The sequence below is a fragment of the Pseudomonas sp. MWU12-2345 genome (assembly GCF_023242385.1).
Taxonomy (GTDB): domain Bacteria; phylum Pseudomonadota; class Gammaproteobacteria; order Pseudomonadales; family Pseudomonadaceae; genus Aquipseudomonas; species Aquipseudomonas gingeri_D.
In genome coordinates this window covers 1-55,213 of sequence record NZ_JALLJA010000025.1, presented here as the reverse complement: position 1 = coordinate 55,213, position 55,213 = coordinate 1, and the positions used below count along the sequence as shown (strand labels likewise).

Genomic DNA, 55,213 nt, shown 5'->3' with positions numbered 1-55,213 from the left:
TTGCCGATCTTCACCCCCAGGCTGTCGAATGCGGTCAGGATCGTGTCGACATCCTTGCCCTCCGACCCTTCGTTGAGCAGGCTCAGGGCCATGGCCGCCAGGCCGGGTTGCTCGCCGTCGTAACGGCTGCCCGCGGCAAAGCTCACGGCCACATCGAGCAACGGCAGGCCATGGGTTTCAACAAAGAGCACCTTGGTCCCGTTGAGCGTTTTCCAGCCGCGGACAACCCGGGTCGTGGGTGTGGGTGCCAGGTGCTGGACCTCGTTCAACGATTGCAGGGGATTGACGCTCGACAGGTCGCCGCCGGCAGCAGGAATGGCAAGGCTGGCGAGCAGTGCCGGCAGGAGGCTCGATAACACCGGGTTGGCCCTATTCATGGTGGGTTTGCCCGGGGCTGGCCAGGGCTACGCTGAGCCGCTCGCGGGTGAAGTAGGTTTGCGCGGCGTGTTGAATGTCCAGGGGCGTGACAGCCTTCAGATGTGCTTCTTCCTGTTCTTCCAGGGCCCACGACAGGCCGGCGCTTTCCAGGCCGCCGAGTGTCTGCGCCTGGTTTTCCAGGGAGTCGAGGGCAAAGACGCGTCGCGCCATCATCCGGGTGCGCGCGCGCTCAAGCTCCTGCGCGCTGACAGGCGACTGTTTGAGCTCGTCGAGCAGTTGCCACAGGCGTGCCTGAAGGTCGTCCAGGCTGGGATTTTTCTGGGTGTCCAGATCAACGACAATCTTCAACAAGGCGTCTCCCCGGTTGAATGCCTCATAGCGCGAGTGAGCCCGGGTGACCAACTCTTCATGGAACTTCAACTCCCTGAACATCCGCGAGCCGGAGCCGACGCCGAGCAGTTCGTTGAGCAGGTGCAAGGTGTGCGCGGTATGCGGATCGGCGGCGGTGACCAGGCTGGGCACGTTGAACGCCATGATCAGACTGGGAAACTCATTACGGGTCTGGACCATGATCCGTCGCTCGCCCGGCTCGTTCAGCTCCAGCGGGGGCTTGGTCTCTGGCAGCGTTCGGCCGGGCAGGTCGGCGAAGTAGCGCCGGGCCAGGGTTTCGACCTCCCCGGGGGTGATATCGCCGACCACCACCAGGGTGGCGTTGTTCGGCGCGTACCAGGTGGCGTACCAGCGTTGCAGTTGTTGGACGTTCATGCGTTGCAGGTCGTGTTGCCAGCCGATGGTCGAGGTGCGATAGCCGCTGGTGGTAAAGGCGATGCTGCGCATCTTCTCGTCGAGCAGTGTCCCTGGGGTGTCATCGACGTTCTGCAGCCGCTCGTTTTTGATCACCTCGATTTCACGCCGGAAGGCGGCTGGCGAAAGTCGGGCGGTGCTCATCTGGTCGGCCATGATTTCCAGTGCGACGCCCAGGGCATGGCGTGGCATCAGGTATTCGTAGGTGGTGCTGTCATGGTTGGTGAAGGCGTTGATCCGCGCGCCCAGGCGTTCCATGACCTCGAACGCCTGGCCGGGGCAGACTTTGCTGCTGCCCTGGAACAACAGGTGTTCCAGGGCATGGGAAAGCCCGGATTCGCCAGGCGGTTCGTGACTGGAGCCGACTTTGTACCAGAGCTGGGCCGCCACGACGGGGGCTCGATGATCTTCGCGCACGATGACTTTCAAACCGTTGTCGAGCATCAGCTCGTGGGTGCTGGGCAAGGGGGTGGCGAGGGCGATGACCGGCAGGAAAAGCAGGCCGAGTGCACATCGTGGGTAGGGGCATTTCATCCTTCAGGGGCCTTTTGAGTTGCAAAGGAACACCTTGATCCGGATGACGGAGGGGCTGGCGGTAGCGGGATAGTGACGGCGGCCCGAGGCTTGGCTCGAACCGCCGCTCAGGTTATTGGCTGGCTACGCTGCGGTGCCACAGCGCGTAGTGGACACGCCCGGACTTCTGCTCGCGGTGCAGGCGCCAGTTGCCCGGCAGGCCGAGGCCCGAGGGGGCGTTTTCGCTTTCGGTGTAGACCCACGCGTCGTCGGCCAGCCACTGGCGTTCTTCCAGGAGGGCGCAGATGCCGGGCAGCAGGTTCTGGTTGAACGGCGGGTCGAGGAACACCAGGTCGAACGGCGTGGCCGCCTGGGTTTCCAGGTAGCGCATGGCGTCGGCGGTCTGCACCTGGCCGACGCTGCAACGCAGGGTGCCCAGGTGTTCGCGCAGGTTGGCCACCGCCAGGTTGCTGGCGTCCAGTGCCTGGCCCATGGCCGCGCCACGGGACAGGGCCTCGAGGAACAGGGCGCCGCTACCGGCGAACGGGTCGAGCACCTTGGCCCCGGCGACATAGGGCGCCAGCCAGTTGAACAGGGTTTCGCGCACCCGGTCCGAGGTCGGCCGCAGTCCCGGGACATCCGGGAAGCTCAGGCGTCGGCTGCGCCATTCGCCACCGATGATACGCAGTTGATTCACACCGTTATGGGGGTGAGCGGGTTTCTTGCTGGGACGCGATGGGCTGGCCATTAATGCTCCGGAACCCCGAGCGGCTGCTCGGCGGGTTTGTCAGTCGGTGGCGGCAGGGGCTTTTGCGGCACCGTGGGCCCTGCGGTGACGACGATCATCTTGTCGACACTCAGGTGTTTGTTCATGGCGGACTTGATCTGCTCGACGGTCAGCGCCTGGGTCTGTTGCACGAAGTTTTCCAGGTAGTCGAGCGGCAGGTCATAGAAACCCATCAGGCCCAGTTGGCCGACGATGCTGCTGTTGCTCGCATTGGAAAGCGGGAAGCTGCCGGCCATTTCGCGCTTGGCGTCGTCGACTTCCTTCTGGGTCGGGCCGTTTTTCAGGTAGTCGGCGATCACGTCGTCCACCAGCTTGAGCGTGCCTTCGCTCATTTCGGCGCGGGTCTGCAGGTTGATCTGGAACGGGCCGCGGGCCTGCATCGGCGAGAAGCCCGAATAGACACCATAGGTCAGGCCGCGTTTTTCCCGCACTTCGCTCATCAGACGGGTGCCGAAACCGCCGCCGCCGAGGATCTGGTTGCCCAGGGACAGGGCCGCGTAGTCCGGGTCGGTGCGGTCGATGCCCTGTTGGGCCATCAGGATGGTGGTCTGCTTGGACGGGAACTCGATATGCCCGACGCCGGCTTTCGGTTCGGCCGGCTGGGCGATCTTCGGCAAGGCCGGGCCCTTGGGCAGGGCGGCGGAGACCTGGCTGGCGATGCGTTCGGCTTCGCTGCGAGACAGATCACCGACCAGCGCGATCACCACGTTGCCGGCCGCGTAGGCCTTGGCGTGGAAGGCGCGCAACTGTTCCAGGGTGATCGGCGGGATGCTCTGTGCCGTGCCTTCGCTGGGATGCGCGTAGGGATGATCGCCATACAGGCGCTTGGACAAGTCCAGGCTCGCCAGCTTGCCGGGATTCTGCTTCTGGTATTCGAAGCCGGCCAGCAGCTGGTTCTTGATCCGCGCCAGGGAGTCGGCGGGGAAGGTCGGCTTGCCCACCACCTCGGCGAACAGCTTCAGTGCCGGCTCGCGTTTGTCCGGGGCGCTGAGGCTGCGTAGCGAAGCAATCGCCATGTCCTTGTAGGAACCGTTGCCGAAGTCGGCCCCGAGGCCTTCGAAACCCTGGGCGATGGCACCGACGTTCTTGCCGGCCACGCCTTCGTTGAGCATGGCGTTGGTCAGCGCGGCGAGGCCCGAGGCGTTGCCGTCCTGGCTGCTGCCGGCGGCGAAGGTCAGGTTCAGGTTGAACATCGGCAGTTCATGGGCTTCGACGAACAGCACCTTGGCGCCTTCGGCGGTTTTCCAGGTCTGTACGTTCAGGCTGCGGTGCGCCGGCGCCTTGCCGTCCAGCTCCGCCAGCGATTGCAGCTTGTGGCCGGACTTGGCAGCGTCCAGGGCCTGGCTGGCCTGGGTATTACGCGCATCGAACAGATAAAAGCCGATACCGCCCGCCGCGACGGCGAGGGTCAGGGCGAGCAGGGCGAAACGTGGCCCCTTGGACTGACTCATTGGGCGCTCTCCTCGGGCAATACATGGGCGACGCTGAGGCGCTCGCGGGTGAAATAGGTACGGGCGGCTTTCTGCAGATCCTGCGGCGTGACGCTTTGCAGGTCGGCCAGTTCGGTGTCCATCATTTTCCAGGACAGGCCGACGGTTTCCAGGATGCCGATGGCGCTGGCCTGGCTGGTGATGGAGTCACGTTCGTAGACCAGGCCGGCGATCACCTGGGCACGTACGCGTTCCAGCTCTTCGGCGCTCGGTGCCTGGGTTTTCAGTTGGTCGAGCAGGCGCCAGAGGCCGGCCTCGGTGTCGGCCAGGGTTTTTTTCTTCTGGCTGTTGGGGGTGGCCGAAAGCAGGAACAGGGTGTCGCCACGGGTGTAGGCGTCGTAGCTCGACGAGCCGCCGGAGATCAGCTCTTCGCCACGCTCCAGTTGCGACGGCAGGCGCGCACTGTAGCCGCCGTCGAGCAGGGCGGCGATCAGGCGCAGGGCGGTGACCGAACGCTTGTCTTCGGCGGTGGCGAAGCTCGGCACGTTGAAGGCGAGCATCAGGCTCGGCAACTGGGTCTTCACATGCAGGGTGATCAGGCGTTCGCCGGGCTCGTCGAGTTCCCGCGGGATCTTCGCCGGCGGTGTGTCACGCCGAGGGATGGCGCCGAAATAGCGTTGGGCCAGGGTTTTGACTTCATCCGGGGTGACGTCGCCGACCACCACCAGGGTGGCGTTGTTCGGCACATACCAGGATTGGTACCAGTGGCGCAGCTCTTCTACCTTCATGCGGTCGAGGTCGGCCATCCAGCCGATGGTCGGCGTGTGGTAGCCGCTGGCCGGGTAGGCCATCGCCTTGAAGCGCTCGAAGGCCTTGCCCATGGGCTTGTCGTCGGTGCGCAGGCGGCGCTCTTCCTTGATGACTTCGATTTCCCGGCTGAACTCGTCGGCCGGCAGGCGCAGGCTGGCCATGCGGTCGGCTTCCAGCTCCAGGGCCACGCCCAGGCGGTCGCGGGCCAGGACCTGGTAATAGGCGGTGTAGTCGTCGCTGGTGAAAGCGTTTTCTTCGGCACCGAGGTCCCGCAGGATCAGCGAGGCTTCGCCCGGGCCGACCTTGGAGCTGCCCTTGAACATCATGTGTTCCAGGGCGTGGGACAGGCCGGTCTGGCCCGGGGTTTCGTAGCTCGAGCCGACCTTGTACCAGATCTGCGAGACCACCACGGGGGCGCGGTGATCCTCGCGCACGACGACCTTCAGACCGTTGTCGAGGGTGAATTCGTGGGTCGGTTGCGGGTCGGCGGCCAAGGCGGCCAGGGGTAGGCAAAGCGTGCTGAGCAACAGGCCAGCGGCACGGCGGGCTAGAGCATTCATTCGTTTTCAAACCTGTAGTACGGCCCGCGTGATCTTAGCGTCGGCGGGCGAGGAGGTGCTAGGATACTGCGTTGCGCGCGAACAATCTGGTCAAAAGGCAGTCTGTTGCGCATCAGAATATTATTTGCCGAAGCGCCACCTTGGCGCGTCGCTACCGTGAGATAGCCGTCCTCCATGTTTGGTTCCAACGACGACAAGAAGACCCCAGCCCCGGCTGGCGAGAAAAAAAGCCTGTTCGGCTGGCTGCGTAAAAAACCGCAGGAAGCCGTCGTCGAACAGCCACAACCGACTCCTGAGGCCACGCCCGCGCCAGTGAGCGAGGCGTTGCCGGTGGCCGCCGAGCCGTTGCCGATCAGCGTGCCGGTGGTTGAAGCGCCTGCCGCCGCACCGGCTGCCCCGGTGCATGAGCCCTGGCCGAGCCTGCCCGTGGCCGAGGAGCCGGTGGCCCTGGTCGAGGATGTTCAGGCGCCGCATATCACCCCGCCGATTCCGCTGACGGCTGTTGCGCCGGTCGCTGAAGTGGCCGCACCTGAACCGTTCATCGCCGAACCGGTGCCAGCGCCGGTCATTGCGCCGATTGTCGAGGCTCCAGCTCCAGCTCCAGCTCCAGCTCCAGCTCCAGCTCCAGCTCCAGTCTCTGCACCTGCACCTGCACCTGCACCAGTCCCGGCACCCGCGCCGGTCGTGACGCCTGTGGTTGCTCCGGCTCCGGTTGCGGTGGCTGAACCGGTGACTGCCGAACCGGCCAAGCCCGTTTCCGAAGAGACCAAGGTCGGCTTCTTTACCCGCCTCAAACAGGGCCTGTCCAAGACCAGCGCCAGTATTGGCGAAGGCATGGCCAGCCTGTTCCTGGGCAAGAAGGCCATTGACGACGACCTGCTCGAAGAGCTGGAAACCCGTCTGCTGACCGCCGACGTGGGTGTTGAAGCCACCTCGGTGATCATCCAGAGCCTGACCCAGAAAGTCGCCCGCAAGCAGTTGACCGACAGCGACGCGCTCTACGCCTCGTTGCAGGCCGAGCTGACCGCGATGCTCAAGCCGGTCGAACAGCCGCTGAAGATCGATTCGCAGCACAAACCCTTCGTGATCCTGGTAGTGGGCGTCAACGGCGCCGGCAAGACCACCACCATCGGCAAACTGGCGAAGAAGCTGCAGCTCGACGGCAAGAAAGTCATGCTGGCGGCGGGCGACACCTTCCGCGCGGCGGCGGTGGAGCAACTGCAGGTGTGGGGTGAGCGCAACCAGATCCCGGTCATCGCCCAGCACACCGGTGCCGACTCGGCTTCGGTAATCTTCGATGCGGTACAGGCGGCCAAGGCGCGCGGTATCGACGTGCTGATCGCCGACACCGCCGGTCGCCTGCACACCAAAGACAACCTGATGGAAGAACTGAAGAAGGTCCGTCGGGTGATTGCCAAGCTCGACGTAGACGCGCCCCACGAGGTGCTGCTGGTGCTCGACGCCGGGACTGGGCAGAACGCCATTAACCAGGCCAAGCAATTCAACCAGACGGTCCAACTGACCGGCCTGGCATTGACTAAGCTCGATGGGACCGCCAAGGGCGGGGTGATCTTTGCCCTGGCCAAGCAGTTTGGCCTGCCGATTCGTTACATCGGCGTCGGTGAAGGGATCGATGATCTGCGTACCTTCGAAGCCGAACCCTTTGTCCAGGCCCTTTTCGCGGAGCGGGAGCATTCATGATTCGTTTCGAACAGGTCGGTAAGCGCTATCCGAACGGTCATGTCGGCTTGCATGAACTGAGCTTTCGGGTGCGTCGTGGTGAATTCCTGTTCGTGACCGGGCATTCCGGCGCGGGCAAAAGTACCCTGTTGCGCCTGCTGCTGGCGATGGAACGTCCGACCACCGGCAAACTGCTGCTGGCCGGGCAGGATCTGGGCCAGATCAGCAACGCACAGATTCCGTTCCTGCGCCGGCAGATCGGCGTGGTGTTCCAGAACCACCAGTTGCTGTTCGATCGCACGGTGTTCAACAACGTCGCCTTGCCGTTGCAGATCCTCGGCCTGTCCAAGGCCGAGATCGTCAAACGCGTGGATTCGGCCCTGGAGCGCGTGGCCCTGTCGGACAAGACCGACCTCTACCCCGGCGATCTTTCCACCGGCCAGCAACAGCGTGTCGGTATTGCCCGTGCCATCGTCCATCGCCCGGCCTTGCTGCTGGCGGACGAACCCACCGGTAACCTCGACCCGCGCCTGGCGGCGGAAATCATGGGCGTGTTCGAAGACATCAACCGCCTGGGCACCAGCGTGCTGATCGCCAGCCACGACCTGGCCCTGATCGCCCGCATGCGCCACCGCATGCTGACCCTGCAACGCGGCCGATTGATCGGCGACGGGGAGGCAGGCGAATGAGTGCGACTCGCAGCCCCAAGGTAGCCGAACGCGTGGCCCCGAAAGCCAGCGACCCGCAGCCGCCGAAGAAAAAACGCAACGAAGACGACGGTCCGGACTTCGGCACCCTGCTCAGCGCCTGGATCGAAAGCCATCGCGCCAGCCTGGTGGACAGCCTGCGCCGCCTGGGCAAGCAGCCGATCGGCAGCTTCTTTACCTGCCTGGTGATGGCCGTGGCCCTGAGCCTGCCCATGGGCTTGTCGCTGCTGCTGAACAATGTCGAGCGCCTGGGTGGCTCCTGGCAGCGCGCGGCGCAGATCTCCCTGTACCTGCAACTGGATGCCAGCCCGACCGAAGGCGCGCACCTCAGCGAACAGATCAAGGCCATGCCCGGCGTCGCGGATGCCGAGTACATCAGCAAGGAAAAGGCCCTGGACGAGTTCCAGCAGCAGTCGGGCCTGGGCGAAGCCCTCAAGGAATTACCGCAGAACCCCCTGCCGGGGGTGGTGCTGGTGACGCCGAACGAAGTCGACAAGGCGACATTGGAAGCCCTGCGCCAGCGCCTGGCCGAGTTGCCCAAGGTGCAACAGGCGCAACTGGACCTGGTCTGGGTCGAGCGTCTGGCAGCTATTCTCAAGCTGGGCGACCGCTTTGTCTTCGGCCTGACGGTGCTGCTGGTGTCTGCATTACTTTTGGTGATAGGCAATACCATTCGTCTTCATATTGAAAACCGCCGCACCGAGATCGAAGTGATTAAACTGGTCGGCGGCACTGATAGCTATGTGCGTAGGCCTTTTCTCTATATGGGCGCGCTTTATGGCTTTGGTGCCGGGTTTTTGTCCTGGGGCGTGTTGGCTTATGGCCTGAACTGGCTGAATGACGCGGTGGTCGGGCTGGCCGGTCTCTACGGCAGCGACTTTTCCCTGGCCGGTGTGCCGGTGGCCGATGGTCTGTCATTGTTGCTTGGGGCGGTGCTCTTGGGGTATATCGGTGCTTGGATTGCGGTCGCACGGCATTTACGTGAGCTGGCACCGAAGTAGTTAATGTCAGATTAATGTGGTTTCGTTTGTATTGACCGTATTGGTGGTTTAGGGAACTTGTCCTACGGTTCCCGGTCAATTTTCGCAGTGCATCACTGCACGAGTTATGTGAGTCGGAGGTTTTTTCGTATGACCACTTCTTTGCAACCTGTCTACGCGTTGGTCCCGGGTGCGAACCTGGAAGCCTACGTGAACACGGTGAACAGCATTCCTTTGCTGACGCCGGAGCAGGAGCGTGAACTGGCCGAGAGTCTCTATTATGAGCAGGATCTTGGGGCGGCTCGGCAGATGGTGCTCGCCCACCTGCGTTTTGTCGTCCATATCGCCCGTAGCTATTCCGGCTACGGGCTGGCCCAGGCTGACCTGATCCAGGAAGGCAACGTCGGCCTGATGAAGGCCGTGAAGCGCTTCAACCCGGAAATGGGTGTGCGCCTGGTGTCGTTCGCCGTGCACTGGATCAAGGCGGAAATCCACGAGTTCATCCTGCGCAACTGGCGCATTGTGAAAGTGGCCACCACCAAGGCCCAGCGCAAGCTGTTCTTCAACCTGCGTAGCCAGAAAAAGCGTCTGGCCTGGCTGAACAACGAGGAAGTCCACCGCGTGGCCGAAAGCCTCGGCGTGGAACCCCGTGAAGTGCGCGAGATGGAAAGCCGCCTGACCGGCCAGGACATGGCCTTCGACCCGGCGGCGGAAGCCGACGACGACAGTGCTTTCCAGTCTCCGGCCAATTACCTGGAAGACCACCGGTATGACCCGGCGCGTCAGCTGGAGGATGCCGATTGGAGCGAAAACTCCAACAGCAACCTGCATGAAGCCCTGGAAGTGCTCGACGAGCGCAGCCGCGATATTCTCTACCAGCGCTGGTTGGCGGAAGAGAAAGCCACGCTGCACGACCTTGCGCAGAAGTACAACGTTTCGGCCGAGCGTATTCGCCAGCTGGAAAAGAGTGCGATGAACAAGCTGAAGTTGTCGATTGCCGCTTAAGTGCTGAAGCAATAAAAAACGCCCCGATCTGATCGGGGCGTTTTTGTTTCGACGTTCGAAATTTTCGGCGTCTGGACAGGCCTCACCGCGAGCAAGCTTGCTCCTACAGGGTCAGCGTCGTTCACAACATTGTGGCTCGCCGCCAACACTGTAGGAGCAAGCTTGCTCGCGATGAGGCCCTGGAGATCACAACGCCCAGGGCGCCTTGCGCGAGTTGTTCAGCCCGCTCAGGTACTCATCCCCACCCAACTGGCTCATCTGCTGGCGAATCCAGCCCGCCCGGCGTGCCACGTAGGTGCTCGGGTGACTGGCGCTCCATTCCCGCGGATTGGGCAGCACCGCCGCCAGCAAGCTGGCCTGCTGGCGCGACAAGCCCGCCGCGCTGACGCCGAAGTGATGCCGCGCCGCCGCTTCCGCGCCGAACACGCCGTCGTCCCACTCCACGCTGTTCAGGTACACCTCGAGAATCCGTTGCTTGGGCCAGGTCAGCTCGATCAGCGCGGTAAACCAGGCTTCTAGCCCTTTGCGCAAATAACTGCGACCGGACCACAGGAACAGGTTCTTCGACACCTGCTGGCTCAAGGTGCTGGCACCGCGAATCGAACCGCCGCGCTCGTTGTGTTCAAACGCGGCCTGGATCGCATCGAAGTCGAAACCCCAGTGCTCGGGGAATTTCTGGTCCTCGCCGGCCATTACCGCCACTTTCAGCTCGTCGGAGATCTGTTCCCACGGGCGCCAGCTGCGTTGCAGGTCAATGGGCTCGCCATCGGTCCAGGACTCGATCTTGCGTTCGACCATCAGCGCGGTCCCGGGCGGCGGCACCCAACGAAACAGCAGCACCAGCAACACACTGCCGATGGCGAACCATTTCAGGACGGTGACGAGGCGGCGGAAAAGGAATGACAACATAGAGATGGCTTGGCCGGGGCGTGGGAGCGGGCCATTATACAGACCCTGTGCCCCCTGAATGGAGTTCGTCATGTTGCGTGGTTTTTTGCTGCTGGCCGCCTTTTTCGGTTTTACCGGCGTCGCCCTCGGTGCCTTTGCCGCCCACGGCCTGAAAGACCGCCTGAGCTCGGAGTACCTGGCGATCTTCCACACCGGGGTGACCTATCAGCTGGTGCACGCCCTCGCGCTGTTCGGCGTGGCGCTGCTGGCGACCCATATTCCGGGGCGTCTGGTCACCTGGGCCGGCCTGTCGTTCGCCTTCGGGATTATCCTGTTCTCCGGCAGCCTGTATCTGTTGACCCTGACCGGTGTGAGCAAGCTGGGCATCATCACCCCGTTCGGCGGCCTGGGCTTCCTGATCGGCTGGTTCTGCCTCGGTCTGGCCGCCTGGCGCCTGCAGGCGGCTTGAGCTGACCGCCAGGTCGACGAATGGCTTGGGTCGCCCGGACTGATCGGGCTAGAATGCTGACCCCTAAAAATGATGGCAGCCCGGCGCATGCGCATTCAATTGAACGGTGAACCCTTTGAACTGCCCGATGGCGAGACCGTCGCGGCGTTGCTGGCCCGGCTCGACCTGGTCGGGCGGCGGGTGGCGGTGGAGCTGAACCTGGATATCGTCCCGCGCAGCCAGCATGCCGACACCGCCCTGCGTGAAGGCGATCAGGTCGAAGTGGTACACGCTATCGGTGGCGGTTAATCGCCCCTGCAGTCCCACGCCCTGATCCACCCTGCAAGCCCTCAACCTTTCAAGAGGATTTCCGAATGAGCACTGTTCGCAGCGACAAGCCCTTCGTGCTGGCCGGCCGTACCTATCAGTCCCGCCTGCTGGTGGGTACTGGCAAATACCGCGACATGGAAGAAACCCGCCTGGCCATCGAGGCCTCGGGGGCCGAGATCGTCACCGTGGCGGTGCGCCGGACCAATCTGGGGCAGAACCCGGGCGAGCCGAACCTGCTGGATATCCTGCCGCCGGATCGCTACACCATCCTGCCGAATACCGCCGGTTGCTACGACGCCATCGAAGCCGTGCGCACCTGCCGCCTGGCCCGTGAGCTGCTGGACGGCCACAACCTGGTGAAGCTGGAAGTCCTGGCCGACCAGAAAACCCTGTTCCCCAACGTGATCGAAACCCTCAAGGCCGCCGAAGTGCTGGTCAAGGAAGGTTTCGACGTGATGGTCTACACCAGCGATGACCCGATCATCGCCCGGCAACTGGCGGAAATCGGCTGCATCGCGGTCATGCCGCTGGCCGGCCTGATCGGCACGGGCCTGGGGATCTGCAACCCGTACAACCTGCAGATCATCCTCGAAGAAGCCAAGATCCCGGTGCTGGTGGATGCTGGTGTCGGTACCGCCTCCGACGCCACCATTGCCATGGAACTGGGTTGCGAGGCGGTGCTGATGAACTCGGCCATCGCCCACGCCCAGCAGCCGATCCTGATGGCCGAAGCCATGAAACACGCCATCGTTGCCGGTCGCCTGGCCTACCTCGCCGGTCGCATGCCGAAAAAACTCTATGCCAGCGCTTCCTCGCCGCTGGATGGTCTGATCAAGTAAGAGCCTTTGATGACTGAATCGAACGACACGCCAATCCAGCCGGAAGAAGGCGAAGAGCGCCAACACCGCCGTATCAAGAGTTTCGTGATGCGCGCCGGGCGCATGACCGAAGGCCAGCAGAAGGGCCTGGAACAGGGCACGCCGCTGTTCGTCCTGCCGCTGGCCGATGCGCCGGTGGATTTTGACCAGGTGTTCGGTCGCTCGGCGCCACGCTCGCTGGAAATCGGCTTCGGCATGGGGCATTCCCTGCTGGAAATGGCGGCGGCGGCACCCGAGCAGGATTTTATCGGTGTGGAAGTGCACCGTCCGGGTGTTGGGGCGCTGCTCAATGGCGTGCTGACCCAGGGGCTGAAGAACCTGCGGGTCTACGACTGCGATGCCATTGAAGTGCTCAACCGCTGCGTGGCGGACAACAGCCTGGATCGGCTGATGCTGTTTTTCCCGGATCCGTGGCACAAGAGCCGTCACCACAAGCGGCGTATCGTCCAGGCATCCTTTGCCGAACTGGTGCGCAGCAAGTTGAAGGTCGGTGGGATCTTGCATATGGCCACCGACTGGGAGCCGTATGCCGAATATATGCTGGAAGTGATGAACGTCGCCCCGGGTTATCGCAACCTGGCCGAAGACGGCAAATGCGTGCCGCGTCCGGCCGAACGCCCGATCACCAAGTTCGAACGCCGTGGCGAACGACTGGGACACGGGGTGTGGGACCTGAAGTTCGAGAAACTGGCCTGAGGCCGATGGCGGTGAAGCGCGTTCCAATCAGCGCCGATCCGCCACCACCCCGATCAACACCAGCACCACCAACAACACCGGCGCCAGGCTGTAGTTGTTGAACTGGCTCAAGCCGCGCACCACCCAGGGCGTGGCGTAGATCAAGGCCGCGCCGCTGCCGATCATGCACAGCAGGGCCAGCAGCGGTACGCGCAAGGCACCGGCAATGCTGCCCAGGCGTTGATCGATCCAACCCTTGATATCCGCGCCAAACAGCACCAGCAGGCAGCCCACCAGCGCCAGGGCGATTTCCGACAGGTTGCTGCGGCTCCAACGCGATACCGTGGCGAGCAGGTCGAGTACCAGGTCCATGGGGTTTCCTTAGGTCAAAAAGTATTGCAGCAGGTCGTTGAGAAACAGCTGCCCGCGGTCGGTGGCCGCCAGGCGTGACGGTTCGACCCGCAACAGGCCACTTTGTTCGGCCTCGGCGCGTGCTTCGTTCAAGCTGTCGAGACTAAGCCCGGTACGTTGCGCAAACAAGACGGCGTCAACGCCCTCGGTCAGGCGCAGGGCATTCATCAGGAACTCGAACGGCAGCTCTTCGTTGGCCAGGGCTTTCTCCCCGGCCTGGAAGGCCTTGGCCGGGTTCAGGTAGTCCTTCGGCAGGCGGGTTTTCCACGTCCGGACGATGCGCCCGTCCGGGTGGCTGAGCTTGCCATGGGCGCCGGCACCGATACCGATGAAATCGCCGAAGCTCCAGTAGTTGAGGTTATGTCGCGCCGCCCGCCCGGGCTGGGCATAGGCCGAGACTTCGTACTGGGCGTAACCGTGCTCGGCCAACAGCGCCTGGCCGGCTTCCTGGATATCCCACAGGGTGTCGTCTTCCGGCAGGGTCGGCGGCTGGTTCCAGAACACCGTGTTCGGCTCCAGGGTGAGCTGGTACCAGGACAGGTGCGTGGGCTTCAAGGCAATGGCCTGGCGCAGATCAGCCAGGGCATCGTCCAGGGACTGGTCCGGCAAACCGTGCATCAGGTCCAGGTTGAAGTTGTCGAACCCGGCCTGGCGCGCCATATCCGCCGCCCGCACGGCTTCGCCGCCGGTATGGATGCGGCCGAGGGCCTTGAGCTTGTCTTCCTGGAAACTCTGGATACCGATGGACAGCCGATTGATGCCCAACTGGCGATAGGCGATGAATTTTTCCTGCTCGAAGGTCCCGGGGTTGGCTTCCAGGGTGATTTCGATATCGCCGGCAAATGGAATACGCGCCTCGACGCCCTTGAGCAAACGCCCCAGCGCCGGGGCGCTGAACAGGCTGGGCGTGCCGCCACCGAAGAAGATCGAACTCAATTCACGGCCATACACCGCGTGCAGGTCCTGGTCGAGGTCGGCCAGCAGTGCGTCGACATACTCCTCTTCCGGCAGCACCGGGCTGGCGGCATGGGAGTTGAAGTCGCAATACGGGCATTTGCGCACGCACCAGGGGATATGGATATACAGCGCCAGGGGCGGCAACTGCGCCATGGCCGCCCGAGGGATTGGCGCGCTGCCGTGGATCAGCGGCGGCGCTACGTGGGGCTGGGTCATTGCAGGCCCAGGCGCTGGCGCAACAGGGCCATGGCGCGGGCGCGATGGCTGAGCTGGTTCTTTTCGACCGGACCCAGTTCGGCGCTCGAGCAGTCACGCTCCGGTACCCAGAACAACGGGTCGTAGCCAAAACCGTGCTCGCCGCTGGCGGCGGTGAGGATACGTCCGTGCCACAGGCCTTCGCAGAGAATCGGCAGCGGATCATCGGCATGCCGCACCAAGGCCAGCACGCAGACAAACTGCGCGCCTCGCTCGGCGGTGGGGACGTCCTTCAGGGCCTCGAGCAGCTTGGCGTTGTTCGCCGCATCGCCCTGGCCATCGGCATAGCGGGCCGAATAGATACCCGGCGCGCCACCGAGGAAGTCCACTGCCAGCCCGGAATCGTCGGCCAGCGCCGGCAGGCCGGAAATGCGTGACGCATTACGGGCTTTCAGGATGGCGTTTTCGACGAACGACAAGCCGGTTTCTTCCGGCTCGACGCTGCTGAACTCACCGATCGAGCGCAGTTGCACCGACCCACCGAGCATGGCCTGGAGTTCTTTGAGTTTGCCGGCGTTGTGGCTGGCCAGTACCAGTTGGCTGAAGTTCATCATTCGCCTGGGAAAAGTTCCTGATTGAAGCTGAAAGTGTGGGCATCACCGCCGGCGGTGACGGTGATTTCGAAGATGCGGTTTTCCTGCTGCGGTACCGGGTATTGCGCCAGGTAGTAGACGGCGCCCTGCTCGGTAATCTGCTTGAAGTTCAGTGTGACGCTCTTGCCGGTCAGGTCCTTCACATTGCCGCTGACCTGGGCGACCAGCGGTTTGCCGGCCTTGGCCACCGAGATGTTGATCACACCCTGATCCTTGCTGCGTACCAACTCCGCACGCTGGGCAGCGTCCGGTTGAATATAGGTAGAGTTGAAGGTGTTGTAGTGCACGGTGAGGTCACCGAAGACTTCCTGGCGCTCGCCCTTGATGGCATCGGCGGCCATGGCCGTGACGCCGAAGCAGGCCGCCACTAGAAACACAATTGAACGCAGCATGATCATTCTCCTCGAGGCAGTGCGGTTTATACCGCGATCTGGTGATCGCTGAGACCTGGGCTGCTGACGCGATAAATGCCGATCTCACCTAATAGATTAGGCCATAGCTTACTGGCCCACCCATGGCGGTGCTGTTGATCCACGGCAAGCCGGTTGATCACCTTGGCGGTCCGCTCGCGGCACAGTGCCTCGAAGTCCTCGAAGGTGCAGAAGTGGATGTTCGGCGTGTTGTACCAGGTGTACGGGAGGAATTCCGAAACCGGCATCCGACCCTTGCTCGCCAGGTACCAGCGGCAGCGCCAGTGACCGAAGTTGGGGAAGGTGATGATGCACTGGCGCCCGACCCGGAGCATTTCGTCGAGGATCTTGTCCGGGTAGTGCACGGCTTGCAGGGCCTGGGTCATGACCACGATATCGAAGCTGTTGCTGGCAAAGTTGCCGAGGCCCTTGTCCAGGTCCTGCTCGATGACGTTGATGCCCTTGGCCACGCAGGTGGCGATGTTCTCCGGGTCGTTTTCCAGGCCGTAGCCGGTGACCTGCTTGTTGTCCCGCAGCCAGGCCAGCAGTTCGCCGTCGCCGCAGCCGAGGTCGAGCACGCGGCTGCCGGCGGGGATCCAGTCTTGGATGATTTCCAGGTCGGCTCTCATGGCGTCCTCACAGCGTAATTCGGTTCATGTAGTTGCCGAACGCCTGCAGGTAACGCGGGATCGGGATCAGGAAGGCGTCATGGCCTTGTGGTGCGTCGATTTCCAGGTAGCAGACGTCCTTGCGCGCGGCCATCAACGCATCGACGATTTCCCGCGAGCGGGCCGGCGAGAAACGCCAGTCGGTGGTGAAGGACATCACGCAGAAGCGGGCCGTGGCACCGGCGAAGGTTCGCGCCAGGTCGTCGTTGAAGTTGGCCGCCGGGTCGAAGTAGTCCAGGGCCTTGGTCATCAACAGGTAGGTGTTGGCGTCAAAACGCCCGGAAAACTCCTCGCCCTGGTAACGCAGGTAGCTCTCGACCTGGAACTCCACGCTGTGGAAGTCGTAGTTGAGCTTTTCGCTCTTGAGGCCACGGCCGAATTTCTCGCCCATGGAGTCATCGGACAGGTAGGTGATGTGCCCGACCATGCGCGCCAGCATCAGGCCGCGCTTGGGGATCACGCCTTTTTCCTGGAACGAGCCGCCGTGGAATTCCGGATCGGTGAGGATCGCCTGGCGCGCCACTTCGTTGAAGGCGATGTTCTGCGCCGACAATTTGGGGGCCGAGGCGATGGCGACGCAATGGCGTACGCGATCGGGGAAGGTGATGCTCCATTGCATGGCCTGCATGCCGCCCAGGCTGCCGCCGATCACCGCGGCCCACTGGCCGATGCCCAGGCGGTCGGCGAGGTGGGCCTGGCTGTGGACCCAGTCTTCCACGGTCAACACCGGGAAATCGGCGCCGAAGGGACGGCCGGTCTCGGGGTTGATGCTGCTCGGGCCGGTGGAGCCGTTGCAGCCGCCAAGGTTGTTCAGGCTGACGACAAAGAACTTGTTGGTGTCGATGGGCTTGCCGGGGCCGATGCAGCTGTCCCACCAGCCGGGCTTGCGCTCGTCGGGGCTGTGGAAACCGGCGGCGTGGTGATGGCCGGAAAGGGCATGGCAGATCAGCACGGCGTTGCTCGCCGCGGGATTGAGGGTGCCGTAGGTTTCGTAGATCAGGTCGTAGGCCGGCAGGGAACGGCCGCAGGCCAGGGCCAGGGGCTCGCTGAAATGTGCTGTTTGCGGCACGACCAGCCCGACGGAATCGTGGGGAAAGACAGTGGACATCGACCCTGCTCACGCTTGAATGAGGCGTAAGTCTAATGAGCGGGGGGAGCAGCGGCAAGCGAAGGCCGGACTGGAATCTATTTGATGAAGCACAGGGTCTTGTGGCGAGCAGCGCTTGTGTGGGAGCGGAGCTTGCCCGCGAAGGGGCCCTTGAGACCGCTAAAAGCTTCGCGGGCAAGCTCCGCTCCCACAATAAACACCGCTCCCACGCGGCTGTTCAGATCAACCGGAACAGCACTTCCGGCATGCCGCTCATGACCGCCAGCGGCGGAATCACATAGCTCTGGATCAACTGGATCACCAGGAACGCCAGGATCGGCGAGATATCCAGGCCACCCAGGTTCGGCACGATCTTGCGGAATGGCGCCAGGGCCGGTTCGCTGATCTGAAATACCAGCTCGGCCGCCGGGCTATGGCTGCCGGGCGCGACCCAGGAAAGGATCACGCTGATGATCATGGCGAAGAAGAACACCTTGAGGAACAGCGAGGTGATGCCGATGACCGCCCAGATCAGCAGGTAGGCGATATTGCCGGTGACGCCGTAGCTGAGCAGCAGGATCACCGCCATCAGCAGCATCTGCACGGCAATCGCCAGCACCAGCGAGGACATGTCCAGGCCGAACATGCTTGGAATGATCCGGCGCAGGGGCTTGAGCAGGGGTTGCGTGGCTTTCACGGTGAACTGGCAGAGCGGGTTGTAGAAGTTGGCCCGGACCAGTTGCAGGATGAAACGCAGCAGAATCACCAACAGATACAGGCTGCCCAGGGTTTGAATGACAAAAATGGCAGCGCTATTGAATGCAAACATTAAGGGTTCCCTCGAGGATTACTGACCGAGTTGCTCGGCCATTTCGGCCGAACGGTGGGCGGCGGCGCCAAGCGCCTTTTCTACCAGGGCTTCGAAGCCGCCGGCCTGGAACGTCTTGATCGCGGCTTCCGTGGTGCCGGCCGGCGAGGTCACGCGACGGCGCAGCTCGGCGGCCTCAACATCGCTGGAGACGGCCATATGGGCGGCGCCCAGGGCGGTCTTCAGGGTCAGTTGGCTGGCGATGTCACGGGGCAGGCCGAGTTTCTCGCCGGCGGCGGTCATGGCTTCGATCAGCAGGAAGAAGTACGCCGGGCCGCTGCCGGACACTGCGGTCACCGCGTCCAGTTGCTGTTCTTCATCCAGCCAGAAGGCGCTGCCGACGGCCGACAGCAGGGTTTGCGCCTGTTGGCGCTGTTCGGCGGACACCTGTGCAGTGGCGAACAGGCCGCTGACGCCCTGGCGCAGCAGCGCCGGGGTGTTCGGCATGCAGCGCACGATCGGTTGCTCACCCAGCCAGTTGTTCATGCTCGCGCAGGTGATACCGGCGGCAATCGACACCACCAGTTGATGGGGCTTCAGGCTGGGACGCAAGGCTTCGCACACGGCCTTCATGGCTTGCGGCTTGACCGCCAGCACCACCACATCCGCACCGAGGATGGCCTCGGCGTTGTCGGCGAACACTTCAATACCGTGTTCGGCCTGGACCCGGGCGCGGGTCTCGGCGCCGGGATCGCTGGCGCGAATCAGCGCGGCGTCCAGGCCCTCGGCACGCAGGCCGCCGATCAGGCTGGCCGCCATGTTGCCGGCGCCGATGAAAGTGATTCGATTCTTGCTCATGACGGATCCTTAAGACGAGTGTGTGAGGCCATGTCAGGCCTGGCCATAATCGCGGGCGCCAAACAGCGCGGTACCGATCCGCACCCAGGTGGCGCCTTGGGCAATGGCCGACTCGAGATCGTGGCTCATGCCCATGGAAAGTGTGTCGAGCGGCAGGTTGAGGCTGTCTTGCAAAGTCCGCACGGTGGCGAACGCGGCGTCTTGTTCGGCACGCTCTTCGGTCGGTTCGGGGATCGCCATCAGCCCGCGCAGCTTCAGGTTCGGCAAGGCGCTGATGGCTGCGGCCAGGGCCGGCAGGTCGGCCGGGGTGCAGCCGGACTTGCTGGCCTCGCCGCTGACATTGACCTGGATGCAGATATTCAACGGCGCCAGGTCAGCCGGGCGCTGTTCGGACAGGCGTTGTGCGATTTTCAGGCGATCCACGGAGTGCACCCAATCGAAATGCTCGGCGATGGCGCGAGTCTTGTTCGATTGAATGGGGCCGATGAAGTGCCAGCACAAGGGCAGGTCGGTCAATTCGGCCTGTTTGCCCAGGGCTTCCTGCAGGTAATTCTCGCCGAAGTCCCGCAGGCCCGCGGCATGGGCTTCGCGCACGGCGGCGGCGGGCTTGGTCTTGCTCACGGCGAGCAGGCCGATGCTGGCGCTGTCGCGGCCGGCGGCCTGTGCAGCGGCAGCGATGCGGGCTGCAACGGTGGTGATGTTGTCTGCTATCGTGGTCATTCAAATTCGCCAGCAGGTCAAAAGTCTGCGGCATTCTACCTGTATTGGGGAGCCTCATGGATATCACCGAGCTGCTGGCCTTTAGCGCCAAACAGGGCGCGTCGGACTTGCACCTCTCGGCGGGCCTGCCGCCGATGATCCGGGTCGACGGCGATGTACGGCGGATCAACCTGCCGGCGCTGGACCACAAGCAGGTCCACGACCTGATCTACGACATCATGAACGACCGCCAGCGCAAGGACTACGAGGAGTTCCTGGAGACCGACTTCTCCTTCGAGGTGCCGGGCGTGGCGCGATTCCGGGTCAACGCCTTCAACCACAACCGCGGGTCGGGCGCGGTGTTCCGGACCATTCCCTCGAAAGTCCTGAGCATGAGCGACCTGGGCATGGGCGAGGTGTTCCGCAAGATCACCGAGGTGCCGCGCGGGCTGGTGCTGGTGACCGGGCCGACCGGTTCGGGCAAGTCGACCACCCTGGCGGCGATGATCGACCACCTGAACAACAACAAGCATCACCATATCCTGACCATCGAGGACCCGATCGAATTCGTCCACGAGTCGAAGAAATGCCTGGTCAACCAGCGTGAAGTGCACCGCGACACCCAGAGTTTCTCCGCGGCCTTGCGTTCGGCCCTGCGGGAGGACCCGGACGTGATCCTGGTGGGCGAGATGCGTGACCTGGAAACCATCCGCCTGGCGCTGACTGCCGCGGAAACCGGTCATCTGGTGTTTGGCACCCTGCACACCACCTCGGCGGCCAAGACCATCGACCGGGTGGTCGACGTGTTTCCGGCGCAGGAGAAGTCGATGGTTCGCTCGATGCTCTCCGAATCCCTGCAGGCGGTGATTTCCCAGAGCCTGCTGAAGAAGGTCGGCGGCGGGCGTATCGCCGCCCACGAGATCATGCTCGGCACCCCGGCGATCCGGAACCTGATCCGCGAGGACAAGGTGGCGCAGATGTACTCCTCGATCCAGACCGGCGGCTCGCTGGGCATGCAGACCCTGGACATGTGCCTCAAGGAACTGCTGACCAAGGGCCTGATCACCCGCGACAATGCCCGGGAGAAGGCGAAGATCCCGGACAACTTCTGACGCGACCCCCCGTGAGCTTCTACGCTGTCACACAGGTGTGTGCCTGATTCGACGCGGAGAAGCTCATGGAGTTCGAGAAACTGCTGCGCCTGATGGTCGAGAAGGGCGCTTCCGACCTGTTTATTACCCCGGGCCTGCCGCCGTCGCTCAAGGTCAACGGCCAGATCCTGCCGGTGACCCGCGTCCCGCTGACCCAGGAACAGGCCCAGGACGCGGTGTTCGGCCTGATGAGCGAACGTCAGAAGCTCGACTTTACCCACCTGCACGAATGCAATTTCGCCATCCATCCCAAGGGCATTGGCCGGTTCCGCGTCAGCGCCTTTTACCAGCGCAGCCAACCGGGCATGGTGTTGCGGCGCATCGAGACGCAGATTCCCGAGCTGGCCACGCTGAAGCTGCCGCCGATCATCGAGCAACTGGCACTGCTCAAGCGCGGGCTGGTGATGCTGGTCGGGGCCACCGGCACCGGCAAGTCGACCTCCCTGGCCGCGATGATCGGCCACCGCAACCAGCAGGGCAGCGGCCATATCGTCACGGTCGAGGACCCCATCGAGTTCGTTCATGAGCACCAGAACTGCATCATTACCCAGCGCGAAGTGGGGATCGACACCGATTCCTACGAGGTGGCGCTGAAAAACACCCTGCGCCAGGCCCCGGACCTGATCATGATCGGCGAAGTGCGCACCCGGGAGACCATGGGCCATGCCCTGGCGTTCGCGGAAACCGGGCACTTGTGCCTGGCGACCCTGCATGCGCCGAATGCCGACCAGGCGCTGGAGCGGATCATCAACTTCTTTCCCGTGGACCGGCACCCGCAGATCTGGATGGAGCTGTCCCTCAACCTGCGGGCGATTGTCGCCCAACAGTTGATTCCGACCCGGGATGGCCAGGGGCGGCGGGCGGTGGTGGAAGTGCTGCTGAATACGCCGCTGATGGCCGACCTGATTCGCAAGGGCGAGATCAAGGAGCTCAAGGCGTTGATGAAACGCTCGACCGAACAGGGGATGCAGACCTTGGACCAGGCGTTGTATGCATTGCATCAGGAAGGGGTGATCAGCTACCGCGATGCATTGGCGTATGCGGATTCAGCCAATGATTTGCGGCTGATGATCAAGTTGGAGAAGGGCACGGGTGGCAAAGGGGCGGATGACTTGAGCCTGGGGCCGGCCTAGGAGACTTGTGGTGGCTGTTCTGAAGCCTTCGCGGCGGTGCGGCGATCCGACAAGCTCCGCTCCCACAGGGTTTTAAGTCGCACACAAAACTCAGGTATGACTCAAATCCAGTGTGGGAGCGGAGCTTGCCCGCGAAGAGGCCCTCAAGTGCGCCAAAAACTTCACAGGCGCACTACGAATCCAATCAGCGCTGCACAACCCGCATATGGTTCTGCTCTTTCGGGATCACGCGCTTGGCAATCACGTAATGGCTGTCCCAGTACGGCTTCTTCAGCGTGTCGATGGTCACCGACTTGCCGCGACGCGGTGCGTGGATAAACCGGTCGTTGCCCAGGTAGATGGCCACGTGGTTGACCTTGCGGCTCTTGAGGGTGAAGAACAGCAGGTCGCCCGGCTTGAGGTCCTTGCGCGCGACTTTCTGCCCGTGGCCGGCGGCCATGGCATTGGACGTGCGCGGCAGATCACTGGCCGCTACGCCGTTGAAGGCATACTTGACCAGGCCGCTGCAGTCGAAGCCCTTGCTCGGGCTGCTGCCGCCCCAGCGATAGGGCGTACCCAACACGTTCACCGCACGGCTGAGCACGGCGCTGCTCTGCTTGGCGTTCGGTGCGGCCGGATTGATGGCCACCACGCTATCATGGCGGGCTTTGCCATGGCTGCCGTGCTTGCCAGGGCGCTTGACCACAGGGGCGGTCAGATCGGTAGCATGGGCAACGGTAGCCGGTGATTTGGCAGTGTGACCGTTGACGGAAGGAAGACGTTGCTCACGGTTGGTGGCGTGGGCGGCCAGTGGCATTAATAGGCAGATGGTTAGCCATGTCTTGAAAAATGGTCGCATTAGGCAAGGCTCTAAATAGGTAATCGCGCAACTTTATAACAGCTTTTTGGTCACTTCTGGGCCCGTTTGTCGAATCAATACAGGGGGTTAAAGTGGCCTGCGGCTGTGAAATCCGACCCACGAGTCACGTGAAAGTCAGGCCCCACAAGGCTTTCAGCGATTTTTGGTAAGGGTTTGTTACATGTTTTGAGACAGTAAAAAAGTCACACGGTTTTACGAAATATTTATCTATCGAGCTCGGAGAAGGCGTTGATGAACAGCTATCGGCAGGACGGCACACCGGCGAATACCCACAACGTTTTACTCGGGTATTTGCTGTGGATTTTTGGTTTTACCGGTTCTCACCGCTTCTATTACGGCAAGCCGGTTACCGGGACGATCTGGTTTTTTACCTTCGGGTTGCTGGGGATCGGTTGGTTGATCGACCTGTTCCTGATTCCGGGCATGGACCGCGAGGCGGATCTGCGTTTTACCGCCGGGCCGCTGGATTACAACGTTGCCTGGTTGCTGCTGACGTTCCTGGGTTTGTTCGGTGTGCACCGGATGTACCAGGGCAAATGGCTGACCGGGCTGCTTTATCTGCTGACGGGCGGGTTGCTGGGGCTTGGCGTGCTGTATGACTTCTGGACACTGAATGACCAGGTGTCGCTGAGGAACAGCGGGCGGGGTTGAGGTCGAATCCCTTTTCTCTGGGGGGGGTGGTGACCTCAAGGGCCTCTTCGCGGGCAAGCCCTGCTCCTACAGTTCTTCGTCGAATATCAATCTGGTGTACGACATAAATCTGTAGGAGCAGGGCTTGCCCGCGAAGGCGGTTTTAAGGACGCTAAAAGCTTCGCGGCGGTGTGGCGATCCGACAAGCACCGCTCCCACAAATACTGGATCACGCCTGGTGTGTGATCCGCCCATCCATCAGCGTATAACGCACCGCTCCCGGCAACGCATGGCCGAGGAACGGGCAGTTCTCGCCCTTGGACAACCAGTGCTCACCGGCCACGGTCGAGGTGCTCGGATCGAACAGCACCAGATCCGCCGCCGCCCCCACCGCCAGCTTGCCCGCCGGCAGGCGCAAAGCTTCGGCAGGACCGGCGCTCAGGCGCTTCAGCAAGGTCGGCAGGTCCAGCAGGCCATCTTCCACCAGGGTCAACGCCAGCGGCAGCAACAGCTCGACGCTGCTGATGCCCGGCTCGGTCTCGCCGAACGGCGCCAGCTTGGCATCGCGCTCATGGGGCTGGTGATGGCTGGAGATGGCGCTCACCACCCCGGATTTCACCGCCGCGCGCAAACCGTCGCGGTCGGCGCGGGTGCGCAGCGGCGGTTGCACGTGGTAAAGGCTGGAGAAGTCGATCAGCGCTTCGTCAGTCAGGATCAACTGGTACAAGGCCACATCGGCGGTCACCGGCAAACCACGGGCCTGGGCCTGGGCGATCAGGGCCACGCCGCGCGCACTGGTCAGCTGGCTGAAGTGCGCGCGCACGCCGCTCTGCTCCACCAGCAGCAGGTCCCGGGCCAGGGCCACGGTCTCGGCGGTTTCCGGAATCCCCGACAAGCCGAGGAAGCTGGCGGTCGGGCCTTCATGGGCCAGGCCGCCATGGGCCAGGTCATGGTCCTGGGAGTGGAAAATCACCGTCAGGTCGAACGTCGCCGCATATTCCAGCGCCCGGCACAGGGTGCGGGTGTTGCGGAAGCTCTCCAGGCCGTTGCCGAACGCCACGCAGCCGGCATCGCGCAAGGCCACCAGCTCGGCCAACTGTTCGCCTTCCAGGCCTTTGCTCAGGGCACCAATAGGAAACACCTTGGTGTTGCCGGCTTCGCGGGCACGGTCGAGGATCAGTTCGGCCACCGCCGAGGTGTCCAGCACCGGTTTGGTCTTGGGCGGGCAGCACAGGCTGGTGACGCCGCCGGCCGCGGCCGCGCGGGTTTCGCTGGCGATATTGCCCTTGCGGCTGTAGCCCGGCTCGCGCAGGGAGACGTTCAGGTCCACCAGCCCGGGAGCGGCCACCAGGCCTTTGGCATCGATCACGTCGACGGCGGCGAAACCCGCCGGGGCGGCGCCGATGGCAATCAGCTTGCCGGCTTCCAGGTGCAGGTCGGTCACTTGATCCAGGCCGCTGCTCGGGTCGATGACGCGGGCGCCGAGTATGCTCAGTTTCACTTGGCCTTCTCCTGGTCGAATTGGCGCTGGGCAGTCTGCCCGCTCATGGCCATGGACAGCACGGCCATGCGTATGGCGATGCCGTAGGTGACTTGGTTGAGGATCACCGAATGGGGGCCGTCGGCCACCGCCGATTCGATTTCCACGCCACGGTTGATCGGGCCCGGGTGCATGACGATGCAATCCGGCTTGGCGCCGGCCAGGCGCGCGGTGGTCAGGCCGAACAGGCGGTAGAACTCGCCTTCGCTGGGCAGCAGGCCGCCGGTCATGCGTTCACGCTGCAGGCGCAGCATGATCACCACGTCGACGTCCTTCAGGCCTTCGGCCAGGTCGGTGTAGACCTTCACCCCGTATTGCTCGATGCCGATCGGCAGCAAGGTTTTCGGCGCGATCACGCGGATATCCGGGCAACCGAGGGTCTTGAGCGCCAGCATGTTCGAACGGGCCACCCGCGAGTGCAGGATGTCGCCGACGATGGCCACCGAGAGGTTTTCGAAGCCGCCCTTGTGCCGACGGATGGTCAGCATGTCGAGCATGCCCTGGGTCGGGTGCGCGTGGCGGCCGTCGCCGCCGTTGATGACCGCCACCTGGGGGCAGACGTGTTCGGCGATGAAATGCGCGGCGCCGGACTCGCCGTGACGCACGACGAACATATCGGCGGCCATGGCCTCGAGGTTGCGCAGGGTGTCGAGCAGGGTTTCACCCTTGCTCGCCGAGGACGTGGACACGTTCAGGGTGATCACGTCCGCCGACAGCCGTTGGGCCGCCATTTCAAAGGTGGTGCGGGTACGGGTGGAGTTCTCGAAGAACACGTTGCACACGGTCTTGCCGCGCAGCAGCGGGACTTTCTTTACCGCCCGGGCGCCGACTTCGAGGAAGGAGTCGGCGGTGTCGAGGATTTCGGTCAACAGCTCGCGGCGCAGGCCGTCGAGCGAGAGGAAGTGGCGTAGCTGGCCCTGATCATTGAGCTGCAGCGGGCGCTTGGCGTCTAGAGGCGTCATCGCAAGGGACTCTTTAAAGGGCGAGGTCTTGAAGTTCAAGTTGGAGCGGCGCGGGGCCGGACAATTTTACCCGTTCCGTGGGAGCCAGCGACAGTGTTGCACCGACCACATCGGGACGGATCGGCAGTTCGGCGGCATCGAGGTCCAGCAGGCTGACCAGCGTCACGCTGGCCGGGCGGCCGTAGTCGAAGAGCTCGTTGAGGGCCGCGCGGATGGTCCGGCCGCTCATCAGCACGTCGTCGATCAGCACCAGGTGCTGGCCTTCGATCTCGAACGGCAGCTCGGACGGGCGCACCTGCGGGTGCAGGCCGTTCTGGCTGAAGTCGTCGCGGTAGAAGGACACATCCAGGGTGCCCAGGGGCGATGTGCTATCCAGGGCCTTGAGCAGCGCCTGGGCCACCCACACGCCGCCGGTACGAATACCGATAAAGCGCGGTTCGACAATGGCGCGCTTGCTCAGGTGGGCGTTGAGATCGACGGCCATCTGGCTGATCAGGTCGGCGGGATTGGGCAGGCTCATGGTTGCTCCTTCAAGGGCCCTTGCGGGGTATCAAGGCGAGGGTAAGAGGTTCGGGCAGCGCCGCTGTTCAGGACTCGGCAGGTGTCGGGTGCTCTTCGATCCAGCTTTGCAGCAGCAGCTTGGCGGCGATGGCGTCCACCGGGTTGTCGCGATAGGTGCCTTTCTGGCCGCCACGGGCCATGCGTTCGCCCTTGGCTTCGAAAGTGGTCAGGCGTTCGTCCTGGGTGAAGAACGGCAGGTTGTAGCGACCGTTGAGCCGGCGGGCGAATTTCTCCGCACGGGCGCACATGTCGCTGGGGGTGCCGTCCATGTTCAGCGGCAGGCCGACCACCACGGCGTCGGGTTTCCATTCCTTGATCAGGGCTTCGACCTGGTTCCAGTCGGGAATCCCGTTCTGCGCCTTCAGGGTGCAGAGCTCACGGGCCTGGCCGGTGATCATCTGGCCGACGGCGACGCCGATCTGTTTGGTGCCGTAGTCGAAACCCAGCAGCAGGCGGATGGCGGCCATCAGGCGTGGCCCGCCTGGCTGGTGAGCAGGCTGAGGTTGATCCCCAGGTGCGCGGCGGCGGCGGCGAGGCGGGCGTCGCTGTCGGTTTCGAAGAGAATGTCCGGGGAGAACGGGCAGGTCAGCCAGGCGTTGTCGGCCAGTTCCGCTTCCAGTTGCCCGGCTTCCCAACCGGCGTAGCCGAGGGCGATCAGGCTGCGGGATGGGCCTTCACCGTCGGCAATGGCGAACAGCACATCCTGGGACGTGGACAGCGCCAGGCCTTCCAGTTCGACGGTGGCCTGGTAGGTCTGGCCGATGGGGTGCAGGACAAACCCGCGGTCGGTCTGCACCGGACCGCCGGTATAGATCGGCACATGCTGGCAGAGGGCTGGCGGCTCGATGTCCGGGCGCAGTTGCTCGAGGATATCGGCCAGGCTCAGCGCTTGCGGGCGGTTGATCACCAGCCCCATGGCACCGTTCGCGCTGTGCTCGACGATATAGGTCACCGTCTGCGCGAAATTCGGGTCGGCCATATGCGGCATGGCGATCAGGAAATGATGCTTGAGGTACGTCGGGGTGAGGTTTTTCATGAGCCCTAGTGTGGCCGTGGGCGGGCGACCTGACAAGCGGTGTAGGCGCGATTCAGTTGCTGGAAAGCTTGTCGCCCCGGGAAAAACGCCAGGTGCGGATGATCTCCAGGCGGTCGATGTCCGACAGATCGCCGGTAAAGGGCGCGAACGGTGCCGCCAGGCGCACGATCCGCTGCGCCGCCTGGTCCAGCAGCGGCTGCCCGGAGGATTCCAGCACCAGCACTTCATACAGCGAGCCGTCGCGGTTGATCGAGACCATCAGCCGCAAATTGCCGTAGATCTGCTGGCGACGGGCTTCTTCGGGGTAATTGAGGTTGCCGATGCGCTCGACCTTCTTGCGCCAGTCATCCTTGTACCAGGCGCCCTTGTCGCGCATGGTCGAGGCCGCGCTCAAGCGATGAATCCGCGGGCGCTTGGCATACAACTGTTGTTCCTTGGCCAGTTCCGCTTCAAGGCTGGCGATGTCGCTGGACAGCTGCGAGCTGTCGAAGGTCGGTGCCGGTTGCTGGGGCGCCGCCTCGGTCTTGACCTGTTCATGCTTGATCACGGCTTTCTTCGGCTTCGGCGCCACCGTGGTGACCACCGCCTTCGGTGCCGCTTCGGTCACTTCCTGCTTGGCCGGTGGCGGCGGGGTGACCTCATTGATGCTGTTGTCCTGGAACGGCGCGACCTCGGTGGTCTTGGGTATCGCCTTTTTATCCAGGGTGCCGCTGCCTTCCTGGTTGTCCTGGGCGAGGAAATCAGCCTTTTCCGGCGGTTTCACGCTCTTGAAGGTGGACAGGGTGATTTCCAGGGTCTTGCTGATCTGCTTGGGCTCGACGACGCTGAAGCCCACACCGAGCAGCAGCGCCAGGTGGATCAGCGCCGCCAGGAAAAGCGTGAAGCCAAGCCGATCCGCCGGGCGTACGCCGGGGCGGGAAAGTTCGGGAGGCAGATCGGCGGGAAGCGTCATGACCAGGAAACCAACATCGCATGTATCGAAAGCGCGGAATGATAACGCAATGTTGGTTTTTTCTCGGCTGTTCTACATCAACGGGCTTGCAGCTTGCGCTCAATGGCATCCATCAGCAGGCCGCCGATGTCGGTGCCGAAGGCGTTGTCGATCTCGCGGATGCAGGTCGGGCTGGTGACGTTGATTTCCGTCAGATGCTCGCCGATCACGTCCAGGCCGACAAACAACAGGCCTTTTTCCCGCAAGGTCGGGCCGACCTGGGCGGCGATCCAGCGGTCGCGGTCGGTCAGCGGACGGGCTTCGCCGCGACCGCCGGCGGCCAGGTTGCCACGGGTTTCACCGGCTGCCGGGATCCGCGCCAGGCAATAGGGCACCGGCTCGCCGTCGACCATCAGGATGCGCTTGTCGCCGTCCTTGATTCCCGGCAGGTAGGCCTGGGCCATGATCTGCTGGCTGCCCAGGGCGGTCAGGGTCTCGAGGATCACCGACAGGTTCGGGTCGCCGACCCGGTGGCGGAAGATCGAAGTACCGCCCATGCCGTCCAGCGGCTTGAGGATCACGTCACCGTGCTTGGCGGCAAACTCGCGCAACACATCGGCGCGACGGCTGACCACGGTGGCCGGGGTGCACTGCGGGAACTGGGTGGCGAAGAGCTTTTCGTTGCAGTCGCGCAGGCTCTGCGGCTTGTTGACCACCAGCACCCCGGCGCGCTCGGCCTGTTCCAGCAGGTAGGTGGAGTAGACGAACTCCATGTCGAAGGGCGGGTCCTTGCGCATCAGGATCACGTCCAGGTCGCTCAGGGCCGTGTCGGTCTCGGCTTCCAGCTCGAACCAGTGCTCGGGGTTGGCGAACACTTTCAGTGGACGCATGCGCCCCCGCGCCACGCCGGCGTCCTGGTACAGGTCCTGCTGTTCCATGTAGAACAGGGTCCAGCCGCGCGCCTGGGCGGCCAGCAACATCGCCAGGGAACTGTCCTTTTTATAGGAAATGTTGGCAATGGGGTCCATGACAATCCCGAGACGAACGCTCATGGGCTATATCCTCTATGGGCCGTGATGGCCGAAATGACTTGAAAAAGTGGCGTCAGAGTGGCGCTACACCGATTCCCGGTCAAGGAAAAACCGCCTGTCCGGGTGGGGCCGGGGGCGGTTGATAGATTGCATCTTGAGACTGTGCTAAAAAGGCTCGCATGCCGCTCGAAGCGCTTACACATCAAGGGCTTCGCGCCTGAAAAGCGCTTAAATGCAGTCAATCGAGTCGCTGTGGCGATGGTAGAGCAGATATGGAACAGCATTCCACAGCCTTGAAAGTGATGGTCATCGACGACTCGAAGACGATTCGTCGCACCGCCGAGACGCTGTTGAAACACGTGGGTTGCGAAGTGATCACGGCCATCGACGGCTTCGATGCCCTGGCCAAGATCGCCGATCACCATCCGGGTATCATCTTCGTCGATATCATGATGCCGCGCCTGGATGGCTACCAGACCTGCGCCCTGATCAAGAACAACAGTGCGTTCAAGTCCACGCCGGTGATCATGCTGTCCTCCAAGGACGGCCTGTTCGACAAGGCCAAGGGGCGTATCGTCGGTTCCGATCAGTTTTTGACCAAACCGTTCAGCAAGGAAGAGCTGCTGGCCGCGATCAAGGCCCATGTGCCGGGGTTCGCGGCGGTAGAACAAGCACATTGACGGCCGGCCGCCTGGCCGCCCGCCTTATAAGCAGTGGGGAACACCATGGCACGTATCCTGATCGTCGATGATTCGCCGACTGAAATGTACAAACTGACCACCATGCTGGAGAAGCACGGTCATGAAGTGCTCAAGGCCGAAAACGGTGCCGACGGCGTGGCCCTGGCCCGCCAGGAAAAGCCCGACGCGGTCCTGATGGACATCGTCATGCCGGGCCTCAATGGCTTCCAGGCCACCCGGCAGTTGACCAAAGACAGTGAAACCAGCCATATACCGGTGATCATCATCACCACCAAGGATCAGGAAACCGACAAGGTCTGGGGCACGCGCCAGGGCGCTCGCGACTACCTGACCAAACCGGTGGAAGAAGACACCCTGATCAAGACCCTGAACAGCGTCCTCGCCGGCTGACGGCCCGCGCCCATGAGCCCGTCGCAGACTGCCTTCCAGCTGCTGCTGGAAATCGACCAGCGCTGTCGCCTGTTGGCGGCCGACCTGCCGTCGCAACAGGCCCGCCAGGACACCTGGAGCGGTATCGGCTTTCGCCTCGGCGAGCACTGGTATGTGGCGCCGATGGGCGAAGTCGGCGAAGTCCTGCATGAGCCGCGTCACACCCTGTTGCCGGGGGTGAAACCCTGGGTCAAGGGCGTGGCCAACCTGCGTGGGCGCCTGCTGCCGATCATGGACCTGTGTGGGTTTTTCGGCCATGAGCTGTCCGCGTTGCGCAAACAGCGGCGGGTGCTGGTGGTGGAATACAAAGACGTGTTCGCCGGCCTGATGGTGGACGAAGTGGCCGGCTTGCAGCACTTTCCCCAGGGCGGGCAGCAGGGGCTTTCGGTCCAGCCGCCGGATGCGGCGGTGGCGCCCTTTGTCCAGGGCCGTTTCGAGCGTGAACGCAGTTGGTGGGTGTTCAGCCCGTTTGCCCTGGCGCAGGCGCCGGGGTTTCTGGATGTAGCCTTACAGGCAGGGGCCTGATCGATGACAAACGCTAAAACCGGCAAGCCGTTGGAGGCTTCGCGCAGTCGTTCGCAGATCATCGTGCTGTTTATCGCCCTGATCGTGTTCATCATGCTGTTGTTCGCCAACTTCGCCTACCTGAACACCCAGTCCACCTACGACAAGCAATACATCAGCCATGCCGGCGAGCTGCGGGTGCTGTCCCAGCGTATCGCCAAGAACGCCACGGAAGCGGCTTCCGGCAAGGCCGCGGCGTTCAAGCTGCTGAGCGACGCGCGCAACGACTTCGCGCAACGCTGGGGTTACCTGAAAAAAGGCGACCCGGCCACCGGCCTGCCCGCCGCGCCGCCCGCCGTGCGTACGGAAATGCACGCCGTGCAGCAGGATTGGGAAAACCTGCTGCGCAACACCGATGCCATCCTCGCCAGCGAACAGACCGTGCTGTCGTTGCATCAGGTGGCCGCGACCCTGGCCGAAACCGTGCCGCAGTTGCAGGTCGAATATGAAAAGGTCGTGGAGATTCTCCTGCAACGCGGCGCCCCGGCGGCCCAGGTGGCCATGGCCCAGCGCCAGTCGTTGCTGGCCGAGCGGATCCTCGGCGCGGTGAACACGGTGCTGGCCGGCGACGAAACCTCGTCCCAGGCCGCCGATGCCTTCGGTCGTGACGCCGCCCGTTTCGGCCAGGTGCTCAACGGCATGCTCCAGGGCAATGCGGCGCTGAAAATCACTCAGGTCGAAGACAAGGACGCCCGCGCCCGTCTGGGGGATATCGCCGAACTGTTCGAATTCGTCTCAGGCTCCGTGGATGAAATCCTCGAAACCTCACCGCAGCTGTTCCAGGTTCGCGAGTCGGCCGGGAATATCTTCAGCCTGTCGCAAACCCTGCTGGACGAAGCCTCGCACCTGGCCAACGGTTTTGAAAACCTTGCCGGCGAACGCTCCCTCGATACCATCGGCGGTTATGTCCTCGGCCTGCTGGCCCTGGCCTCGATCATCCTGATCGGCCTGGTGATGGTCCGCGAGACCAATCGGCAACTGCACGAAACCGCCGAAAAGAACGAGCGCAACCAGCACGCGATCATGCGCCTGCTGGATGAAATCGAAGACCTGGCCGACGGCGACCTGACCGTGACCGCCTCCGTCACCGAAGATTTCACCGGAACCATTGCCGACTCCATCAACTATTCCGTCGACCAGCTGCGGGATCTGGTGGCCACCATCAACCTCACCGCCGGCCAGGTCGCCGCCGCCGTGCAGGAAACCCAGGCCACCGCCATGCAACTGGCCGAAGCCTCCGAGCACCAGGCCCAGCAGATTTCCGAAGCGTCCACCGCCATCAGCGATATGGCCGAGTCCATCGACCAGGTCTCGGCCAACGCCGCCGAATCGTCGGCGGTGGCCGAGCGCTCGGTGGAGATCGCCAACAAGGGCAACGAGGTGGTGCACAACACCATCCACGGCATGGACAATATTCGCGAACAGATCCAGGACACCGCCAAGCGGATCAAGCGCCTGGGCGAGTCTTCCCAGGAAATCGGCGATATCGTCAGCCTGATCGACGACATTGCCGACCAGACCAACATCCTCGCCCTCAATGCGGCGATCCAGGCCTCCATGGCCGGCGATGCCGGGCGCGGTTTCGCGGTGGTGGCCGATGAGGTCCAGCGCCTGGCGGAACGTTCGTCGGCGGCGACCCGGCAGATCGAAACCCTGGTGCGGGCGATCCAGACCGACACCAACGAGGCGGTGATCTCCATGGAGCAGACCACCACCGAAGTGGTGCGCGGCGCGCGGCTGGCCCAGGATGCCGGGGTTGCCCTGGAAGAAATCGAAGGAGTCTCCAAGACCCTGGCGGCCTTGATCCAGAGCATTTCCAACGCGGCCCAGCAACAGACCACGTCGGCGGGACAGATCTCGCTGACCATGAACGTGATCCAGCAGATCACCACCCAGACCTCGTCGGGCTCGACCGCCACCGCCGACAGCATCGGCAACCTGGCGAAAATGGCCAGCCAGCTGCGGCGCTCGGTCTCCGGCTTTACCCTGCCTGCTGCGCAAGATGCGCGTGAAACCCGTTAGTGGAGTCGTCATGAGCGATCAGCACGACTATGTGGCCCTCGAATGGGTCAAGGGCGAAATCGCCGATACCCTGAAGCAGGCGCGCCAGGCCCTGGATGCGTTTGATGAGCCGACGCATTCGGCCCTGGACATCGCCGAATGCCTGGAATGCATTCACCAGGTCCATGGCAGCTTGCAGATGGTCGAGTTCTACGGCGCGGCCCTGCTCGCCGAGGAAACCGAAGCCCTGGCCCTGGCCGTGCAGCAAGGGCGGGTGGTCGATCTGCCGGAAGCGCTGAAATTGCTGCGCCAGGCCCTGGGGCAGATGCCGTTGTATCTGGACCGGGTCCACAGTGCCCGCCGCGACCTGCCGTTGGTGGTGCTGCCGCTGCTCAATGACCTGCGCAGTGCCCGGGGCGAAAGCCTGCTGTCGGAAACCAGCCTGTTCAGCCCGACCCTGCCGGAGTTGCCGCCATTGGCCGAGGCGACCCTCGCCGAATTGACCCCGGCGGAACTGCCGGCCTTGTTGCGCAAGCTGCGGCAGATGCTGCAGACCGCGTTGGTCGGTTTGCTGCGCGAACAGGACGACGAGACCAACCTCGGCTATATGGCCAAGGTCTTCGCCCGGCTTGAAACCCTCTGTCTGAATGCGCCGTTGGGGGCGCTCTGGCAAGTCGCGTCGGCGCTGGTCGAGGGCATGCTCGCGGGTGTCATCGCCAACAGCCCGGCCCTGCGCAGTCTGCTCAAGGACTCCGACAAGGAACTCAAGCGCCTGCTGGAGCAGGGCATCGCCGGAATCAACCAGCCGGCCCCGGAAGAGTTGCTCAAGAGCCTGCTGTTCTATATCGCCAAGGCGCGCCAGCCGACGGCGCAGATGCTCGCCCTGAAAGAACGTTATGGCCTGGATGAAGCCCTGCCCGATACGGCGGTGGTCGACGAGGAGCGGGCGCGTCTGGCAGGCCCCGACCGCGATGCCATGCGTTCGGTGGTCGCGGCGTTGTGCGAGGAACTGGTGCGGTGCAAGGAACGGCTGGACCTGTTCGTGCGCGGCGACCGCCAGCACACCGATGAACTGTCGAGCCTGCTGGCGCCCCTGCGGCAGATCGCCGATACCCTGGCGGTGCTCGGCTTCGGCCAGCCGCGCAAGGTCATCATTGACCAGACGGCGGTGGTCCTGGGCCTGGTCCAAGGCCAGCGCGAGCCGAATGACTCGGTGCTGATGGACGTTGCCGGCGCCTTGCTCTACGTCGAGGCGACCCTGGCCGGGATGATCGGCACCGTGGAGCCGGAAAGCCGTGAAGAAAGCCGCCTGCCGACCACCGACCTGACCCAGATCCACCAGTTGGTGGTCAAGGAATCGCGGATCTGCCTGCAACAGGCCAAGGACCTGATCATCGAGTACATCGATGCCGACTGGGACCGCGAGCGCCTGTTGCCCTTGCCCGAGTTGCTGACCTCGGTCCGTGGCGCCTTGTCGATGATTCCCCTCGGCCGGGCCGCGAGCCTGCTGGAAACCTGTAATCGTTATATCCACGACCACCTGTTGAACGGTCCGCAACCACCTTCCTGGCAGCAACTCGACCGCCTGGCCGATGCCCTGAGCAGTATCGAGTACTACCTCGAACGTTTGGGCGAAGACCACGAGGCGCCGGGTGAACGGGTGCTGGACATGGCCGAGGAGAGCCTCGATGCCCTGGGGTATACGCCTGTCGAGCAGGACGTACCGGTGCTCGAAGATGTCCTGAGCCCCAACGAAGCCCAGGTGATGCAGGACTTGCAGGTGCTGGATAATCCGCAGGTGGTGCAGTCCCTGGCCGATGTCCTGGCCAGCCCCGTGTCCGCCCTCAACCCGCCGGCCCGCCAGGTCCCGGGCAGCCTGCTGCCGCCACCGGGCGACGAAGCTCCGGTGGACGACGAATTACGTGAAGTCTTCCTGGAGGAATGCGCGGAAGTGCTCGATGTGCTGCGCGAATACCTGCCGCGCTGGGCGCTGAATACCGAGAGCAAATCGGCCCTGACCGAGCTGCGTCGCGCCTTCCACACGCTCAAGGGCAGCGGCCGGATGGTCCGGGCGCTGGTGCTGGGCGAGCTGGCCTGGGCGGTGGAAAACCTGCTCAACCGTGTGCTTGAACACAGCGTCGAGGCCGACGCGCCGGTCCACCAGTTGCTCGACGATGTGCTGCAGGTGTTGCCGGAGCTGGTCAGCGAGTTTGCCGAACAGGCCCAGCGCCAGCGCGACGATGTCGACCTGCTGGCCGCCCGAGCCCATGAGTTGGCGGGTTCGGCTGCGGACGAAGCCACGCCCGGGGACGTGGGAGAGACCGACGATGAGGCCATCGACCGGCAGTTGCTGGATATTTTCCGCAACGAGGCCGAGACGCATCTGGACAGCCTCAACCATTTTCTCGAAGAGGCCACCGAACACCTGCCGCTGGCCGCCAGCGACGAATTGCAAAGGGCGTTGCACACCCTCAAGGGCAGCGCCTACGTGGCCGGTGTGCGACCGATCGCCGAACTGGCGGCACCTTTCTACCATCTGGTGCGTGAGTTCAAGGCCCATCTGTTGCCGCTGGACCTGGACGAGATCGAGTTGCTGCTGGAGGCCGAGGTCCTGTTGCACCAAGGGTTGAAGCAACTGGCTGACGACCCGCTGGCGGCCATCGACGGCGCCGCGGAGCTGATCCGACGTGCCGAGGCCCTGCTCGCGGCCCGGCTGGAGTCGCTGCTCAGCGTTACCAGCGGCACCAAGCGTGACCCGCAACTGATCAACAACTTTCTGGCCCAGGGCATGGATATCCTGCTGGACGCGGAAAACCTGCTGCTGCGCTGGCAGCAGCACCCCGGCGAGCGTGAGGAGCTCAACAGCCTGCTGGACGAGCTGACCACCCTCGGCCAGGGCGCCCACAGTGCCGACCTGCACCCGGTGGACGAACTCTGCGAAGCCTTGCTCGACCTCTACGGTGCGGTCGAAGAAAGCAGCCTGGCAGTCAGCGAGCGGTTTTTCCATGAGGCGCAGAGTGCCCATGAAGCGCTGATCAACATGTTCGACGAACTGGCCGCCGGCCAGGAAATCAAGGCGCAACCGGAGCGACTGCGGGCCCTGCGCGAGCTGCTCGACGAAGCTCTCGATCCATCCGCCACCGGCCTGATCAAGACTGACGGCAGCCGCGCCCTGAGCATCGCCGAACTGGGCGCCGCCACCGCCGAAGCGAGCCAGGCCCTCGATGAAGTGGACCTCGACGACGAGATCGTGGTGATCTTCCTCGAAGAAGCCGCGGATATCCTCGACAGTGCCGGGCTGGCCTTGCAGCGCTGGCTCGACGATCCGGACAACGCCGCGCCGCTGCTGTCCCTGCAACGGGACCTGCACACCCTCAAGGGCGGCGCGCGCATGGCCGAGATCGGCCCGGTGGGCGATCTGGCCCACGAACTGGAAAATCTCTACGAAGGCCTGGTGGACCGGCGCTTCAACCATTCTCCCGAACTGGCGCTGCTGTTGCAGAAAAGCCATGACCGCCTGGCGGTCCTGCTCGACCAGCTCCAGGGGCATCAACCCCTGGGCGATCCGAGTGCGCTGATCGAGTGCTTGCGCCAGTTTCGCCAGGGCAGCAGCGCACCGCTGGAGGTGAGCGAGGCCGCCGAAGCGCCCGCGTCCGTGAGCGGCAACGATCCGGAGTTGCTGGAAATCTTCCTCGAAGAGGGGTTCGATATCCTCGAAAGCTCCGGCGCGGCCTTGCTGCGCTGGCAGGCTGAGCCGGCGAATCGCCAGGACGTGGAAACCCTGCTGCGTGACCTGCACACCCTCAAGGGCAGCGCGCGCATGGTGGAAATCGTGCCGATCGGCGACCTGGCCCACGAGCTGGAGTTTCTTTACGAAGGGCTGTCGGCCGGGCTGCTGCAACCGGGGCCGGAGCTGTTCGGCTTGTTGCAGGCCGGCCATGACCGGCTGGCGCATATGCTCGATGCGGTGCGCGCCGAACAGCCGGTGCTGCCCGCCGATGCGCTGATCCAGGATATCCAGGCGTTTGGCCGGCAGTCGCCGGTCAATCTGCCGGTCGCCGCCCCGATTGTCGCGCCGGCAGCACCCAAGCCCGAGGCCTCGACGGTCGCCGAGGCCGAGCGGGCGGCCCAGGATATGGTCAAGGTTTCGGCGGATGTGCTCGAAGACCTGGTCAACCTGGCGGGTGAAACCTCGATCTTCCGTGGCCGTATCGAGCAGCAGGTCAACGACGCCAGGATCGCGCTCAACGAAATGGAGACCACCATCGAGCGTATGCGCGATCAGTTGCGCCGTCTCGACACCGAGACCCAGGGGCGGATTCTCAGTCGCCAGCAGGTGGAAGCCGAGCGCCTGGGTTATGAAGAATTCGACCCGCTGGAAATGGACCGGCATTCGCAGTTGCAGCAATTGTCCCGGGCCTTGTTCGAGTCCGCCTCCGACCTGCTGGACCTCAAGGAGACCCTGTCCGGGCGCAACCAGGATGCGGAAAACCTGCTGGCGCAACAGGCGCGGGTCAACACCCAGTTGCAGGAAGGCCTGATGCGCACGCGCATGGTGCCGTTCGAGCGTCTGGTGCCACGCCTCAAGCGTATCGTCCGGCAGGTGGCGGGGGAGTTGGGCAAGGAGGTCGATTTCGTGGTCGGCAATGCCGAGGGCGAGATGGACCGCAATGTGCTGGAACGCATGGTCGCGCCCCTGGAGCATATGTTGCGCAATGCCGTCGACCACGGCCTGGAAAGTGCCGAAGGCCGGCGTGCGGCCGGGAAACCGGAGCAGGGGCTGATCAGCCTGGACCTGTCCCACGAAGGTGGCGATATCGTCTTCGATATACGTGACGACGGCGCCGGGGTACCCCTCGAAGCGGTGCGGCGCAAGGCGATCAAGCGCGGTCTGCTGGAGCCGGACATGCCGATCAGTGATCGCGACGTGTTGCAGTTCATCCTCCAGCCGGGCTTTTCCACGGCGGAAAAGATCACCCAGATTTCCGGGCGCGGCGTGGGCATGGACGTGGTTCACGAAGAGGTGCGGCAACTGGGCGGCACCATGCGTATCGACTCCATCCCGGGGCAGGGCGTGCACTTCCAGATCCGCCTGCCGTTCAGCGTCTCGGTGAACCGTGCATTGATGGTGCAATGCGCCGACGAGCAATACGCGGTGCCGCTGAACACTGTCGAAGGGCTGGTGCGGGTCTTGCCGAGTGAGCTGGAAGATTATTACCAACTCGATCCGCCGCGCTACGAATACGCCGGGCAGACCTACGAGCTGCGTTACCTCGGCGAACTGCTGCAAACCGTGGGCAAGCCCAAGTTGTTCGGCCAGAGCCTGGCGTTGCCGGTGTTGCTGGTGCACTGCAACGATCAGCGCATGGCGCTGCAAGTGGATGCCCTGGCGGGTTCGCGGGAAATCGTGGTGAAGAACCTCGGGCCGCAGTTCGCCGCGGTACCGGGGCTGTCGGGGGCGACCATCCTGGGCGACGGTCGCGTGGTGCTGATTCTCGATTTGCTCGCCCATGTGCGCAACGCCTTGTCGCGGGCGCCGGTGCAGTCCATCTCCAGTGGTGCGAGCGTGGATGTCACGCCGGTGCGCCCGACCCTGGTCATGGTGGTGGATGACTCGGTCACCGTGCGCAAGGTCACCAGTCGCCTGTTGGAGCGCAACGGCATGAACGTGCTGACGGCCAAGGACGGGGTGGATGCCATGATGTTGCTGGAGGAGCACACCCCGGACCTGATGCTGCTGGACATTGAAATGCCGCGTATGGACGGTTTTGAGGTGGCGACACGGATCCGCAACGATGAACGCCTCAAGGACCTGCCGATTATCATGATCACCTCGCGTACCGGGCAGAAACACCGGGACCGGGCCATGGCCATTGGCGTCAACGAATACCTGGGCAAGCCGTACCAGGAGTCGGCGTTGCTGGAAAGCATCGCCTATTGGAGTCAGCTCCATGCATGAACACAGCACCAGCAGCCTGACAGGGCTGATGCTGCCGTTGGCAGACCGTTACCTGTTGCTGCCGAATGTCGCGGTGGCGGAGCTGATCGACTACCAGCGCGGCGAGCCGGCCAGCGATGCGCCGCCGTGGTATCTGCGGCAGGTGACCTGGCGCAACCAGCAATTGCCGTTGATCAGCTTCGAGGCGGCCTGCGGCTGTCCGCTGGCGGTGGGGGATCGGGCGCGGATCGTGGTGCTCAATGCCTTGGGTGGGCGGCCGGAATTGAAGTTTATCGCGCTGGTGATCCAGGGGATTCCGCGTTCGTACAAGCTCGACAGCCAGTTGAGTTTTGTCGATGTGCCGTTGTGCCGGCTGGAGAAGGCGGCGGTGCAGGTCGGCGAGTGGGTGGCGAAGGTGCCGGACTTGCTGGGATTGGAGCAGTTGGTGCTGGAGTCCGGGTTGGCCTGACAACCCGGACTCGGCGTAACGGCTGCCGGCCCAGTTCCTCAAGGTCATCTTTCAACCTGATACGTCGGGCCGCCTGAAACCCTTGGCGAACGTGGTTTTCTATTTTTTATCGGGAATTTGCACAACTTTAATGTCATCGATGTCCACCTTACGGGACACACCGGTCCCATCCCCGATATCCGTACCGATCACGATATGGGGTCTGTTACCGGTGTAGCGAACTCCGAGTGGCTCACTTTGCAGCCACTTGCCGATTGGAGTGCGCTGATCTATACGAAAAGCTCCATAGGACAGCGATATGTCCGCTGTAATGATGACCGCGACGTCTGTTGTTTCCCCCGGCTCCGGCGGGTAAATGCGGTATCTGAAGGATGTATCAAGCTTCCCTTTCTCCTGCTCTGAGCCAGGAAGGGTAAATATCTTGGCGAGAGAGGGCATAAACCTGTGTGTGGGTCTGCATTCCAGCTTGCCGGACCAGAAAGTGTTCGGGCCCTGCGGCCCTTCTTCCGTTTTGAGTATCCCATCCAGAGATCCAATATCATTTTCCCAGCCGTGCCTTTCTCCATCTTCGAAATCGGTAAAATCGTCCAGGTTCTTCATCTTGGTTTCTCCGGTCACTGGCGCTTTTGACCCTGCCCGTGGAGCCGGACATTGGAGATCGCAGCGCGGTTTTTAGTAGGCGCTGGAGACGGTTGTTTGACTACTGTCAGAACTGACAGGTCGAAGTCACTATCCGACAAAAGGTTCTGATGCTTTCGCAACACAGAATCACCTCTAGTCTCGATCCGTTCGTAGAAGCTCGACAGCCAGTTGAATTTTGTCGATGTGCCGCTGTGCCGGCTGGAGAAGGCGGCGGTGCAGGTGGGCGAGTGGGTGGCGAAGGTGCCGGACTTGCTGGGGTTGGAGCAGTTGGTGCTGGAGTCGGGGTTGGCTTGACGAACGGCGGGTTTTTTTCGTTCACAGGCCTCGCAGATGACATCACCCTGTAGGAGCAACTGTCTTGACCGTTTTTTTGAAAATCATTTCAAGGGACGGTCAAGCTCCCACAGCTCTAGGCCATGCAATTTCTTAAGGAAACAACCGCAGCCACACTAGGCGACGTGTTCTTTCCATTCAGAACCGTCACGGATCATCGCGTTCAAGCGGATCAGCAAGACTCGCATGCAGGCGATGAGTGCCACTTTGGCGCATTTGCCTTTGTCGCGTAACGCCTTGTATCGGGCATTAAATTCTGGCTGATACCGAATTACGATCCAGCTGGCCATGTACAACGAGCGCCTCACAGCAAACCGTCCACCGCTGATGTGACGCTTACCTTTATGCTTGCCGCTGTCGTCGTTATAGGGGGCTACACCTGCTAATGCGGCGATCTCGTGCCTGCCCACCTCGCCCAACTCGGGGAGGTAGGACATTAGGCTAGCGGCCGTACCTCGTCATTGAGTACCCGCTCGAGCTGGGGGCCGTTCTGACATTTCCGCCGCTGAATAAGATTTTGGCAACGGTTCGATGTTCTTCTCCTCGACCCCGGCATGCGGGTCGGCCTGTCTGTTCATCGTCGCCAATGTGCGTATCGCCGACGTCAGCGGCCTGGACGGACTGCCCGATAACCGCCACTGCAGTCCCCGCCAACAGTTTCCGACGCGTGACGGCGGACACACTTCTGCTATTCTCAACCATGATCCGAGCTCCCTAAGGACTTAAATGACGATAACGAGCAAGCAGTCGAGAGCGGCAAGAGCGCTACTGCAGTGGGACCAGAAGGCGGGCTGAAGCTGGACATACCCAGCCCTGGCTGCAGTTTGCGGGGCAAGTAATTCTCAGTATGCTCCATGGAGGTGCGTGATGAATGAAGCCTATAACTTACTTGTGAAGTTCACTCCAGACAGTATTTCCAATGTAACAAATGGAAAGATATTTTTTCATGAATCAGAAAAACTAGCAAAGGATGCGAGTTTTTTATCTGATTTAGAATATCGCCATGCCATTCCAGGATTGGCAGAGACGGGCAAAATAAAAAACGAAGAAAATAGTATTGATTTTTCTCAATATAAGGGGCTCGTCTATATCAAAAACGCACCCTCCATGTCATTTGAAGAATTGCAGCGCCTCGCAACGGCGTTGAGGGATATGGATATTGTAGAGTATGTTGAAATTGAGCCAGTCGAGCCTGAGCTTGATCCAGTCGGGCCTGCTCCGACGCCGTCAGGCGAATGTACAGCAGGCCCCACAAGTACAACTCCGAACTTCGTTGATCGGCAAGAGTATCTCCAAGGTGATTTGGGATCAAATGTCATTGGTATTGATGCCATGAATGCTTGGCGATTATTTGAGGCTACCGGGCGAGGAATTAGATGTGCAGATATCGAAAACGGCGAGTTTGCTTACGATCATGAAGATCTGGAAGGCGCTAATTTTATAGAGCTCGTTCCAATGCCCGGTGAGAATACCAATGACCACGGGACTCAAGTTGCTGGTGTCGTCTTTGCTAGAAACAATGGATTTGGCATGCTGGGCGTTGCCTATGAAGTTGATGTATTTTACGGGATTTCGCAGGGTCCTCTTGGTCGCGTTGGCGGTATTGCTGAGGGTTTGAAACATTTAAGAGCCGGAGACGTATTTATATATGAAATGCAAACGGGCGGCCGTGAGGGCCGATTGGTACCCGCTGATTTTAATAGGGGTGTTTGGGACATAACAAAACAGGCCACTGATGCTGGAATTATTGTTGTCGCCGCTGCCGGTAATGGTCATGAAGATTTAGACCATCCGTTTTATGAGGAATATAGAAGCCGTGGCGACAATGGAAGTATTCTCGTCGGCTCTGGAACACGGACCGGCCGTAATTGCTCCGTTTTTTCTACATATGGTAGCCCGATACATTTACAGGGGTGGGGTGGTGATGGGTATGTGGCTACTTGCGGCGTTGGTGATCTTTTTAATGAGGGGCGTACGAGGACTTATGCCGCAGAGTTTGCAGGAACCTCTGCGGCCACGGCAATTGTAGGAGCAGCCGTCATTGCGGTGCAGTCATGGTTTAAAAGGACTGGCACGGTAATAACGCCAAGACACATGAGAGAGCTATTAATTCGGACGGGTACACCTCAAGGAACAGGTGGACATATCGGTCCACTTCCCCATATCGTGAACGCCATTGCTTCAATGTCTGCGGTCGAACTGCCGGCGCCGGCGATCTAAAGAGGTCAGCAGCCGCCAGCTCGATCCGCTGGCGGCGTTGACCACGCTGACGGTGCTGGTGTCGCAATACGATGATATCGCAAGTGCCGACCAGATCAGTGTGATACAAGGCCAGTCAAACTGGGGTCGTTCTGACCCTGGCGCAGCTAACGCCGCGCCTCGTACATCCGCTGTTTACTTGCGCGAGGCCTTATCGGTCATCCGAGTGGCGCGTAGGGTGGCCTCTTCGGCGGTACGTTGTGCCTGCTCGGCCATTATCTGAAGACAATCGTAGACGCGAGCATGTCACCCAACCGCTTCCTTGAACCAAAGAAAATAAATATCCAGTCAAAAAAATTTAGAAATGGCGTCGTAATATTGCGCATAAACGATTGATATAAATTGCAGTTCAGGTAACTACGCTCATCAATCACTGACATCCCCAACAGCTTTTTACCCACGCTTTTCCCGTTCGGCATTGCATCGGAAAACAAGTAATACGCCGCAGTGGAGCCTAACGCCAGAAGACCGACTACATTCGGTGGCAATCCGACAAATTTGGCCGCTCGGCCTGCGAGAAAGAACAGGAAAAAGGTGACCAGGGAGTCAATGATTTGTCCTCCCCTGCGTCGCCCTAGACCAGGTGTTTTGGCAGGCGCAAGCCGCCGGGATTTTCTAGGAAATTTCACTCAAGCGAAAGAGCCAAGTCCTCGTTTGGCCCCCGAAAACGCTTTGCGATTGGCATCAAATGGCCCTTGATAAGTCCCAAAAAGGGACCTATCGTTCCCTTTTTGGGACTCTTTGGCGCGACCATGCAAACCCTCTCCCTCAGTGACGCGTTATTTACTGCAACACAACAGCGAATCCTGGGCTTGCTCTTCGGCAAGCCGGACCATAGTTTTTATGCCAATGAGATAGCCCGTTGGGCGAAGATCGGTAAGGGCAGCCTGATGCGTGAGTTGGAGCGCTTGCAACGGGCTGGCATCCTGACCCTCAGTCGGCAGGGTAATCAGACACACTACCAAGCCAATCCGGCGTGTCCTATCTACCAGGAATTGCTGGGCATTGTGCGCAAGACATTCGGCATCGTCGAGCAGTTGCGTGTGGCGCTCGGTCCGTTTGCGGATCAAGTAGCTTGGGCGTTTGTTTACGGCTCCATCGCCAAGGACCAAGCCCATGCCGGCAGCGATATCGACCTGATGTTGATTGGCGACGACCTGCACTACAGCGAAGTGATGGAGCGGCTGTTGCCCATGGAAGAACAAGTGGGCCGCACCATCAACCCCACGCTGTACAGCTTGGAGGATTGGAACGCAAAACTTGCCACTGGCAACAGCTTCGTTCAGCGGGTGGTGGAGCAGGAGAAGCTCAACATCATGGGTGAAAACCCAGTGGAGTCTAAGGATGGACAAAAACCAAAGCCTGGAAAACCTGCAACGTAGCGGCGGCCTGAAGGCCGAGCCAGCGGACCGCAAGGAGTGCGAAGGTCTGATGCGCTCGGCGAGTGATCGTTTGCAGGATGCACGTAGCGCCCAACTTTCCTTTGCCAGCCGCTTCGACCTGGCCTATAACGCCGCCCATGGAATTGCCCTCACGGCATTGCGCTTATCGGGCTTTCGTTCCGACCGCCGTTATCTGGTGTTTCAGTGCCTGGTTCATACCGCCGGGATCAACAAGTTGCAGGTTCGCTTGTTCGCGTTGTGTCACGAGCGCCGAAACCTGGCGGAATATGAAGGCTACATGGATGAAGACGAGAGGTTGTTGGCGGAGTTGATCGACAGCACCACTGCATTGAAGGCCGTCGTTGAGCAAACAATGGCTGGGCTTTATTCCGGCTGATTGAGTGGAACCATTACCCTGACCGTAACGATCCACCGCTGGGCTTGATTGATGCCCGGGCGATTCACTCCTACTGTCTACTCCACGAAAGCGAACCCGTGGAGTGAGCATGACAACCCCCAATTCCCCCGACTCGCGCTGGACGCGGCGGCGCACCGAGAAGCAGCGCCGTCTCGAACAGGTACGAGCCCTCGCCGATGGCGTGGTGTTGCCGACCGACAAGATCGTCGCCGCTCTCGAAGCCCTGATCATGCCCGGCGACCGGGTGGTGCTGGAGGGCAATAACCAGAAGCAGGCGGATTTCCTCTCCCGCTCCCTGGTGAAAGCCGACCCGGCCAAACTCCACGATTTGCACATGATCATGCCCAGCGTCGGTCGCGCCGAGCACCTGGACCTGTTCGAACGCGGCATCGCCCGCAAGCTGGACTTCTCCTTCGCCGGCACCCAGAGCCTGCGCATCAGCCAGTTGCTGGAAGACGGCCTGCTGGAAATCGGCGCGATTCACACCTACATCGAACTCTATGCCCGCCTGGTGGTGGACCTGATCCCCAACGTGGTGCTCAGCGCCGGTTTCATGGCCGACCGCGCCGGTAATATCTACACCGGGGCCAGCACCGAAGACACCCCCGCATTGATCGAGCCGGCGGCCTTCAGCGACGGGATCGTGATCGTCCAGGTCAATCAACTGGTGGATGACGTCAGCGAATTGCCCCGGGTGGATATTCCCGCATCCTGGGTCGACTTCGTGGTGGTGGCCGACAAACCCTTCTATATCGAGCCGCTGTTCACCCGCGACCCGCGCCATATCAAGCCGGTGCATGTGCTGATGGCGATGATGGCGATTCGCGGGATCTACGAAAAACACAATGTGCAGTCCCTCAATCACGGGATCGGTTTCAACACCGCCGCCATCGAACTGATCCTGCCGACCTACGGTGAGTCCCTCGGCCTGAAAGGCAAGATCTGCCGCAACTGGACGCTCAACCCACACCCGACCCTGATTCCCGCCATCGAAAGCGGCTGGGTCGAAAGCGTGCATTGCTTCGGCACCGAGCTGGGCATGGAAAACTACATCGCGGCCCGCCCGGATGTATTTTTCACCGGTCGCGACGGCTCGATGCGTTCGAACCGGATGTTCTGCCAGTTGGCCGGACAGTATGCGGTGGACCTGTTTATCGGCGCGACCTTGCAGGTCGACGGCGACGGTCATTCGTCCACCGTGACCCGTGGCCGCCTGGCCGGTTTCGGCGGGGCGCCGAACATGGGACATGACCCGCGCGGTCGCCGCCATGGCACCCCGGCCTGGCTCGATATGCGCCTGGACACCGGTGACGCGCCCGAAGCCTTGCTCGAACGTGGCAAGAAGCTGGTGGTGCAGATGGTCGAGACCTTCCAGGAAGGCGGCAAGCCGACCTTCGTCGAAACCCTCGATGCCGTGGAAGTGGCGAAGAAGAGTGGGATGCCGCTGGCACCGATCATGATCTACGGCGACGACGTGACCCATTTGCTCACCGAAGAGGGCATTGCCTACCTGTACAAGGCCCGTTCCCTGGAAGAACGCCAGGCGATGATTGCCGCCGTGGCCGGTGTCACGGCCATCGGCTTGCGACATAACCCCAAGGACACGGCGCGGATGCGTCGCGAAGGTTTGATCGCCTTGCCTGAAGACCTGGGCATTCGGCGCACCGACGCCAGCCGCGAACTGCTGGCGGCCAAGAGCGTGGCCGACCTGGTGGAATGGTCGGGAGGCCTCTACAACCCGCCCGCCAAATTCAGGAGCTGGTAAATGCACGCCTTCAATCTGCAAGTCCAACCCCTGTCACTGGCCGAGCGCCTGGCGGATTTCGCGGTGGAAGCGCTGATCGACGAAGCCGACCTGTCACCCAAGCCGGCCTTGGTGGATCGACGTGGCAACGGTGCGCATACCGACCTTCATCTGGGCCTGATGCATGCTTCGGCGTTGTCGCTGTGGCCGATGTTCAAGGAGATGGCCGAAGCCGCGCAAGGTCTTGATAACGCCAGCGACGTTTCGGAATACACCGTCCCCTGTAGGAGCGAGCTTGCTCGCGATGGAGGTCCAGGCGCCACGGGGTATCAGGCACCCCGCGTTATCGTTGACGCCCATCGCGAGCAAGCTCGCTCCTACAGGGAGCTGCGTGAGGCGCTCGGTCGCATCGGTCGCGAAGGCGAGCAGGCGATGCTCAAGACCACCGGCGGCGTAAATACTCATCGCGGTGCGATCTGGGCCTTGGGGCTGTTGGTCGCCGCAGCGGCGCTGGACCCAAGCGCCGTCAGCGCCAACACCCTGACCCTGCGCGCCGCCCGCCTGGCGTTGCTGGAAGACCGATACGCCCCCAACAGCAGCAGCCACGGCAGCCAGGTCGCCCAACGCTACGGCGCACGCGGTGCCCGTGAGGAAGCGCAACTGGGTTTCCCAGCGGTTACCCAACTCGGTCTGCCACAACTCAAACGAACCCGCCTCGCCGGCCACGGCGAGCAGAACGCCCGGCTGGATGCTCTGCTCGCGATCATGACCACCCTGGCTGACACCTGCGTGCTCTACCGCGCGGGCGTGCCGGGTTTGCAGGCCATGCAACAGGGCGCCCGCGCAGTGCTGGAAGCCGGCGGTAGCGCCAGCCTGGCCGGTCGGCGCTGCCTGCATGAATTGGATCAACAGCTGTTGGCGATGAACGCTTCACCGGGAGGCGCGGCGGATCTGCTCGCGGCCTGCCTGCTGATCGACCGCCTCGAACAGGAAGCCTTGTGATGGAAAAGTTGTCCTTTGAATTCCCCGCCGGGCAACCGCCCAAAGGCCGGGCGCTGGTGGGTTGTGTCGGCTCGGGTGACCTGGAGGTACTGCTGGAACCCGGCCATCCCGGCACCTTGTCGATCCAGGTAACGACTTCGGTAAACGGCAGTGCCTCGCGCTGGCAGCACCTGTTCGAGCGTCTGTTCGACGGCCAGTTGCCGCCGGCATTGTCCATCGACATCCATGATTTCGGTGCCACCCCTGGCGTGGTCCGCTTGCGCCTGGAGCAAGGTTTCGAGGAGATCGGCCATGACTGACAGCGAGCGTTTGTTGCACAAGCACAGCTTCGTCGAACTCGGCGCCCGCCAGCGTGCCCGGGCCTTGCTCGACAGCGGCAGTTTTCGCGAGCTGCTCGACCCCTTTGCCCGGGTCATGTCGCCCTGGCTCGAACGCCAGGGCGTAGTGCCCCAGGCCGACGACGGCGTGGTGATCGCCAAGGGCAGCATCGACGGTTTGCCGCTGGTGATCGCCGCCATCGAAGGCGCGTTCCAGGGCGGCAGCCTTGGTGAAGTGGGCGGTGCGAAAATCGCCGGTGCCCTGGAGTTGGCCGCTGAAGACAACCGCAACGGCATTCCGACCCGCGCCGTGTTGCTGCTGGAAACCGGTGGTGTGCGTTTGCAGGAAGCCAATCTGGGGCTGGCGGCCATCGCCGATATTCATGCGGCGATTGTCGACCTGCGCCGCTATCAGCCGGTGATCGGCGTGGTGGCGGGTAGCGTCGGCTGTTTTGGCGGCATGTCCATCGCGGCGGCGTTGTGCAGTTATCTGGTGGTGACCCAGGAGGCGCGTCTGGGACTCAATGGCCCGCAAGTGATCGAGCAGGAGGCGGGGCTGGACGAGTACGACTCCCGCGACCGGCCGTTTATCTGGAGCCTGACCGGTGGCGAGCAACGTTTCGCCAGCGGCCTGGTGGATCGTTATGTGGCCGACGATGTGGCGTTGATCCGGCAACAGATTGCCGAATTGCTGGAAGCCGGTTTGCCCGGTGTACAACGCAGTCGGCAGGCGGAGTGGTACCTGCAACGCTTGGCAGAACTGGATGCTGAACCGCAAATCGATCCGGCCACGGTACGCCGTCTTTTCCAAGGAGATCGTCCATGAGCGCTTATTCCCTGCGGGGTTTGCACTGGTTCCAGGGGCTGGCGGCGGAGGCTGTTGAAGTGTCCGGGCTGCCGCCTTCATTGAAAGTCGCCGATGGCCAACTCGGTGATCAGCCAGTGCGCTTTCTGGCGGTGGTGGCCGATCCGGCCAACCGGTTTGTTCGTGCCCGCAATGGCGAAGTCGGATTGCTGGAAGGTTGGGGCCTGGCCAAGGCCGTGGACGAGGCGATCGAGGCCGACAGCGGTCGTGCCGGGAAGCGCGCCTTGATCGCCATTGTCGATGTGCCGAGCCAGGCTTACGGCCGTCGTGAAGAAGCCCTGGGGATTCACCAGGCCCTGGCCGGTGCGGCGGACAGTTATGCCCGTGCCCGCCTGGCCGGTCATGCGGTGATCGCGCTGCTGGTGGGCAAGGCAATGTCCGGGGCGTTTCTCGCCCACGGTTATCAGGCCAATCGGTTGATCGCCCTGCGCGATCCGGGCGTGATGGTGCATGCCATGGGCAAGGCCTCGGCGGCGCGGGTGACCTTGCGCAGCGTCGAAGAACTGGAGGCCCTGGCCGCCAGCGTGCCGCCGATGGCCTATGACATCGACAGTTACGCCAGCCTGGGGCTGCTGTGGAAAACCCTGGGCGTGGAGCAGATCGAACAGCCCACGGCGGCCGACTTGGCACAGGTGGAAGACTGTCTGGTTGAAGCTATCCACGATGTGACGGCCAAGGGCGCGGACTTGAGTGGGCGCCTGGGCGCGAGCAATCGGGCGGCGTCGAGTCGGGTTCGGCAACTGTTGCGCGAGCAGTGGTGAGCCGCGATGCACGCTGACCACGACTTCCTGCCCCACGACTTGCTCTGGGGACTGACCCCGGCGCAGTTGCCGGAGGAGGCGCCGGATTGGGTGGCTGAGGCGCTGAGCCTGGGCCAACCGGTGGTGGTGCGCCGGGCGCTGACGGCGCCGGATCAGGTGGCGGTGGGCGTGCGCGGGGTTTTGCGTGAGCAGCGTTTCGCCACGCTGATGCCACGGGTGCTGGTCGAGCGCTGCGTGCGGCCCGAAGCTCTTATCGATATTGAAGTCTGTGCTCAGGATTGGCCGGCCCTGCAGGCGCTGCATTACCTGCGGTCGTTGTTGGATGCGTCGGGTCTGGTGTGGGGCGTCAGCGGCAGTGCCGGTTTCGAGTTGGCCACCGGTTTACCGACCCTGCATCAACAGAGTGACCTGGATCTGATTCTGCGTGCGCCGCAAGCGCTGTCGCGACGTCAGGCCAATGGTTTGTTGCAGCAACTCGATAACCCGTTCTGTCGTGTCGACCTGCAACTGCAAACCCCGCTGGGCGCGGTGGCCTTGGTGGAGTGGGCGGGCACGGCGCGCCGGGTCCTGCTCAAACGGGCCGATGGCGTGCAGTTGGTGCTCGATCCCTGGAATGACCTGGAGCGCGTGGCATGAGCAGTCTGCTGGTGTTTCCCGGCCAGGGCGCGCAACAGCCCGGCATGCTGCAGCGCCTGCCCGATGCCGCTATCGTTCGTGGCTGCCTGCACGAAGCGAGCGATGTGCTGGGCGAGGACGTGAGCTTGCTGGATACGTCGCAAGCCCTGGCCTCGACCCGGGCGGTTCAGCTTTGCCTGCTGATCGCCGGCGTGGCTTGTGCCCGGCTGTTGCTGGAAGACACGGCGCCGCCGGCTTATGTCGCCGGCTTGTCCATCGGCGCCTATCCGGCGGCGGTACTGGCCGAGAGCCTGACGTTCAGCGACGCCCTGCGCCTGGTCAGCCTGCGTGGTGAGTTGATGCAGCAGGCTTATCCACAGGGCTACGGCATGACCGCCCTGATCGGGTTGGATCTGGCGGCTGTGGATAAGTTATTGGCCCAGGTGCATAGCGAACGGACACCGGTCTATCTGGCGAATATCAACGCCGATAACCAATGCGTGATCGCCGGGAGTGACGAAGGCATGAGCGCGCTGGTTGCCCTGATGAAAAAGGAGGGTGTGGCCAAACGCCTTGCGGTCAGCGTGCCGTCCCATTGCCCGCTATTGGATGAGCCAGCCCAGGTATTGGCCGCCGCCTTTGCCAGGGTGTCGATGCAGGCACCGCGCCTGGGCTACCTCAGTGGCAGCAGCGCGCGGCTGCTGCGTAGTGCTGAACAGATCCGCGATGACCTGGCCTTCAATATGCGCCGGGTCGTCGATTGGCGAGGCACCGTGCAAAGCGCCTATGAGCGCGGTGCCCGCCTGCAGATTGAACTGCCCCCGGGCTCGGTCCTGACCGGCCTGGCGCGCCGGGTGTTCGAGCAAGGCTCCGTCATTGCGTTCGACGGCGCCCGCCTGGACACCCTCAAGGCGCTGTTGGATGAGGAGGGACGCCGTCACCGATAAACACCGGCTGCTGCTTCGAAGGACAAAAACAACAACTTCGACAATGCAATGTGAGGACAACAAGAATGATTATCTACGGTGTGGCGCTGCTGGCGATCTGTACGCTGGCAGGGGTGATTCTGGGGGACATGCTGGGCGTGCTGCTAGGCGTCAAGTCCAATGTCGGTGGGGTCGGGATCGCGATGATCCTGTTGATCTGCGCCCGTTTGTGGATGCACAAACGGGGCGGCCTGACCAAGGATTGCGAGATGGGCGTCGGTTTCTGGGGTGCCATGTACATTCCGGTGGTGGTCGCCATGGCGGCCAACCAGAACGTGGTCGCGGCGCTGCACGGCGGGCCGCTGGCGCTGCTGGCGGCGATTGGCTCGGTGGTGGTCTGCGGTTGCACCATTGCCCTGATCAGCCGGATCCATAAAGGCGATCCGCTGCCGGATGAACCGTTGGCGGTTGTCCCGACCGCCACCGTCGCGGGAGGTCGCTGATATGTGGGATCTCATTGGCAAGGACCTGGGGCAGAACTCGCTGATCACGGCATTCGCCGGTGTTGGCCTGGTGATGTGGGTGTCGGTGGTGCTGTCCAAGCGCCTGACCTATGGCCGGATCCACGGTTCGGCGATTGCCATCGCGATCGGCCTGGTGCTGGCGTGGATCGGCGGTACGTTGACCGGCGGGCAGAAAGGGCTGGCGGATGTGGCGCTGTTTTCCGGTGTCGGTTTGATGGGCGGGGCTATGTTGCGGGACTTCGCCATCGTCGCCACGGCCTTCGAGGTCCAGGCGACCGAGGCGAAGAAGGCGGGGTTGGTTGGAGCGCTGGCGTTGCTGCTGGGTACGTTGTTGCCGTTTATTGTCGGCTCGTGCATGGCCTGGGCCTTCGGTTATCGCGATGCGGTGAGCATCACCACCATTGGGGCCGGGGCGGTGACCTATATCGTCGGGCCGGTGACCGGGGCGGCGATTGGCGCGAGTTCCGAGGTGGTGGCGCTGTCGATTGCGACGGGCTTGATCAAGGCGATCCTGGTGATGGTCGGTACACCGGTGGCGGCGCGTTGGATGGGGTTGGACAACCCGCGTTCGGCGATGGTGTTCGGTGGTTTGGCGGGCACGGTCAGTGGGGTGACCGCGGGGTTGGCGGCGACGGATCGGCGGTTGGTGCCTTATGGCGCGCTGACGGCGACTTTCCATACCGGGTTGGGTTGTCTGCTTGGGCCTTCGGTGCTGTTCTTCATTGTGCGCGGTCTGGTGGGCTGAGTATTCAGCCTAACCTGTTGGCATACATGCGGCATTCCGCCAACAGGGCCAGCAGGTTGGGATCACGCTCCTTGGCCTTGAGAAACACCACGCCAATATGCTGTTGCAGGCGGTAGCGCGCCTGCAATGGAATCAGCTTCACCCGGTTCTCATACACCGCCGCAATCCGCCCCGGCAGCAAGGCATAACCGACGCCGGAGCTGACCATGCTCAACAGCGTGAAGATATCGTTGACCTGCATCGCCACCTTCGGCTCGAACCCGGCCTGCTCGAACACCCGATTGCCGTCCCGGTGGGTGGCGAAGCCTTGGGTCAGGGTAATGAAGGTCATGTCTTTCAGGTCCGCCAGGTCAACTTCGTCCTGTTGGGACAAGGGTGAGTCGGCGGGGGTGGCCAGGAAAATATCATCGGAAAACAGTGGCAGATGCTCGCAGTCGGAGTCGTTGGTGGTTTCATCCAGCGACACCAGGATCGCGTCCACTTCCATGTTCTTGAGCTTGTACAGCAGGTCGAAGTTCGAGCCCAGGATCAGGTCGATATTGAGCTCGCTGCGACGGATCTTCAGGCCCATGATCAGTTGCGGCACGGTTTTCACCGTCAGCGAATAGAGCGACCCGAGCTTGAAGCGTTCGGCGGAGAACCCGGCGGCTTCGCGGGTCATGCGCACGCTTTCGACCACATCCTGGATCAGCTTCTGCGCGCGCTCTTCCAGCACATAGGCGCTTTCCAGCGGTGTGAGGTTGCGGCCTTCGTGCTTGAACAACGGGCAGCGCAGGGCGTTTTCCAGGGAGTGGATGGCCCGGTGCACGCTGACATTGCTGGTCTGCAACTCGGCCGCCGCCCGCGCCAGGTTGCCGGTACGCATAAAGGCCAGGAACACCTCCAGCTTTTTCAAGGTCAGCTCTTCGTCGATCAGCATGGCGCGGACTCTTTTTCGAATGCCCCGATTGTGCCCAAGTCCCGGGGTTTTGGCTGGGGCTTTTTCAGAATGGAGCCGACTTGAGGGACGCTCGATTGCCTGTGAGGATTTTAGCGTTCTCCCAGGCCTCTTCGCGGGCAAGCCCTGCTCCTACAGTTTTCCGTCGTTCACAGAACTCGTGTGCGCCACCGTACTGTAGGAGCAGGGCTTGTCGGATCGCCGCACCGCCGCGAAGGCACCCGCTCAGGCGCTACGAGTTTTACGGGTGGTCTACCCCGCGCTTATCCAACGCCGAATCGACCAGCGCCTTCGCCAACTCGATCAGATGCACCACGCCCAGCACCACCTTGCGGTTGGCGCCACTCAGGTTTTCCACGGATTCATAGGCTGTTGCGGCGGCCGACTCCAGCAACTCGTAGGCGGTGGTCAGCGACTCTTCCGAGCGCGCATCCGCGCGAATCTGGAACAGGCTTTCCGGTAGTTTGTAAGGTTCGGGTGGTTCAACCGGTGGCAGGTTGTAGTGGGCGAATACCCGGTCGCTGTTTTTGTCGTGCCTGTGCAGCGGGCTGACGGGTGGGTCGGGGGTAATCTTCGACATATTCTCGACTCTCTCAACATGTGAGTTGAGCCGCCAAACACCACTGCTAAATGGTTAGGTGGCGGCCGTACGCAGGTTAGCAGACCGGCGAGTCAAGAAACCGGCGCACCCGAAGATGCCCTGCGCACAGCCACCATAATGCGCAGGCCACAAAAAAAGCGCCTGACAGGACGGGGGCGCTATGCGCCTTGACTCAACGCGGGCTGCTAAACCCGATCACTGAATTGGCAGTGACGAACGAAGACTAGCCACGTGTTTTGGCAGGCGCAAGCGCTCAGGATTTTCTAGGAAATTTCACTCAAGTGAAAGAGTAAAGTCGCATTCAGTGGTCTGCAAACTGGCGATTTTTTCGGACTATGATCACCCCAGCAACTGGCGTGGGCATGAGCGGCCCCTTAATCACAATCTCAAGGACGCACATGCAGACAATTGTTGTTCGTTATTTGGAGGTCATTACGTCTCGCGACGGAGTGCCTGGAACATCGGTCCTGCTGGGGACTGAAATTTACGAGAATATTAAAGAGGTACTCATTCCAGGAATACCCCAGCCAAAGGGTGATCGTGCCTTGCATCCGGTGTTCTTCACGAAATGCTTTCTTGGTATCGATAATCATCTGTGGCGGGTGGAGTCGGTAGCGGCGACACCCGCGGATGCACAGCAGCCAGCTTTCTTCTCGGTCTTGATCAAACGACATGATGTGTCCAAGGAAATATTTCTTTACCAGACTCTGAAATCAAACAAGGGGCTGACGGCACAGAAAATTTTGGGGCAGCAGGGCACGTTGGTGGAGGTGGATTACGGGTTTGTCCAGAGGGCTGGCCGGATGAACGCGATCAGTAAAACGAATAAGCGTTATATGGATACGTTGCTTGAGGCGGAAATGCACAAGCGGCGGTTAGCGGTGGTCGTGAAAGTGATATCAGCGAACCTGATTCAGGTCGCTCCTGTTACGTCCCGAGAGATAAAGCCGGGTGATCGAACGGCGTTCAAGCTTGATCGAAGTACACTCGAAAAAATGCCTAGGTATCAGAACAGCGGTAAAGAAAGTTACGTTATTTGCAGCATGCTTGAGTGTGTGTCTGTACAGAGGATTTTACCGCCGGTCAGCTATTTCAAAGAGGGGCGAAGTTCAGGGCGTAACGCCAACTATGGCATTGCCCTCAGTCGCTCCGAGAGCAAAAAGCTCAAGAGCGCGTTGATTCACGCGATTGGAGCGGGTGACCATGTTCCCTATAACGATGTCCTACAGAGCCAGCGCCAGGTTGACCAGCTTCAGGCATCTGTCGAGTCTTTGACGGCTCAATTGAAGGCCCAAGCGCAACGCCTCAATCATTTGTCGGCAGTCGAGCGATTGGCCAAAAGCTGGGCTGAGTCCATGGGGCGTGACTATGAAGATGAGCTTGAGTTTCAGTGCGCTCTGGACGCCGAGAATGGGCTTTGACTGACACGGCTTGTCCGGTCAGTTGGGCCTGAGCAGATTGACATGAACTACGGCTTTCAATAGCATTGGAAAACATGGTCCGGAAATCGAGAGCAGAACTCTACCCGGGCGACAGGGCTAGTACCCTTTTCTGTGAAAGTAAAATGTACAAAATAGCCGCCTTCAA

The 55,213-nt window shown here is 62.3% G+C and carries 57 protein-coding genes and 2 pseudogenes (1 of these 59 cut by a window edge); 31 read left to right on the top strand and 28 right to left on the bottom strand.

Annotation, left to right across the window (positions count from 1 at the left end; translation table 11 throughout):
- The 5 genes from M5C71_RS31065 to M5C71_RS31045 form a co-directional block, all read right to left on the bottom strand.
- Positions 1-377, bottom strand: partial view of a pitrilysin family protein gene (locus tag M5C71_RS31065; RefSeq protein ID WP_248769511.1) — the 5' end (the start) only. The gene continues 1,075 nt to the left of window position 1, outside the view; the window shows 377 of its 1,452 coding nt (coding positions 1-377); the start codon lies at positions 375-377; its stop codon lies beyond the left edge, outside the window.
- Positions 370-1,716: a pitrilysin family protein gene (locus M5C71_RS31060; protein WP_248769510.1), complete on the bottom strand. Its 1,347-nt coding sequence runs from the start codon at positions 1,714-1,716 to the stop codon at positions 370-372. The genes M5C71_RS31065 and M5C71_RS31060 overlap by 8 nt, the downstream gene beginning before the upstream one ends.
- Positions 1,717-1,828: 112 nt before the next feature.
- Complete coding sequence (gene rsmD / locus M5C71_RS31055; protein WP_248769509.1) at positions 1,829-2,443, bottom strand: 16S rRNA (guanine(966)-N(2))-methyltransferase RsmD; 615 nt, start codon at positions 2,441-2,443, stop codon at positions 1,829-1,831.
- Complete coding sequence (locus M5C71_RS31050; RefSeq protein ID WP_248769508.1) at positions 2,443-3,933, bottom strand: pitrilysin family protein; 1,491 nt, start codon at positions 3,931-3,933, stop codon at positions 2,443-2,445. Before M5C71_RS31050 ends, rsmD begins: the two co-directional genes overlap by 1 nt.
- A complete protein-coding gene (locus M5C71_RS31045; RefSeq protein ID WP_103494451.1) occupies positions 3,930-5,282 on the bottom strand; it encodes a pitrilysin family protein in 1,353 nt (450 codons plus the stop codon). The genes M5C71_RS31050 and M5C71_RS31045 overlap by 4 nt, the downstream gene beginning before the upstream one ends.
- A 174-nt stretch (positions 5,283-5,456) precedes the next feature.
- Here M5C71_RS31045 and ftsY point away from each other — a divergent pair, with 174 nt between their 5' ends.
- The 4 genes from ftsY to rpoH all read left to right on the top strand — a co-directional run bounded on the left by ftsY (position 5,457) and on the right by rpoH (position 9,654).
- The gene (gene ftsY, locus M5C71_RS31040; RefSeq protein ID WP_248769507.1) at positions 5,457-6,983 is read left to right on the top strand and encodes a signal recognition particle-docking protein FtsY; all 1,527 of its coding nucleotides are present in this window, start codon (positions 5,457-5,459) and stop codon (positions 6,981-6,983) included.
- Positions 6,980-7,651: a cell division ATP-binding protein FtsE gene (gene ftsE, locus M5C71_RS31035; RefSeq protein ID WP_100944599.1), complete on the top strand. Its 672-nt coding sequence runs from the start codon at positions 6,980-6,982 to the stop codon at positions 7,649-7,651. Before ftsY ends, ftsE begins: the two co-directional genes overlap by 4 nt.
- On the top strand, positions 7,648-8,670 hold the full coding sequence (gene ftsX / locus M5C71_RS31030; protein ID WP_103494449.1) for a permease-like cell division protein FtsX: 1,023 nt from the start codon (positions 7,648-7,650) through the stop codon (positions 8,668-8,670). Before ftsE ends, ftsX begins: the two co-directional genes overlap by 4 nt.
- A gap of 129 nt (positions 8,671-8,799) precedes the next feature.
- Positions 8,800-9,654, top strand: coding sequence for an RNA polymerase sigma factor RpoH (rpoH, locus tag M5C71_RS31025; RefSeq protein WP_100944601.1), 855 nt, complete (start codon positions 8,800-8,802; stop codon positions 9,652-9,654).
- A 186-nt stretch (positions 9,655-9,840) separates the two neighbouring features.
- Here rpoH and mtgA read toward each other — a convergent pair whose 3' ends face one another.
- Positions 9,841-10,563 (bottom strand): monofunctional biosynthetic peptidoglycan transglycosylase, encoded by a 723-nt coding sequence (gene mtgA / locus M5C71_RS31020; RefSeq protein ID WP_103494448.1) that lies wholly within the window; start codon positions 10,561-10,563, stop codon positions 9,841-9,843.
- 70 nt (positions 10,564-10,633) lie between these two features.
- On the opposite strand from mtgA, the gene M5C71_RS31015 reads away from it, so the two are divergent.
- The 4 genes from M5C71_RS31015 (at position 10,634) to trmB (ending at position 12,894) form a co-directional block, all read left to right on the top strand.
- On the top strand, positions 10,634-11,011 hold the full coding sequence (locus M5C71_RS31015; RefSeq protein WP_177100990.1) for a DUF423 domain-containing protein: 378 nt from the start codon (positions 10,634-10,636) through the stop codon (positions 11,009-11,011).
- 87 nt (positions 11,012-11,098) lie between these two features.
- On the top strand, positions 11,099-11,299 hold the full coding sequence (gene thiS, locus M5C71_RS31010) for a sulfur carrier protein ThiS (RefSeq protein WP_100944604.1): 201 nt from the start codon (positions 11,099-11,101) through the stop codon (positions 11,297-11,299).
- Positions 11,300-11,364: 65 nt separating this feature from the next.
- A complete protein-coding gene (locus M5C71_RS31005) occupies positions 11,365-12,159 on the top strand; it encodes a thiazole synthase (protein ID WP_100944605.1) in 795 nt (264 codons plus the stop codon).
- A gap of 9 nt (positions 12,160-12,168) precedes the next feature.
- Entirely contained in the window at positions 12,169-12,894 is a 726-nt protein-coding gene (gene trmB, locus M5C71_RS31000) for a tRNA (guanosine(46)-N7)-methyltransferase TrmB (RefSeq protein WP_152736816.1), read from the top strand.
- 27 nt (positions 12,895-12,921) lie between these two features.
- Here the strand turns inward: trmB and M5C71_RS30995 are convergent, their stop codons facing one another.
- From M5C71_RS30995 to M5C71_RS30955, 9 genes are all read right to left on the bottom strand, one after another.
- Positions 12,922-13,245, bottom strand: coding sequence for a DUF3392 domain-containing protein (locus M5C71_RS30995; RefSeq protein ID WP_060781995.1), 324 nt, complete (start codon positions 13,243-13,245; stop codon positions 12,922-12,924).
- 9 nt (positions 13,246-13,254) lie between these two features.
- A complete protein-coding gene (hemW, locus tag M5C71_RS30990) occupies positions 13,255-14,394 on the bottom strand; it encodes a radical SAM family heme chaperone HemW (RefSeq protein WP_248769530.1) in 1,140 nt (379 codons plus the stop codon).
- A 59-nt stretch (positions 14,395-14,453) separates the two neighbouring features.
- Positions 14,454-15,050, bottom strand: coding sequence for an RdgB/HAM1 family non-canonical purine NTP pyrophosphatase (gene rdgB / locus M5C71_RS30985; protein ID WP_152736818.1), 597 nt, complete (start codon positions 15,048-15,050; stop codon positions 14,454-14,456).
- On the bottom strand, positions 15,047-15,481 hold the full coding sequence (locus M5C71_RS30980; protein WP_248769506.1) for a DUF4426 domain-containing protein: 435 nt from the start codon (positions 15,479-15,481) through the stop codon (positions 15,047-15,049). The genes rdgB and M5C71_RS30980 overlap by 4 nt, the downstream gene beginning before the upstream one ends.
- A 26-nt stretch (positions 15,482-15,507) precedes the next feature.
- On the bottom strand, positions 15,508-16,128 hold the full coding sequence (metW, locus tag M5C71_RS30975; RefSeq protein WP_103494442.1) for a methionine biosynthesis protein MetW: 621 nt from the start codon (positions 16,126-16,128) through the stop codon (positions 15,508-15,510).
- A 7-nt stretch (positions 16,129-16,135) separates the two neighbouring features.
- The gene (locus M5C71_RS30970) at positions 16,136-17,275 is read right to left on the bottom strand and encodes a homoserine O-acetyltransferase (protein ID WP_103494441.1); all 1,140 of its coding nucleotides are present in this window, start codon (positions 17,273-17,275) and stop codon (positions 16,136-16,138) included.
- 217 nt (positions 17,276-17,492) lie between these two features.
- Entirely contained in the window at positions 17,493-18,083 is a 591-nt protein-coding gene (locus tag M5C71_RS30965; protein ID WP_248769505.1) for a YggT family protein, read from the bottom strand.
- Between the two features lie 18 nt (positions 18,084-18,101).
- A complete protein-coding gene (proC, locus tag M5C71_RS30960; protein WP_248769504.1) occupies positions 18,102-18,920 on the bottom strand; it encodes a pyrroline-5-carboxylate reductase in 819 nt (272 codons plus the stop codon).
- Positions 18,921-18,953: 33 nt separating this feature from the next.
- Complete coding sequence (locus M5C71_RS30955; protein ID WP_152736823.1) at positions 18,954-19,640, bottom strand: YggS family pyridoxal phosphate-dependent enzyme; 687 nt, start codon at positions 19,638-19,640, stop codon at positions 18,954-18,956.
- Between the two features lie 56 nt (positions 19,641-19,696).
- Here M5C71_RS30955 and M5C71_RS30950 point away from each other — a divergent pair, with 56 nt between their 5' ends.
- Entirely contained in the window at positions 19,697-20,731 is a 1,035-nt protein-coding gene (locus tag M5C71_RS30950; protein WP_248769503.1) for a type IV pilus twitching motility protein PilT, read from the top strand.
- A gap of 65 nt (positions 20,732-20,796) precedes the next feature.
- Entirely contained in the window at positions 20,797-21,903 is a 1,107-nt protein-coding gene (locus M5C71_RS30945; RefSeq protein WP_248769502.1) for a PilT/PilU family type 4a pilus ATPase, read from the top strand.
- Positions 21,904-22,087: 184 nt separating this feature from the next.
- Here the strand turns inward: M5C71_RS30945 and M5C71_RS30940 are convergent, their stop codons facing one another.
- On the bottom strand, positions 22,088-22,741 hold the full coding sequence (locus M5C71_RS30940; protein ID WP_103494435.1) for a C40 family peptidase: 654 nt from the start codon (positions 22,739-22,741) through the stop codon (positions 22,088-22,090).
- Positions 22,742-22,993: 252 nt separating this feature from the next.
- Between M5C71_RS30940 and M5C71_RS30935 the strand changes: the two genes are divergently transcribed.
- Complete coding sequence (locus tag M5C71_RS30935) at positions 22,994-23,413, top strand: TM2 domain-containing protein (RefSeq protein ID WP_248769501.1); 420 nt, start codon at positions 22,994-22,996, stop codon at positions 23,411-23,413.
- Between the two features lie 208 nt (positions 23,414-23,621).
- On the opposite strand, the gene M5C71_RS30930 is transcribed toward M5C71_RS30935, so the two are convergent.
- The 7 genes from M5C71_RS30930 to gshB form a co-directional block, all read right to left on the bottom strand.
- A complete protein-coding gene (locus M5C71_RS30930; RefSeq protein ID WP_177100994.1) occupies positions 23,622-24,893 on the bottom strand; it encodes a dihydroorotase in 1,272 nt (423 codons plus the stop codon).
- Positions 24,890-25,894: an aspartate carbamoyltransferase catalytic subunit gene (locus M5C71_RS30925; RefSeq protein WP_103494432.1), complete on the bottom strand. Its 1,005-nt coding sequence runs from the start codon at positions 25,892-25,894 to the stop codon at positions 24,890-24,892. Before M5C71_RS30925 ends, M5C71_RS30930 begins: the two co-directional genes overlap by 4 nt.
- A gap of 13 nt (positions 25,895-25,907) precedes the next feature.
- A complete protein-coding gene (pyrR, locus tag M5C71_RS30920) occupies positions 25,908-26,414 on the bottom strand; it encodes a bifunctional pyr operon transcriptional regulator/uracil phosphoribosyltransferase PyrR (protein WP_103494431.1) in 507 nt (168 codons plus the stop codon).
- A gap of 67 nt (positions 26,415-26,481) precedes the next feature.
- The gene (ruvX, locus tag M5C71_RS30915; protein WP_103494430.1) at positions 26,482-26,922 is read right to left on the bottom strand and encodes a Holliday junction resolvase RuvX; all 441 of its coding nucleotides are present in this window, start codon (positions 26,920-26,922) and stop codon (positions 26,482-26,484) included.
- A complete protein-coding gene (locus M5C71_RS30910; protein WP_103494429.1) occupies positions 26,922-27,491 on the bottom strand; it encodes a YqgE/AlgH family protein in 570 nt (189 codons plus the stop codon). Before M5C71_RS30910 ends, ruvX begins: the two co-directional genes overlap by 1 nt.
- A 52-nt stretch (positions 27,492-27,543) precedes the next feature.
- Positions 27,544-28,443 carry an energy transducer TonB gene (locus M5C71_RS30905; RefSeq protein ID WP_103494428.1) on the bottom strand — a complete coding sequence of 300 codons (900 nt, stop codon included), beginning with the start codon at positions 28,441-28,443 and terminating at the stop codon, positions 27,544-27,546.
- Positions 28,444-28,520: 77 nt separating this feature from the next.
- Positions 28,521-29,474, bottom strand: a complete 954-nt coding sequence (gshB, locus tag M5C71_RS30900) for a glutathione synthase (RefSeq protein ID WP_100944625.1) — start codon at positions 29,472-29,474, stop codon at positions 28,521-28,523.
- Between the two features lie 251 nt (positions 29,475-29,725).
- Here gshB and pilG point away from each other — a divergent pair, with 251 nt between their 5' ends.
- Genes pilG through M5C71_RS30870 form a run of 6 tightly spaced genes read left to right on the top strand, consistent with a single transcriptional unit; the run spans position 29,726 to position 39,555 of the window.
- Entirely contained in the window at positions 29,726-30,133 is a 408-nt protein-coding gene (gene pilG, locus M5C71_RS30895) for a twitching motility response regulator PilG (protein WP_103494427.1), read from the top strand.
- A gap of 45 nt (positions 30,134-30,178) precedes the next feature.
- Positions 30,179-30,544, top strand: coding sequence for a twitching motility response regulator PilH (pilH, locus tag M5C71_RS30890; RefSeq protein ID WP_103494426.1), 366 nt, complete (start codon positions 30,179-30,181; stop codon positions 30,542-30,544).
- A gap of 12 nt (positions 30,545-30,556) precedes the next feature.
- On the top strand, positions 30,557-31,108 hold the full coding sequence (locus tag M5C71_RS30885; RefSeq protein ID WP_103494425.1) for a chemotaxis protein CheW: 552 nt from the start codon (positions 30,557-30,559) through the stop codon (positions 31,106-31,108).
- 3 nt (positions 31,109-31,111) lie between these two features.
- Positions 31,112-33,169, top strand: a complete 2,058-nt coding sequence (locus M5C71_RS30880; RefSeq protein ID WP_103494424.1) for a methyl-accepting chemotaxis protein — start codon at positions 31,112-31,114, stop codon at positions 33,167-33,169.
- Between the two features lie 10 nt (positions 33,170-33,179).
- Complete coding sequence (locus tag M5C71_RS30875; protein ID WP_248769500.1) at positions 33,180-39,107, top strand: Hpt domain-containing protein; 5,928 nt, start codon at positions 33,180-33,182, stop codon at positions 39,105-39,107.
- The gene (locus M5C71_RS30870; protein ID WP_100944631.1) at positions 39,100-39,555 is read left to right on the top strand and encodes a chemotaxis protein CheW; all 456 of its coding nucleotides are present in this window, start codon (positions 39,100-39,102) and stop codon (positions 39,553-39,555) included. The genes M5C71_RS30875 and M5C71_RS30870 overlap by 8 nt, the downstream gene beginning before the upstream one ends.
- A 99-nt stretch (positions 39,556-39,654) precedes the next feature.
- Here the strand turns inward: M5C71_RS30870 and M5C71_RS30865 are convergent, their stop codons facing one another.
- Entirely contained in the window at positions 39,655-40,155 is a 501-nt protein-coding gene (locus M5C71_RS30865; RefSeq protein ID WP_248769499.1) for a hypothetical protein, read from the bottom strand.
- Positions 40,156-40,341: 186 nt separating this feature from the next.
- On the opposite strand from M5C71_RS30865, the pseudogene M5C71_RS30860 reads away from it, so the two are divergent.
- Positions 40,342-40,491, top strand: a pseudogene (locus M5C71_RS30860) (chemotaxis protein CheW); the annotation flags it as partial.
- A gap of 155 nt (positions 40,492-40,646) precedes the next feature.
- Here M5C71_RS30860 and M5C71_RS30855 read toward each other — a convergent pair.
- Positions 40,647-40,982, bottom strand: a pseudogene (locus M5C71_RS30855) (transposase); the annotation flags it as partial.
- A 415-nt stretch (positions 40,983-41,397) separates the two neighbouring features.
- On the opposite strand from M5C71_RS30855, the gene M5C71_RS30850 reads away from it, so the two are divergent.
- The gene (locus M5C71_RS30850) at positions 41,398-42,750 is read left to right on the top strand and encodes a S8 family serine peptidase (protein ID WP_152736832.1); all 1,353 of its coding nucleotides are present in this window, start codon (positions 41,398-41,400) and stop codon (positions 42,748-42,750) included.
- Positions 42,751-43,004: 254 nt separating this feature from the next.
- Here the strand turns inward: M5C71_RS30850 and M5C71_RS30845 are convergent, their stop codons facing one another.
- A complete protein-coding gene (locus tag M5C71_RS30845) occupies positions 43,005-43,418 on the bottom strand; it encodes an RDD family protein (RefSeq protein WP_248769498.1) in 414 nt (137 codons plus the stop codon).
- A 123-nt stretch (positions 43,419-43,541) separates the two neighbouring features.
- On the opposite strand from M5C71_RS30845, the gene M5C71_RS30840 reads away from it, so the two are divergent.
- The 11 genes from M5C71_RS30840 to madM all read left to right on the top strand — a co-directional run bounded on the left by M5C71_RS30840 (position 43,542) and on the right by madM (position 52,088).
- Positions 43,542-44,171, top strand: a complete 630-nt coding sequence (locus M5C71_RS30840) for a nucleotidyltransferase domain-containing protein (protein WP_152736833.1) — start codon at positions 43,542-43,544, stop codon at positions 44,169-44,171.
- Positions 44,134-44,568, top strand: coding sequence for a hypothetical protein (locus M5C71_RS30835; protein ID WP_248769497.1), 435 nt, complete (start codon positions 44,134-44,136; stop codon positions 44,566-44,568). Before M5C71_RS30840 ends, M5C71_RS30835 begins: the two co-directional genes overlap by 38 nt.
- Positions 44,569-44,677: 109 nt before the next feature.
- Positions 44,678-46,354 (top strand): malonate decarboxylase subunit alpha, encoded by a 1,677-nt coding sequence (mdcA, locus tag M5C71_RS30830; RefSeq protein WP_152736835.1) that lies wholly within the window; start codon positions 44,678-44,680, stop codon positions 46,352-46,354.
- On the top strand, positions 46,355-47,335 hold the full coding sequence (locus tag M5C71_RS30825) for a triphosphoribosyl-dephospho-CoA synthase (RefSeq protein WP_248769496.1): 981 nt from the start codon (positions 46,355-46,357) through the stop codon (positions 47,333-47,335).
- Complete coding sequence (locus tag M5C71_RS30820) at positions 47,335-47,634, top strand: malonate decarboxylase subunit delta (RefSeq protein WP_177145739.1); 300 nt, start codon at positions 47,335-47,337, stop codon at positions 47,632-47,634. Before M5C71_RS30825 ends, M5C71_RS30820 begins: the two co-directional genes overlap by 1 nt.
- Entirely contained in the window at positions 47,627-48,478 is an 852-nt protein-coding gene (locus M5C71_RS30815; RefSeq protein ID WP_103494419.1) for a biotin-independent malonate decarboxylase subunit beta, read from the top strand. The genes M5C71_RS30820 and M5C71_RS30815 overlap by 8 nt, the downstream gene beginning before the upstream one ends.
- Positions 48,475-49,278, top strand: a complete 804-nt coding sequence (gene mdcE, locus M5C71_RS30810) for a biotin-independent malonate decarboxylase subunit gamma (RefSeq protein ID WP_248769495.1) — start codon at positions 48,475-48,477, stop codon at positions 49,276-49,278. The genes M5C71_RS30815 and mdcE overlap by 4 nt, the downstream gene beginning before the upstream one ends.
- Positions 49,279-49,284: 6 nt before the next feature.
- The gene (locus M5C71_RS30805; protein ID WP_248769494.1) at positions 49,285-49,914 is read left to right on the top strand and encodes a malonate decarboxylase holo-ACP synthase; all 630 of its coding nucleotides are present in this window, start codon (positions 49,285-49,287) and stop codon (positions 49,912-49,914) included.
- A complete protein-coding gene (gene mdcH, locus M5C71_RS30800; RefSeq protein WP_248769493.1) occupies positions 49,911-50,840 on the top strand; it encodes a malonate decarboxylase subunit epsilon in 930 nt (309 codons plus the stop codon). Before M5C71_RS30805 ends, mdcH begins: the two co-directional genes overlap by 4 nt.
- Positions 50,841-50,905: 65 nt before the next feature.
- Positions 50,906-51,322 carry a malonate transporter subunit MadL gene (gene madL, locus M5C71_RS30795; protein ID WP_177104266.1) on the top strand — a complete coding sequence of 139 codons (417 nt, stop codon included), beginning with the start codon at positions 50,906-50,908 and terminating at the stop codon, positions 51,320-51,322.
- 1 nt (position 51,323) lies between these two features.
- Positions 51,324-52,088 carry a malonate transporter subunit MadM gene (madM, locus tag M5C71_RS30790; RefSeq protein ID WP_100944641.1) on the top strand — a complete coding sequence of 255 codons (765 nt, stop codon included), beginning with the start codon at positions 51,324-51,326 and terminating at the stop codon, positions 52,086-52,088.
- 4 nt (positions 52,089-52,092) lie between these two features.
- Here the strand turns inward: madM and M5C71_RS30785 are convergent, their stop codons facing one another.
- Positions 52,093-53,007, bottom strand: coding sequence for a LysR substrate-binding domain-containing protein (locus M5C71_RS30785; RefSeq protein WP_100944642.1), 915 nt, complete (start codon positions 53,005-53,007; stop codon positions 52,093-52,095).
- A 259-nt stretch (positions 53,008-53,266) separates the two neighbouring features.
- Positions 53,267-53,605, bottom strand: a complete 339-nt coding sequence (locus tag M5C71_RS30780; RefSeq protein ID WP_248769492.1) for a DUF3077 domain-containing protein — start codon at positions 53,603-53,605, stop codon at positions 53,267-53,269.
- Positions 53,606-54,024: 419 nt separating this feature from the next.
- Here M5C71_RS30780 and M5C71_RS30775 point away from each other — a divergent pair, with 419 nt between their 5' ends.
- On the top strand, positions 54,025-55,047 hold the full coding sequence (locus tag M5C71_RS30775) for a type II toxin-antitoxin system PemK/MazF family toxin (protein ID WP_248769491.1): 1,023 nt from the start codon (positions 54,025-54,027) through the stop codon (positions 55,045-55,047).
- Positions 55,048-55,213 lie beyond the last annotated feature (166 nt).

Coding starts and splice junctions, on each gene's coding strand:
- thiS (WP_100944604.1), top strand. CDS start 11,099: ATGCGCATTCAATTGAACGGTGAACCCTTTGAACTGCCCGATGGCGAG.
- M5C71_RS30940 (WP_103494435.1), bottom strand. CDS start 22,741: ATGCGACCATTTTTCAAGACATGGCTAACCATCTGCCTATTAATGCCA.
- M5C71_RS30785 (WP_100944642.1), bottom strand. CDS start 53,007: ATGCTGATCGACGAAGAGCTGACCTTGAAAAAGCTGGAGGTGTTCCTG.
- metW (WP_103494442.1), bottom strand. CDS start 16,128: ATGAGAGCCGACCTGGAAATCATCCAAGACTGGATCCCCGCCGGCAGC.
- M5C71_RS30840 (WP_152736833.1), top strand. CDS start 43,542: ATGCAAACCCTCTCCCTCAGTGACGCGTTATTTACTGCAACACAACAG.
- mdcH (WP_248769493.1), top strand. CDS start 49,911: ATGAGCAGTCTGCTGGTGTTTCCCGGCCAGGGCGCGCAACAGCCCGGC.
- hemW (WP_248769530.1), bottom strand. CDS start 14,394: ATGGCGCAGTTGCCGCCCCTGGCGCTGTATATCCATATCCCCTGGTGC.
- M5C71_RS30820 (WP_177145739.1), top strand. CDS start 47,335: ATGGAAAAGTTGTCCTTTGAATTCCCCGCCGGGCAACCGCCCAAAGGC.
- M5C71_RS30995 (WP_060781995.1), bottom strand. CDS start 13,245: ATGGACCTGGTACTCGACCTGCTCGCCACGGTATCGCGTTGGAGCCGC.
- M5C71_RS30970 (WP_103494441.1), bottom strand. CDS start 17,275: ATGTCCACTGTCTTTCCCCACGATTCCGTCGGGCTGGTCGTGCCGCAA.
- pyrR (WP_103494431.1), bottom strand. CDS start 26,414: ATGAGCCTGCCCAATCCCGCCGACCTGATCAGCCAGATGGCCGTCGAT.
- M5C71_RS30880 (WP_103494424.1), top strand. CDS start 31,112: ATGACAAACGCTAAAACCGGCAAGCCGTTGGAGGCTTCGCGCAGTCGT.
- M5C71_RS31005 (WP_100944605.1), top strand. CDS start 11,365: ATGAGCACTGTTCGCAGCGACAAGCCCTTCGTGCTGGCCGGCCGTACC.
- M5C71_RS30875 (WP_248769500.1), top strand. CDS start 33,180: ATGAGCGATCAGCACGACTATGTGGCCCTCGAATGGGTCAAGGGCGAA.
- M5C71_RS30925 (WP_103494432.1), bottom strand. CDS start 25,894: ATGACGCCTCTAGACGCCAAGCGCCCGCTGCAGCTCAATGATCAGGGC.
- M5C71_RS30865 (WP_248769499.1), bottom strand. CDS start 40,155: ATGAAGAACCTGGACGATTTTACCGATTTCGAAGATGGAGAAAGGCAC.
- M5C71_RS31050 (WP_248769508.1), bottom strand. CDS start 3,933: ATGAGTCAGTCCAAGGGGCCACGTTTCGCCCTGCTCGCCCTGACCCTC.
- mdcA (WP_152736835.1), top strand. CDS start 44,678: ATGACAACCCCCAATTCCCCCGACTCGCGCTGGACGCGGCGGCGCACC.
- mdcE (WP_248769495.1), top strand. CDS start 48,475: ATGAGCGCTTATTCCCTGCGGGGTTTGCACTGGTTCCAGGGGCTGGCG.
- M5C71_RS30815 (WP_103494419.1), top strand. CDS start 47,627: ATGACTGACAGCGAGCGTTTGTTGCACAAGCACAGCTTCGTCGAACTC.
- M5C71_RS30805 (WP_248769494.1), top strand. CDS start 49,285: ATGCACGCTGACCACGACTTCCTGCCCCACGACTTGCTCTGGGGACTG.
- M5C71_RS30980 (WP_248769506.1), bottom strand. CDS start 15,481: ATGCTGCGTTCAATTGTGTTTCTAGTGGCGGCCTGCTTCGGCGTCACG.
- M5C71_RS30850 (WP_152736832.1), top strand. CDS start 41,398: ATGAATGAAGCCTATAACTTACTTGTGAAGTTCACTCCAGACAGTATT.
- ruvX (WP_103494430.1), bottom strand. CDS start 26,922: ATGGCCGCCATCCGCCTGCTGCTGGGTTTCGACTACGGCACCAAACAG.
- M5C71_RS30835 (WP_248769497.1), top strand. CDS start 44,134: ATGGACAAAAACCAAAGCCTGGAAAACCTGCAACGTAGCGGCGGCCTG.
- M5C71_RS31015 (WP_177100990.1), top strand. CDS start 10,634: ATGTTGCGTGGTTTTTTGCTGCTGGCCGCCTTTTTCGGTTTTACCGGC.
- ftsX (WP_103494449.1), top strand. CDS start 7,648: ATGAGTGCGACTCGCAGCCCCAAGGTAGCCGAACGCGTGGCCCCGAAA.
- pilH (WP_103494426.1), top strand. CDS start 30,179: ATGGCACGTATCCTGATCGTCGATGATTCGCCGACTGAAATGTACAAA.
- madM (WP_100944641.1), top strand. CDS start 51,324: ATGTGGGATCTCATTGGCAAGGACCTGGGGCAGAACTCGCTGATCACG.
- trmB (WP_152736816.1), top strand. CDS start 12,169: ATGACTGAATCGAACGACACGCCAATCCAGCCGGAAGAAGGCGAAGAG.
- ftsE (WP_100944599.1), top strand. CDS start 6,980: ATGATTCGTTTCGAACAGGTCGGTAAGCGCTATCCGAACGGTCATGTC.
- M5C71_RS30905 (WP_103494428.1), bottom strand. CDS start 28,443: ATGACGCTTCCCGCCGATCTGCCTCCCGAACTTTCCCGCCCCGGCGTA.
- M5C71_RS30825 (WP_248769496.1), top strand. CDS start 46,355: ATGCACGCCTTCAATCTGCAAGTCCAACCCCTGTCACTGGCCGAGCGC.
- rdgB (WP_152736818.1), bottom strand. CDS start 15,050: ATGATGAACTTCAGCCAACTGGTACTGGCCAGCCACAACGCCGGCAAA.
- ftsY (WP_248769507.1), top strand. CDS start 5,457: ATGTTTGGTTCCAACGACGACAAGAAGACCCCAGCCCCGGCTGGCGAG.
- M5C71_RS30955 (WP_152736823.1), bottom strand. CDS start 19,640: ATGACCACGATAGCAGACAACATCACCACCGTTGCAGCCCGCATCGCT.
- mtgA (WP_103494448.1), bottom strand. CDS start 10,563: ATGTTGTCATTCCTTTTCCGCCGCCTCGTCACCGTCCTGAAATGGTTC.
- rsmD (WP_248769509.1), bottom strand. CDS start 2,443: ATGGCCAGCCCATCGCGTCCCAGCAAGAAACCCGCTCACCCCCATAAC.
- M5C71_RS31060 (WP_248769510.1), bottom strand. CDS start 1,716: ATGAAATGCCCCTACCCACGATGTGCACTCGGCCTGCTTTTCCTGCCG.
- M5C71_RS31045 (WP_103494451.1), bottom strand. CDS start 5,282: ATGAATGCTCTAGCCCGCCGTGCCGCTGGCCTGTTGCTCAGCACGCTT.
- M5C71_RS30910 (WP_103494429.1), bottom strand. CDS start 27,491: ATGAAAAACCTCACCCCGACGTACCTCAAGCATCATTTCCTGATCGCC.
- M5C71_RS30965 (WP_248769505.1), bottom strand. CDS start 18,083: ATGTTTGCATTCAATAGCGCTGCCATTTTTGTCATTCAAACCCTGGGC.
- proC (WP_248769504.1), bottom strand. CDS start 18,920: ATGAGCAAGAATCGAATCACTTTCATCGGCGCCGGCAACATGGCGGCC.
- M5C71_RS30885 (WP_103494425.1), top strand. CDS start 30,557: ATGAGCCCGTCGCAGACTGCCTTCCAGCTGCTGCTGGAAATCGACCAG.
- madL (WP_177104266.1), top strand. CDS start 50,906: ATGATTATCTACGGTGTGGCGCTGCTGGCGATCTGTACGCTGGCAGGG.
- M5C71_RS30935 (WP_248769501.1), top strand. CDS start 22,994: ATGAACAGCTATCGGCAGGACGGCACACCGGCGAATACCCACAACGTT.
- gshB (WP_100944625.1), bottom strand. CDS start 29,474: ATGAGCGTTCGTCTCGGGATTGTCATGGACCCCATTGCCAACATTTCC.
- pilG (WP_103494427.1), top strand. CDS start 29,726: ATGGAACAGCATTCCACAGCCTTGAAAGTGATGGTCATCGACGACTCG.
- M5C71_RS30950 (WP_248769503.1), top strand. CDS start 19,697: ATGGATATCACCGAGCTGCTGGCCTTTAGCGCCAAACAGGGCGCGTCG.
- rpoH (WP_100944601.1), top strand. CDS start 8,800: ATGACCACTTCTTTGCAACCTGTCTACGCGTTGGTCCCGGGTGCGAAC.
- M5C71_RS30945 (WP_248769502.1), top strand. CDS start 20,797: ATGGAGTTCGAGAAACTGCTGCGCCTGATGGTCGAGAAGGGCGCTTCC.
- M5C71_RS30870 (WP_100944631.1), top strand. CDS start 39,100: ATGCATGAACACAGCACCAGCAGCCTGACAGGGCTGATGCTGCCGTTG.
- M5C71_RS30780 (WP_248769492.1), bottom strand. CDS start 53,605: ATGTCGAAGATTACCCCCGACCCACCCGTCAGCCCGCTGCACAGGCAC.
- M5C71_RS30775 (WP_248769491.1), top strand. CDS start 54,025: ATGCAGACAATTGTTGTTCGTTATTTGGAGGTCATTACGTCTCGCGAC.